Genomic DNA, 55,955 nt, shown 5'->3' on the forward strand with positions numbered 1-55,955 from the left:
GGCGCTCAGCCCTCGACGCCCAGCTTCTGAAGGATCAGCTCCTTGACGCGCGCCGCGTCCGCCTGACCCCGGGTCGCCTTCATGACCGCGCCGACCAGGGCGCCGACCGCGGCCACCTTGCCGCCGCGGATCTTGTCCACGACGCCCTGGTTGCCGGCGATGGCCTCGTCGACGGCGGCGGTCAGCGCGCCCTCGTCGGAGACGACCTTCAGGCCGCGCTTGTCGACGACCTCGTCCGGCGTGCCCTCACCGGCGAGGACGCCCAGGATGACCTGGCGGGCCAGCTTGTCGTTCAGGTCGCCCTTGGTGACCAGCTCGGTGACCCGGGCGACCTGCTCCGGCGTGATCGCCAGCTCGTCGAGCGCCTTGCCCGACTCGTTGGCGCTGCGGGCCAGCTCGCCCATCCACCACTTGCGGGCGGACGCGGCGTCGGCACCGGCGTCGATCGTGGCGACGATCGGGTCCAGCGCGCCGGCGTTGAGGATCGACTGCATGTCGGTGCCGGAGATGCCCCACTCCTCGCGGAGCCGGTTGCGGCGCACCAGCGGCAGTTCGGGCAGGGCGGACCGGATCTTCTCGACCCACTCGCGCGAGGGGGCCACCGGCACCAGGTCGGGCTCCGGGAAGTACCGGTAGTCCTCGGCCTCCTCCTTCACGCGGCCCGAGGTCGTGGACCCCGTGTCCTCGTGGAAGTGGCGGGTCTCCTGGATGATCGTGCCGCCGTCGTTCAGCACGGCGGCGTGCCGCTGGATCTCGAAGCGGGCCGCGCGCTCGACGGAACGCAGCGAGTTGACGTTCTTGGTCTCGCTGCGGGTGCCGAACTTCTCCCGGCCGTGCGGGCGCAGCGACAGGTTCACGTCGCAGCGCATCTGGCCCATCTCCATGCGGGCCTCGGACACGCCGAGGGCACGGATGAGTTCGCGCAGTTCACGGACGTAGGCCCGCGCGACCTCGGGGGCCCGCTCGCCCGCTCCCTCGATCGGCTTGGTGACGATCTCGATGAGCGGGATGCCGGCGCGGTTGTAGTCGAGGAGGGAGTGCGAGGCACCGTGGATACGGCCCGTCGCGCCGCCGACGTGCAGCGACTTGCCGGTGTCCTCCTCCATGTGCGCGCGCTCGATCTGCACGCGGAAGGTCTCCCCGTCCTCCAGCTGCACGTCGAGGTAGCCGTCGAAGGCGATCGGCTCGTCGTACTGGGAGGTCTGGAAGTTCTTCGGCATGTCCGGATAGAAGTAGTTCTTCCGGGCGAAGCGGCACCACTCGGCGATCTCGCAGTTCAGCGCGAGACCGATCTTGATGGCGGACTCGACACCGGTCGCGTTGACGACCGGGAGCGCGCCGGGCATGCCGAGGCAGACGGGGCAGGTCTGGGTGTTGGGGTCGGCGCCCAGTGCGGTCGAACAGCCGCAGAACATCTTGGTGTGGGTGCCGAGTTCGACATGGACCTCGAGGCCCATGACGGGGTCGTACGACGCGAGTGCGTCCTCGTACGACACCAGGTCGGTCGTGGTGGTCACGGTGTAACTTCCCTCTCAGCCCAGCAGGACGTCGTCGTCGCCGAGACGCTTCAGCTCGCGGTACAGGATGGCGAGGTTGGTGACGACCGCGGCACCCGTCACGACGGCGTCGAGCAGCCGCAGGGTGTCGCTGTCGCTCCGGGCCTTCTTGATCTGCTTGTACACCCCGACGGCGCCGAACGCCGACGTGGCCATCGAGACGTACAGGCCGGACCGGGACTTCTTGAAGCCCTTTGCCTTGGTCAGTGCGCTCACAGCGACGGTGCCTCCTCGATCAGCGGGTGGCCCCACTTTTCCACGAACGCGGCCTCGACGGCGGCGCCGACCTTGTAGAGCCGGTCGTCCTTCATGGCGGGGGCGATGATCTGCAGGCCCACCGGCAGGTTGTCCTCGGGGGCGAGGCCGCAGGGCAGCGACATGGCCGCGTTGCCCGCCAGGTTGGTGGGGATGGTGCACAGGTCGGCGAGGTACATCGCCATCGGGTCGTCGGCGCGCTCGCCGATCGCGAAGGCGGTGGTCGGCGTCGTCGGGGAGACGATGACGTCCACCTGCTCGAAGGCCCGCTCGAACTCCTGCTTGATCAGGGTGCGGACCTTCTGGGCGCTGCCGTAGTACGCGTCGTAGTAGCCCGAGCTCAGGGCGTACGTGCCGAGCATGATGCGGCGCTTGACCTCGGGGCCGAAGCCGGCCTCGCGGGTCAGGGAGGTGACCTCCTCGGCGGAGTGCGTGCCGTCGTCGCCGACGCGCGCGCCGTAGCGCAGGCCGTCGAAGCGGGCGAGGTTGGAGGAGCACTCCGAGGGGGCGATCAGGTAGTACGCCGACAGGGCCAGGTCGAAGGACGGGCAGTCCAGTTCGACGACCTCGGCGCCCAGTTCCTTCAGCAGTTCGACGGACTCGTCGAAGCGCTGGATGACACCGGCCTGGTAGCCCTCGCCGCGGAACTGCTTGACGACGCCGACGCGCATGCCGGCGACGCTGCCGTTGCGGGCGGCCTCGACGACCGCGGGGACCGGGGCGTCGATGGAGGTGGAGTCCATCGGGTCGTGCCCGGCGATCACCTCGTGCAGCAGGGCCGCGTCCAGGACCGTACGGGCGCAGGGGCCGCCCTGGTCGAGGGAGGAGGAGAAGGCGACCATGCCGTAGCGGGAGACGCCGCCGTACGTCGGCTTGACGCCGACCGTGCCGGTGACGGCCGCCGGCTGGCGGATGGAGCCGCCGGTGTCGGTACCGATGGCGAGCGGCGCCTGGAAGGCGGCGAGGGCGGCGGAGGAGCCACCGCCGGAGCCGCCGGGGATCTTGGTGAGGTCCCAGGGGTTGCCGGTCGGGCCGTACGCGCTGTTCTCGGTGGAGGACCCCATGGCGAACTCGTCCATGTTGGTCTTGCCGAGGATGACGACGTCGGCGGCCTTCAGGCGCTGGGTGACGGTCGCGTCGTAGGGCGGGATCCAGCCCTCGAGGATCTTCGAGCCGACGGTCGTGGGGACGCCCTCGGTGGTGAAGATGTCCTTGAGCGCGAGCGGGACGCCGGCCAGCGGGCCGAGCTTCTCGCCGCGCTCGCGCTTCTCGTCGACGGCGCGGGCCTGCGCGAGGGCACCCTCGCGGTCGACGTGCAGGAAGGCGTGCACCTTCTCGTCGACGGCCTCGATGCGGGCCAGGTGGGCCTCGGTGACCTCGACGGCCGTCAGCTCGCCGGAGGCGATCTTCGCGGCGATCTCGGCCGCGGTGAGCTTGATGATGGGATCGCTCATGGCGGTTACTCCTCCCCCAGGATCTGCGGCACCTTGAAACGCTGCTGCTCCTGGGCCGGGGCGCCGGAGAGCGCCTGCTCGGGCGTGAGCGACGGACGGACCTCGTCCGGCCGCATGACGTTCGTCAGCGGGAGCGGGTGCGAGGTCGGCGGTACGTCTTGGTCGGCGACCTCACTGACGCGGGCGACCGCGCCGATGATGTCGTCCAGCTGTCCCGCGAAGTGCTCGAGCTCTTCGGGCTTCAGCTCCAGACGCGCCAGCCGGGCGAGGTGGGCGACCTCCTCGCGCGTGATGCCAGGCATGCAGCGTTCCTCTGGGGTGAGTGTGTGTGGTGTGGGCAAATCGGCTTTGGCAAGTCGGTTTGGCCCAATCCTATGGGGCGGCGCCCCGTGCCCGTTAAACGGTTTCCCTCCGCCGCTCCCTCCCGGCCGCGGGCGTGGAGCCGCTCAGACCGCGAAGAGCAGGCCGGCGCCGACGAGGACGACGAGCGCGGTGGCGAAGTGAACGCCGAAGGCCACGGCTTTCGTACCCCCGTGGCGCAGCACTACGAGCGTGTCGCCGAGCGGCACGAGGGCCACCGCCAGCATGAACCACGCCTCGGCACGGGCGCCCGCGAAGACCAGCAGCGCCAGACCCACCAGGCCGAACGTCCCGTCCCTCAGGCCCTTGACCGTCAGATAGGCGCCGGCGTCGCCACCCGGGTCGGCCGGGACGCCGTAGCCGGCGGCGGCGGGGGCGGGCCGGAACAGGAAGCGGTAGCCGAGGAACAAGCAGAACAGGTTGAGCACGATGGCCAGGGTGTACGCGGTAACGGTCACGACCACTCCTTGCTAGCAGCGCTAGGGATGCGAGTGACGCTAGCAGAGCGTCGACAGAATGGCTAGCACTGCTAGAATCCCGGGCATGACGATCCAGGGGCGCCGGGAGCGCGAACGAGCGGAACGCGAGCGGCTGATCGTGACGGCCGCGCGGGACCTGGCCGAGGCGGAGGGCTGGGACGCGGTCACCACTCGTCGGCTGGCCGCCGAGATCGAGTACAGCCAGCCTGTCCTCTACAGCCACTTCAAGGGCAAGGACGCGATCATGGCGGCGGTCGCGGTGCGGGGCTGCGAGGAGCTCACGGCCGAACTGCGGGCGGCGGCCGCGGCGGCCGGGGGCACGCGCGAGACGCTGGCGGCGGTCGGCCGGGCGTACACGGCCTTCGCCCGACGGCGCCCCGCGCTCTACGACGCGATGTTCACGCACCGGGTGGACCTGCCGTTCGCCACGCCCGAGGCTCCGGCGGCCCTCCAGGAGGCGTTCGGCGAACTGCTGAAGGCCGTCGAGCCGACCGCGGCGCAGGGCGAGGACCCGCGGCTGCTCACGGAGACGTACTGGGCGGGCCTGCACGGGCTGGTGACCTTGATGCGCAGCGGCCGGCTACCGGAGGGGGCCCACGAGCACCGGCTGGCCCTGCTGATCTCTCACTTCGTGCCGCACAACACCGCGGACCGCACCGCGGACCGAACCACGGACTGAACGGGCCGAGCCGGAAGGTCCGCCGCGCCGCACCCGGTCGACGGCCGTCGGCGGAATCGGCGGACGCCTCCTTCGCGAGGGGCGCACCCGCCGGACGGGTGACAGGGTCCGGCGGGTGGGCGGGGTCACTCGTCGGTCGCCGCCACGGGCAGCGCGGCGGCCGGCCTCACCCAGCCCCGCGAGCCCCGCGCACGCAGCCACGCCGTCGTCTCCTCGGGCGGCATCGCGGCCGCCACCAGCCAGCCCTGTACGGCGTCGCAGCCCAGGTCGCGCAGGCGCTCCCAGGTCTCGTCGTCCTCCACCCCCTCGGCGACGACGAGCAGACCGAGCGAGTGCGCGAGGTCGACGGTGCAGCGCACGATCGCCGCGTCCTCGGTGTCGACGGCCAGCCGGGCCACGAACGAGCGGTCGATCTTCAGCTCGCTGACCGGGAGCCGCCGCAGGTGGACGAGGGAGGAGTACCCGGTGCCGAAGTCGTCCAGGGACATCTTCACGCCGTGGCCGGTCAGCGCGTTGAGGGTGTCGGCGGCGCGCTGCGGGTCCTCGAGGAGGACGTGTTCCGTGATCTCCAGTTGGAGTGCCCCCGCCGGGACGCCGTGCCGGGCGAGCCGGGCGGCGACCGCGCCCGCGAAGCCGGGGGTGTGGACGTCACGCGGGGATACGTTGACCGCGACGGGCACGAACAGGCCCTGGGAGCGCCAGCGGGCGACCTGCCCGAGGGCCGTCTCCAGCACGTACTCCGTCAGATGGGGCATCAGGCCCGAGGACTCGGCGATCGCTATGAACTCGTCCGGGGGCACCTTGCCGCGCTCGGGGTGCACCCAGCGGACCAGGGCCTCCAGACCCGCGACCTGTCCGTCGAAGCGGACCTTGGGCTGGTAGTGCAGCTCGACCTCGTGGGCGTCCAGGGCCCGGCGCAGGTCGCCCAGCAGCCCGAGCCGGTCCGGGGTGTTGGAGTCCCGCTTGGACTCGTAGACCTCCACGCCCGTACGGTCCCGCTTCGCCTGGTACATCGCCACATCGGCGCGGCGCAGCAGGCCTTCGGCGTCCAGCGCGTGGTCGGGGAAGACGGCGACCCCGGCGCTGGCCTCCAGGACGAGGGTGAGTCCGTCCAGGTCCATCGGGGAGCTGAGCGCGGCCACCAGGCCCCGGGCCACCCGGGTCGCCGACGTGGTGGAGTCGGCGACGGGCAGCAGGACGGCGAACTCGTCGCCACCGAGCCGCGCGGCCTCCGCTCCGCGCGGCAGGGCCTGCCGCAGCCGGTCGGCGGTCTGCAGCAGCAGCCGGTCGCCGGCGAGGTGTCCGAGCGTGTCGTTGACCGACCGGAATCGGTCCAGGTCGATCAGCATCAGGGCGGCGCGGGCACCGATGCGCTCGGCGTCGTCCAGCGCGGTCCAGGTCCGCTCGAGCAGCCACTGCCGGTTGGGCAGTCCCGTGAGCGGGTCCCGCAACTGCTCCTCGGCCCGGGCGCGGGCTATCCACAGCGTGGAGTCGAGGGCGATCAGCGGGATGGAGAACAGCGGCAGCAGCAGCGGTTTGGCGACGGCTACCACGCAGACCAGCGGGGCGATGCCGAGCAGCGCGACGGCGACCAGGCCCTGTCTGACCAGGGCGGTGCGGGCGACGGTGGGCAGACCGGGGCGCGGTGTCTGCAGGTACCACAGCAGGGCGCGGGTGACGGCGAGGTAGGCGACCGCGACGAGCACCACCTTGGGTGCCGCGGCCACCCCCCAGGTGTTCGGGTCCCAGGGTTCCTCCACGGACGGCTCGGAGCCGCAGAAGCCCAGCAGCAGGGCGCCCGCGGCGATGCCGAGGATGTCCACCGCGCCGTGCAGGAGGCCCTGTCGCCAGCGGCCCCGGCGGGCTACGCCGACCAGGACCACGACGGTGAGGCTGACCATGCCGGCCGGAACCCAGCCGTACAGCATCAGGACGGCGAGGGTGAGGGCGGCGCCGGAGCCGGTGCCGCCCCACCAGCGGGAGCGGCCGAGCATCACCAGGTGGCCGACGACGATGCCGGTCAGTACGGCCAGGGACCAGCCGGCGGTGCCGGACGGGAAGAGGGCGTGGCCGTCGGTGAACGCGCGGTAGAACCCGGCGCCCAGCACGAAGGCCGCGGCCGCGACGATCGCCGCGGGCAACGCGGGCCAGGACAGGTGCCGTTCGCCGTCGGCGTCGGCGTCGGACAGCACGGAGGGGTGGCGGGCGGCCGACGGTCCGGAGCCACGGCCGGCGGACGGCCGCGCGGAGTCACGGGCGGTGGACGGCGGCGCGGAGCCACGGCCGGCGGTCGGCGGCGGCGCGGAGCCACGGGCGGCGGGCGCGGGATGCGGTGCGCCGCCACCGCGCTGCCCGAGCCACCGGCCCACGTGCCGCGCGCCCACCATGCGACGCAGGCTCAGCCGTGAGCCCGCGGCGGCGCTCTCGGTCGGTTCCATTCCCGTCCCTCTCACAGCCGGCGGTGCCCACGCCACGCGGCCCCCGCCTCGACCACCATCAACGGCTCCGCGTCGGACAACCCTTCCCCCCGTCCCTCGGGGGCAGGGGGATGCCCCGACCGCAACTGGGCACGGCGGGCGCACATCTCAACAGTAGGCCGCGGAAGGCTTCCAGGGGCACCGGTCGTCGACGGTTGCCCGAATGCGACCAGGCCACCCGTATGCATCTGGTATGCGCCGATCGGGTGGCCTTCAACCGCTATTCCTCAGCCGAAAGCGCGACGCCGGCCGCCGCTTCGGGTCCTTGTTCGAGCAGGACGGTGAAACCGTCCTCGTTCAGAACCGGCACCTTCAGTTGCATCGCCTTGTCGTACTTCGATCCCGGGTTGTCACCGACCACGACGAACGACGTCTTCTTGGACACCGATCCGGTCACCTTCGCACCCCTGCTCTGCAGGGAGTCCTTGGCTCCGTCCCGGGTGAAGTTCTCCAGGGTGCCGGTGACGACGACGGTGAGTCCCTCGAGCGGGCGCGGCCCCTCGTCCTCCCCCGTCGACCGGTCCTCCAACGGGACTCCGGCCGCCTTCCACTTGCGGACGATCTCGCGGTGCCACTCCTCGGCGAACCACTCCTTGAGGGCCCCGGCGATGATCGGGCCGACGCCGTCGGTGATCGACAACTCCGCCTCGGTGGCCTGTTCGATGCAGTCGAGCGAGCGGAACTCGCGGGCCAGGGCCTGGGCGGCGACGGGCCCGACGTGCCGGATGGAGAGTCCGTTGAGGAAGCGGGCGAGCGGACGTGTCTTGGCCTCCTCGATGTGCTTCAGCAGCGCGAGGGTGTTCTTCTTCGGCTGGCCCTCCTTGTTGGCGAAGACCGTGACGATCTTCTCCTCGCCGGTCTTCGGGTCGCGCTTGGGCAGCCCGCTGTCCGGGTCGAGGACGTACGCCTTGATGGGCAGCAGCTTCTCGACGGTGAGGTCGAAGAGGTCGCCCTCGTCCACCAGCGGCGGGTCGGCCGGCTCCAGCGGCCCGGTCAGCGCGGCCGCGACGACGCCGCCGAAGTGCTCGATGTCCAGGCACTCCCGGCCGGCCAGGTAGGCGACGCGCTCGCGCAACTGGGCCGGGCAGGTACGGGCGTTGGGGCACCGGAGGTCGATGTCGCCCTCCTTCATGGCCTTCAGCGGCGTCCCGCACTCGGGGCACTCGGCCGGCATGACGAACTCCCGCTCGGTGTCGTCCCGCAGGTCGGCGACCGGCCCGAGGATCTCCGGGATGACGTCACCGGCCTTGCGCAGCACCACGGTGTCACCGATGCGCACGCCCTTGGCCTTGACGACCTCCTGGTTGTGCAGGGTGGCGAACTCCACTTCGCTGCCGGCCACCGTGACCGGCTCGACCTGCGCGTACGGCGTGACGCGGCCGGTGCGGCCGACGCCGACCTTGATGTCGATGAGCTTGGTGTTGACCTCCTCCGGCGCGTACTTGTAGGCGATGGCCCAGCGCGGTGCCCGGGCGGTGGAGCCGAGGCGTCCCTGGAGGCGGATCTCGTCGAGCTTGACGACGACACCGTCGATCTCGTGCGCCACGGAGTGCCGGTTCTCGCCGTAGTACGCGATGAACTCGCGTACGCCGTCGAGTCCGTCGACCACCCTGTTGTGCGGGGAGGTGGGCAGGTCCCAGGTCTTCAGCAGGTCGTAGGCCTGGGAGAGGCGGGTCATGCCCTTGAAGCCCTCCAGGACGCCGATGCCGTGGACCACCATGTGCAGCGGGCGGGTGGCGGTGACGCGCGGGTCCTTCTGGCGCAGCGAACCGGCCGCCGCGTTGCGCGGGTTGGCGAAGGGCTTGTCGCCCGCCTCGTTCAACCGCTGGTTGAGTTCCTGGAACTTCTCCATCGGGAAGTAGACCTCGCCGCGGATCTCCACGAGGTCGGGGACCTCGTCCCCCTTCAGGCGCTCCGGGATCTCGGCGATGGTGCGGACGTTGGGCGTGATGTCCTCGCCGGTGCGGCCGTCGCCGCGGGTGGCCGCGCGGACGAGCCGGCCGCGCTCGTAGGTGAGGTTGACGGCGAGTCCGTCGACCTTCAGCTCGCACAGGAAGTGGTACTCCTGCTCGCCGAGCTCCCTGGCGATGCGCTCGGTCCAGGCGGCGAGCTCCTCGTCGTTGAAGGTGTTGTCGAGGGAGAGCATGCGGGAGCGGTGCTCGACGGCCGTGAACTCCGTCTCGTAGGACCCGGCGACCTTCTGGGTCGGGGAGTCCGGGGTGCGCAGCTCCGGATACTCCTCCTCCAGCTCCTCCAGGGAACGCAGCAGCCGGTCGAAGTCCGCGTCGCTGACGACGGGGGCGTCCTTCACGTAGTACCGGAAGCGGTGCTCCTCGATCCGCTCAGCGAGCTGCACGTGCTTCTCGCGCGCCTCGGCGGGCACGCTCGTCGTCTCCGCCTGCTTGTCGCCGGCCACCGTGTTGTCCTCCCGTTACTCTGGGTCGTCCGCGAGGGATCTCGCCGCCTGGGCGCAGTGGGCGAGTGCCCGGCGGGCGTACTCGGGGGACGCGCCCGCGAGTCCGCACACCGGCGTGACGGTGACCGCCTCCGCGAGAAGCCCCGGATGCAGCCCCAGCCTGCGCCACAGCGTCCTGACCCCCATGACGCTACCGGCAGGGTCCGACAATGCGGCATCCGTGCCCGGGACGACACCGGCGAACAGCCGGGTGCCGCCCTCGACCGCCTCGCCGATCGCGTCGTCGTCACGCTCGGTGAGGAGCGAGAAGTCGAAGGAGACACCCGCGACGCCGGCCCGGCGCAGCAGGGCGAACGGCACGTCCGGTGCGCAGGAGTGGACCACGACGGGGCCGTCCCCGTGCACCCCGGCGACGTCGCGGAGCGCTGCCTCGACGACCTGGCGGTCGACGGCCCGGTGGGTGCGGTAGCCGCTGGCACTGCGCACCTGGCCGCGCAGTACGGCGGTGAGGGACGGCTCGTCGAGCTGGAGCACGGGCCGGGCGCCCGGTACGCGGCGCCGGACCTCCGCCAGGTGCAGGCGCAGGCCTTCCGCGAGCGAGGCGGCGAGGTCGCGGGAGGCGCCGGCGTCGGAGAGGACCGCCTCGCCGTTCCTGAGTTCCAGGGCGGCGGCGAGCGTCCAGGGGCCGACGGCCTGGACCTTCAGCGGCCCCTCGTAGCCCTGGGTGAACTCCTCCAGGGCGTCGAGGTCCTGCCCGAGCCAGGCCCGGGCCCGCTTGGTGTCCCGTCCCGGGCGGTCGCCGAGCCGCCATCCGCTGGGCTCCACGCGCGCGTACAGCTCGACGAGCATTCCGGCGGTGCGGCCGATCATGTCGGCTCCGGGGCCGCGGGCGGGCAGCTCGGGCAGGTACGGGAAGTCCTCGAAGGTGCCGGTGGCGGTCTTGACGGCCTCGCGGGCGTCGTCCCCCGGCTGGGAGCCGACGCCGGTGGCGGGGCCGAAACGCGGGCTGGTCTGGCTGTTGTCGCTCACCCGGCCAGCCTATGCGGGCGGCATCGCCCCGGCGCCCGCTCCCCCGCCTGCGGTCACCGTCCCGGCCGCACCGTCAGGTCGTTGACCTCCGCGTCCCTCGGCAGGTCCAGGGCCATCAGGATCGTCGTGGCGACCGACTCGGGGTCGATCCACTGGGCGGGGTCGTACTCCTTGCCCTCCTGCTGGTGGACCTTGGCCTGCATGGGGCTGGCGGTGCGGCCGGGGTAGACCGAGGTGACGCGGACGCCGTTCGCGTGCTCCTCCTGGCGCAGGGCGTCGGCCAGGGCCTTCAGGCCGTGCTTGGAGGCGGCGTACGCGGACCAGCCGGCGTGGGCGTTCAGGCCGGAACCGGAGTTGACGAACAGCACGTGGCCCTGGGCGACGCGCAGCTGGGGCAGGAAGAGGCGGGTCAGCTCGGCGGGCGCGACCAGGTTGACGTTGAGCTGGTTGCGCCAGGTCCTGGACGTGAGGTCGCCGACCGGGCCGAGGTCGACCACGCCGGCGATGTGCAGCAGCGAGTCCACGCGGTCGGGCAGGGTCTGGTGGGAGAAGGCCCAGGAGAGCTTGTCGGGGTCGGCCAGGTCGCCGACCAGCGTCTTCGCGCCGGGGAACGCGGCCGCCAGTTCTTTCGCGCGGCCCGCGTCGCGCGCGTGCAGCACGACCTCGTCACCGCGTTCGTGCAGGCGGCGGGTCACGGCCGCGCCGATGCCGGAGCCCGCTCCGGTGATCACATGTGTAGCCATGCCCGCCATGCTCGCATCACCGCGGGGTCATGCGACGCCCTGGCTCTCCTCCAGGTAGGCCAGCGCCCCGACGGGCTCCTCGGCGAAGAACACCAGCTCGGTGAGGGGGCGGGGCAGGAAGCCCTCGTCCTCCATCCGGCGGAACTGCTCCTTGAGGCCGTCGTAGAAGCCGGCCGTGTTGAGCAGGACGACCGGCTTGTCGGTGTGCCCGTGCTTCTTCAGCTCCAGGATCTCCGTGGCCTCGTCCAGCGTGCCGGTGCCGCCCACCATGATGACGACGGCGTCGGCCTTCTCCAGCAGCAGCCGCTTGCGCTCGGCGAGGTCCCGGGCGACGACCATCTCGTCGGCGCCCTCGCGCGCCTTGGCCGCCAGGAAGTCCACGGAGACCCCCAGCAGCCGTCCTCCGGCCCCCTGCACGCCGTCGGCGACCACCTTCATCAGTCCGACGTCGGAGCCGCCCCACACCAGGGTGTGCCCGCCCTTGCCGAGCAGTTCGGCGAACTCCTTCGCGGGGCGCGTGTAGCGCTCGTCGAGGTCGGCGGCGGAGAGGAAGACGCAGATGTTCATGGGGCAACGGTACGTTCGGCGCCCGGCGGGGAAGAACCCGGCCTGCGGGCACGCTGTAGTGACCGAGACCACTGTCACCGAGGAGGACGACCGTGACCAAGGGACACCGCATCACCGTCGAGCCGAGCGACCGGCACGTGCGCGTGGTGCACGGCGGGCAGCTCCTGGCGGAGAGCGACAAGGCGCTGGTGCTGCGGGAGACGGGCCTTCCTGAGCGGTACTACATCCCGCCCCAGGACGTACGCCTGGACCTGCTGACCCCGTCCGGCACGCAGACGCACTGCCCCTTCAAGGGCGACGCCTCCTACTGGTCGCTGCCGGACGCGGCGGACCTGGTCTGGGCCTACCCGGACCCGAAGCCGGAGGTGGCGGAGATCAAGGACCACCTCTGCTTCTACGAGGTCGAAGTGTCCTGAGCCGAGCCGTTCCCGGGCGGTTCTGTGGAGCCGGGCGTACTGGGCCCGGTGCCGGCGGAGTTCTTCGCGAGGTGGGCGGCCCCGCGAGGTGAGCGGCCCCGCGAGGTGAGCGGCCCCGGGGACGGCGCCCCCGCGGTTCAGACCGCGCCGGCCGTCACGCGCGACGTGGACGCGATCGTCGCCGAGCCCACCACGCGCGTGCCGTCGTACAGCACGATCGCCTGGCCGGGGGCCACGCCCCGCACCGGCTGCGTGAACGACACCTCCAGTGAGCCGTCGACCAGTTCCGCCCGGACCTCGGTCTCGCCGCCGTGGGCGCGGAGCTGGGCGGTGTAGGTCCCGGGGCCGGTCGGGGCGGCGCCGCACCAGCGGGGCTTGATCGCGCGCAGGGCGTCGACGTCCAGGGCTTCCGCCGGGCCGACGGTGACGGTGTTGTTCACCGGGGAGATGTCCAGCACGTAGCGCGGCTTGCCGTCGGGGGCCGGGGTGCCGATCCTGAGGCCCTTGCGCTGGCCGATGGTGTAGCCGTACGCGCCCTCGTGGGTGCCGAGCCGGTTGCCCGCCTCGTCGACGATGTCGCCCTCCGCCTTGCCCAGCCGGTCGGCCAGGAAGCCCTGGGTGTCGCCGTCGGCGATGAAGCAGATGTCGTGCGAGTCGGGCTTCTTGGCCACCGCGAGGCCCCGGCGCTCGGCCTCCGCGCGGATCTCGTCCTTGGTGGTGACCGTGTCGCCGAGCGGGAACATGGCGTGCGCGAGCTGACGGTCGTCCAGGACGCCGAGGACGTAGCTCTGGTCCTTGGCCATGTCGGAGGCGCGGTGCAGCTCGCGGGTGCCGTCCTCGCGGAGGATCACCTGGGCGTAGTGACCGGTGCAGACGGCGTCGAAGCCGAGGGCGAGCGCCTTGTCGAGCAGCGCGGCGAACTTGATCTTCTCGTTGCAGCGCAGGCACGGGTTCGGGGTGCGGCCCGCCTCGTACTCGGCGACGAAGTCCTCGACGACGTCCTCCCGGAAGCGGTCGGCGAGGTCCCAGACGTAGAAGGGGATGCCGATGACGTCCGCGGCGCGGCGGGCGTCCCGCGAGTCCTCGATGGTGCAACAGCCCCGCGCGCCGGTGCGGAAGGACTGCGGGTTCGCGGAGAGTGCGAGGTGGACGCCGGTCACGTCGTGCCCCGCCTCGGCCGCACGGGCGGCGGCGACGGCGGAGTCGACTCCGCCCGACATGGCGGCGAGGACGCGGAGGGGACGGGTGCGCTGCGGGGTGTCAGTCATAACCCTTCCAGGGTACGGGGAGGCGGGAACCGGAGCGCGCGAGTATGCGTTGAAGATCGTATGGGGGCGAAGCACGGATCCAGAAGCTCATCCGCCGGTCGATCCACCGGCGGATCCACCGGCGGATCGACCGGCGGCGCGACGGGCGAATCCACCGGCGGGTCTGCCCGCGGATCCACCGGCGGGTCCAAGGACGCGGACCGGCGTATCGGCCGGCGGGCGCTGCTCGTCGGCGGTGCGGCGACGGCCGTGGGCACCGCCGTGCTGGCGCGCGACGAGCTGGCGCGCCTGTGGTGGCGGGTGCCGGGAGTCGAGCGGCCCCGCGAGGAGGGCGCGGTCGACTACAGCGGCGCGCGGTGGGTGGCGGCCTCGGACGAGAACTGGCGGCGTGCCGACCGGCCGGACGACTTCGGCGTCGACATGGTGATCGTCCATGTCACGCAGGGCAGCTTCGAGAGCGCGGTGAGGGCGTTCCAGAACCCGGCGCACAAGGCGGCGTCGCACTACATCGTCGGGCAGGACGGGCGCGTCACCCAGATGATCCGTGAGCTGGACGTGGCCTACCACGCGGGCAACCGCGACTACAACGAGCGCAGTGTCGGCATCGAGCACGCGGGTTTCGTGGACCGCCCGCAGGACCTCACCGACGCGATGTACGCGGCCTCCGCGCGGCTGACGGCGGGGATCTGCGCGCGGTACGAGATACCCATGGACCGCGAGCACATCATCGGCCACGTGGAGGTGCCGGGCACCGATCACACCGATCCGGGGCCGCACTGGGACTGGGACCGGTACATGGAGCTGGTCCGGCGGGCGGCCACGAGCACCCCGTCGGGCAGTCCGTCGGGGGCTCCGTCGGGGGATCCGTCCCCGTCCGGCGCTTAGGTCGGCCCCGCCGCGCTCAGGTCAGCCCCGCCGCCCGGGCCCGTTCCACCGCCGGGCCGATCGCCTTGGCGAGCGCCTCGACGTCGGCCTCCGTGGAGGTGTGGCCGAGGGAGAAGCGCAGCGTGCCGCGGGCCAGGTCGGGGTCGGTGCCGGTGGCCAGCAGTACGTGGCTGGGCTGGGCGACGCCCGCGGTGCAGGCGGACCCGGTGGAGCACTCGATGCCCTGGGCGTCGAGCAGGAGGAGGAGGGAGTCGCCCTCGCAGCCCGGGAAGGTGAAGTGGGCGTTGGCGGGGAGGCGGCCCTGCGGCGCCGGGTCGCCGCCGAGGATCGCGTCCGGGACCGCCGTGCGGACGGCGTCGACCAGGTCGTCGCGCAGGGCTCCGATCTCGCGGGCGAACCACTCGCGCTGCCCGGTGGCGAGGCGGCCGGCGACCGCGAAGGAGGCGACGGCGGGGACGTCGAGGGTGCCGGAGCGGACGTGGCGTTCCTGGCCGCCGCCGTGCAGGACGGGTACGGGGCTGTGCTCGCGGCCGAGCAGCAGCGCGCCGATGCCGTAGGGGCCGCCGATCTTGTGGCCGGAAACCGTCATGGCGGCGAGTCCGGAAGCGGCGAAGTCGACGGGGAGCTGGCCGACGGCCTGGACCGCGTCGGCATGCAGGGGCACGTCGAACTCGGCGGCCACGTCGGCGAGTTCACGGACCGGCATGATCGTGCCGATCTCGTTGTTGGCCCACATGACGGTGGCGAGGGCCACGTCGGCGGGGTCACGGGCGATGGCCTCGCGCAGGGCCTCGGGGTGGACGCGGCCGTGCGCGTCGACCGGCAGGTACTCGACCCTCGCGCCCTCGTGCTCGCCGAGCCAGTGGACGGCGTCGAGGACCGCATGGTGCTCGACAGGGCTGGTCAGGACACGGGTGCGGGCCGGGTCGGCGTCACGGCGGGCCCAGTACAGGCCCTTGACGGCGAGGTTGTCGGCCTCGGTGCCGCCGGAGGTGAGGACCACCTCGCTGGGGCGGGCGCCGAGGGACTCGGCGAGGGTTTCGCGGGCCTCCTCGACGGTACGCCGCGCGCGGCGGCCGGACGCGTGGAGGGAGGAGGCGTTGCCGGTGGCGCCCAGGTGCGCGGTGAGTGCCTCGACCGCCTCGGGAAGCATCGGGGTGGTCGCGGCGTGGTCGAGGTAAGCCATGGTGGGCCCGATTCTACGGGGCACTCCCGCCGGGCCTCAGATCAAGGCCGGTCTCTTTGCGTTCGGCCCCTTCGTGTTCGGCCTCTTCACGTTCGGCCTCTTCACGTTCGGCCCCTGCGCGCTCAACCTCTTGGTGCGCGGCCCGCACGGTTGGCGCCGCTGCTCGTGCGGTCCGCGGCGTGACTCACACGCTCCACGACATCGTGTTGTCCGCGGCCATGAACGCCGCCAGGACCAGCAGGTCGGCGACGCCCAGTCCGAGACCGAGCAGGGCCCGGCCGCGGCGTGCGGTGCCGTGCCGCAGGGCGACGCACGCCAGGACGATGGCGATCGGGCCGAGGAGGACGTTGAGCACGAGCAGACCGAGCAGGCCGAGGACGAAGGAGGCGACGGCCATGCCGTCGGTGTCCCGGATGCCGGTCCGGTGGGTGGTGGCCGGTGCGGTGAACTGCATGGTGATCTCCCTACTGGGCGACGGTCCGTGCGTCAGCGGGCCGAGGTGCTCCGCCGGCGGCCGTGCCGCTCACGGAGCGCGAAGATGCCGAGCCAGACGGCGATGACCAGTCCGGCGGCGGCGGAGAAGGCGGGCGGGGCGTGGGCGACGGTGCCCAGCACCAGGCCGAAGAGCAGGAGTGCGGCGACGAGAAACAGCATGGAGCGGATCCTCCGACCTCTCGTGAACGATTGCGGTTACAGTTGTTCACTGACTTTGCAGTCTAGCGCGCCGCACGGCTTTCCAATTCGAGAGAACAGTTGTTAACTGCATGGCATGAGTCACACCGTCGGCGTTCGGCAGGCCCAGAAGCAGAAGACCCGGCAGGCGCTCATGGACGCGGCTCTGGGACTGCTGGAGGAGCAGAGTCTGAGCAGCCTGGGCCTGCGCGAGGTCACCCGCGCCGCGGGCGTCGCCCCGACCGCCTTCTACCGGCACTTCCGTTCCACCGCCGACCTCGGCGTGGCGCTGGTGGAGGAGGCGCTGGGCAGTCTGCACCCGATGATCAGGACGACGGTGTCACCGGCCGGGGGCAGCGAGGAACGCATCGCCCGGGCGGTCGAGTTGATCGCGGGTCACGTGGCCGCGTACCCCGCCCACGTCCGGTTCATCGCCCGCGAGCGGCACGGCGGGGTGCAGCCGGTACGGGAGGCGATACGGGAGCAACTGGCCCGGTTCGCCGAGGAGGTGAAGGCCGAGCTGGCCAAGGACCCGGTGTCGGAGGGCTGGAGCGACGCCGACCTGCTGATGCTCGCGGGTCTGTACGTCGACCAGATGCTCGCCGCGGGCTCCCTGTTCCTGGAGGCACTGGAGGCCCCGGAGACACCGGAGACACCGGGGACGTCGGAGGAGTCGCGCCGGCGCGCCGCCGACACCGCGACCCGCCAGATGCGGCTGATCGGCCTCGGTCGCCGGCACTGGCTGGACTGACGGCTCGCCAGACCGTCGGCGGACCGGCCGCGGACCGGCCTCGCCACCGGGACGCCGGAGGCGGACAGTGCCTCGACGACGTCCCGGTGGACGACGGGACGGCCGGACTTCACGGCGCCGGCCCCGCCGCGAGGGACGGGGGTCAGCCGAGCCGGACCCGGGCCAGCTGCCGGGACTGGGCCACCAGGCGGTCGGCGCTGTCCCAGACCTCGGCGTCCTCCTCCAGGAAGCCGCCGGCGAGGTTGCGGGTGGTGATGGAGACGCGCAGCGGGCCCGGCGCCGGGCGGCACCGCACGTGCACGGTCAGCTCGACCGTCGGCACCCAGCCCTTGAGCCCGAGCTCGAAGGCGGTCGGGGGCAGCGCGTCCACCGCGAGGAGCATCGACAGGGGGTCGGCGTCGCGGCCGTCGGCCAGGCCGAACCAGGCCCGCATCTCGCCCCGGCCCGAGGGCTGCCCGAGCGCCCAGCCCAGCGTGGCCGGGTCCAGCTTGAGCATCAGCCGGTCGGCGATGGCCGAACTGCCTTCGACGGGAGCGGGGCCGTCCTCCGGGCCGAAGCACTGGTCCATCGGCGGGATCGCGGGGGGCTTCGCCGAGGTGCGGACGTCGTCGGGCAGCGCGTCGAGGTCGCCGTAGGAGGCGAGGACGCGGATGCGCTCGACTTCGTTGCCCTCGTCGTCGTACTGGAAGAGGGAGGCCTGGCCGGTGGAGACGGTGCGCCCGGTGCGGACGGTCTCGGTGCGCACGACCGCCGGGCCCGGCCGGGAGGCCGTGAGGTAGTGCGCCGAGATGGTGAAGGGGTCGGGGTGCGGGAGGGCGTCCCCGAGGGCGCGGCCCAGGACGGCCAGCAGGTAGCCGCCGTTGACGGCGTTGATGATCGTCCAGCCGGCGGAGAGGTCGATGTCGTAGACACCCGGGGCGCGCCGGGTGACGGTGGTGTCCCGGTCGAACTCGCTGTCGCCGATGGTGGCACGCGTGGCCGCTGCGGAGGCTGCTTCTGGCATGGCTGCACGGTACAACAACGGAGCTACTAAGCGGTAGCTTTCTGCTGACGGGAGGGTGAATCCTCGGACGTGCCCGGCCACCAACCCCTCACCCCTCACCCCCTCGTCTCCTCACCCCCTCCTCCCCCACTCGGGGTACTGAGCCCTCGTCCGCGCTCACGGAGGTACGCCTCCAGTTCGGCCGCGCCGGTCAGCATCGCCCGTCCACGAGCGGACACCCGGCCGTGCCAGTCGTGCAGGGTCGCCTCCAGCGGCTCCAGTCCACCGGCGGCCCGCACCCGGTCGATCACGCGGGCGATCTGCTCCAGCAGATAGCCGCCCCGTCTGAGCTGGTGGGCCAGCCGGGCGTCCCGTACGTCGGTCTCGCCGTAGACGCGGTATCCGGTCAGCGGGTCGCGGCGCGGGCGCACCAGCCCGGCACGCTCCCACTTGCGCAGCGTCGCGGGCCGGATACCGAGCTCCGCCGCCAGCGGACCGACGAACGTTCCGCCGGAACCGGCCGCCGGCACACCGGGCGCGGGGTGCAAGGCGGGCGCGGCGCCCGCGGTGGGCGCCAGGTCGCGCAGCGCGCTCTCCACGGCCCGGAGCGTTCGCCGGTCGTCGAGCAGCTGGGCGTGGCTCTCGTCGATGAGCCGGTACGCCTCGTCCACCGCGTCCCGGTTCACGGCCCGCATGATCGACGCCGCCGACTGGTGACCGTGGCCGGGCACCAGGGCGAGGAAGGCGTCCAGCGCCCGGGCGTGCAGGGGGGTGTAGGTGCGGTAGCCGTGGGCCGTGCGACCGGCGGCCGGGAGGATGCCGGCCTCCTCGTAGTTCCGGACGGCCTGCGTCGACAGACCGTGCCCGCGCGCGAGATCGACCGGCCTGAGCCTGTCACTGCTTTGAGACTTTCGAACCATGGGCGGGACAGTATCGCGACAGAGTTTCAACCGGAAGTTCAACGATAGCGTTGGGGGCATGGCTACTGGCATCGAGGACACCGTCCACCCCGTCGAGTCCGCCGCCGTCATGGCGCTGCTCCCCGGCCGGCCCCGGCTGCTCGCCCTGGGCGAACCCACCCACGGCGAGGACGCCCTGCTCGAGATCCGCAACGACCTCTTCCGGCAGCTCGTCGAAGTGGAGGGCTACCGGACGATCGCGCTCGAGAGCGACTGCCTGATGGGCCTGGTCGTGGACGACTACGTCACCTCCGGCACGGGCACCCTCGACGAGGTCATGGAGCACGGGTTCAGCCACGGCTGGGGAGCCTCGGCGGCCAACCGCGAACTCGTGCGCTGGATGCGCGCCCACAACGAGCGCGCCGACAAGGAGGGCCGGCCCGCCGCCGAGCGGCTCCGCTTCGCCGGTTTCGACGGCCCGCTGGAGATCACCGGCGCCGCGAGCCCCCGGCAGGCGCTCACCGCGCTCCACGGCTACCTGGAGCAGGCCCGGGTGGACGCGGGCCTGCTCCCGTGCACCGCGGAGACACTCGACCGTCTGCTCGGTGCCGACGACCGGTGGACCGAGCCCGCCGCGATGACGGACCCGGCCCGGTCCGTGGGGCGGTCGGCCGAGGCCGGGGAGCTGCGGCTGCTCGCCGACGACCTGGTGTCGCTGCTCGACGAGCAGACGCCGCACCTGCTCGCGGCGACCTCGCCGGACGACTGGGAGCGGGCGTGCCTGTACGGGCGGGCCGCGACCGGCCTGCTGCGCTACCACTCCTGGATGGCCGACACCTCACCGGCACGCATGAACCGGCTGCTGGGCGTGCGGGACCGGATGATGGCCCACAACCTCCTCGCGCTCGCCGACCGGGGTCCGGTGCTCGTCCACGCCCAGAACGCCCACCTCCAGCGGGAGAAGAGCACGATGCGGATGTGGCAGGGGCAGGTGGAGTGGTGGAGCGCCGGTGCGCTGGTGAGCGCCCGGCTCGGCGAGGAGTACGCCGTCGTCGCCACGGCCCTCGGCACGATCAGGCACCGGGGAGTGGACGTCCCTCCGCCGGACACCGTCGAAGGGCTCCTGTACGGGCTACCGGAGGAGCGCTGCGTCGTCGACGCCGCCGGGCTGGCCGGCGTTCTCGGCGACACGCGGCCCGCGTCCCGCGTGTCCCCCTGGTTCGGCTACGCCTCGCTCGATCCGGCCCACCTGGCCGCGATCGACGGGCTGGTGTTCGTCAAGGACGTCCCGGACAGGCGGTAGTGCCGCCGGGCCTCACTCCCCCTCCGTCACCGTCGACCGCCGGTTCCAGGCGCGCGGGGCCCGCCAGTGGAACCGCAGGGCGAGCAGGCGCAGGGCGAAGGCCGTGACCACCGCGAGTCCGGTGGTGAACGGGGTGAGCGCCTCGTAGCGGATGCACAGGGCGGCCATGGTGGCGCCGACGATCGCCGGGACGGCGTACAGGTCGCGGTCCCAGCGCAGCAGCGACGGCACCTCGTTGGCCAGCACGTCCCGCAGTACGCCGCCGCCCACGGCCGTGGCCAGGCCCAGGCAGGCGGAGGCGGTCAGGCCGAGCCCGTAGTCGTACGCCTTGGTCGTGCCGGCGACGCAGAACAGGCCGAGACCGGCCGCGTCGAAGATGTTCACGCCGGTCTGGAGGCGCTCCACGTGGGGGTGGAGGAAGAAGACCAGCAGGGTGGCGAAGAGCGGGGTGATGAAGTACCCCAGGTCCGTGAAGGCCGCGGGCGGTACGGCGCCGATGACCAGGTCCCGGAACAGCCCGCCGCCCAGCGCGGTGACCTCGGCGAGGACGGCGATGCCGAACACGTCGAAGTTCTTGCGTACGGCCAGCAGGGCGCCGGAGATGGCGAAGACGAAGATGCCGATCAGGTCGAGCGTGTGCTGGACGGTGGGGCTGAAGAGTTGCTCGTACACCCTTCTATTCTTACCTGCCGGTGAGTCCCCGCCTTACAAATGAAGGCGGGGGCTCACCGGCAGGGCAAGCTCACTTCTCCTTGGCGGGAGGCTCCTCGTCGGCGCCCTCGGCACTCTCGGTGCCCTTGGCGCCCTTGGGGCTCTCCGTACCCTTGGTGCTCTTGGCACCCTTGGGGCTCTCCGCGCCCTCGGCACCCTTGGCGCCCTCCGCGCCCTTGGCACCATCGGCACTCTCGGTGCCCTCCGCGCCCTCCGCGCCGGGCTCGTCACCGCTCGCGGCGTCTTCGGAGTGCTCGGTGCCGGCCTCGACCTCCGCGGCCACCGCCGCCGAGGTCGCCGCCGACTCCGCCAGTGCCTTCTCGGACACCAGCTCCGCCGCCTCCTTGGCGTCGGAGAGCAGGACGACGTCCTGCGGGGCCTGGTCCTCGAAGTTCTCCGGGTGGTGGCAGGCGACCTGCTGGCCGGGGCGCAGCTCCTTCAGCGGCGGCTCGGTCGTCGTGCAGATCTGCGTCGCCTTCCAGCACCGGGTGTGGAAGCGGCAGCCGCTCGGCGGGGCGATCGGCGAGGGCACGTCGCCCTTGAGCAGGATGCGCTCGCTCTTGGCCGACTTGCGTGCCGGGTCGGGGATCGGGACCGCCGACATCAGCGCCTTGGTGTACGGGTGCATCGGCGTCTTGTAGAGCAGGTCGCGGTCGGCCAGCTCCATGATCTTGCCGAGGTACATCACCGCGATCCGGTCCGAGACGTGCCGGACGACGGACAGGTCGTGCGCGATGATCACGTACGTCAGGCCCAGCTCCTGCTGGAGGTCGTCGAGGAGGTTGACGACCTGGGCCTGGATCGACACGTCCAGCGCGGAGACCGGCTCGTCGGCCACGACCAGCTTGGGGTTGAGCGCGAGCGCGCGGGCGATGCCGATGCGCTGGCGCTGGCCGCCGGAGAACTCGTGCGGGTAGCGGTTGTAGTGCTCGGGGTTGAGACCGACCACCGACAGCAGCCGCTGGACCTCCTTCTTGACCCCGCCCTCGGGCTCGACGCCCTGGAGCTTGAAGGGGGCGCTGACGATCGTGCCGATGGTGTGGCGCGGGTTCAGCGACGAGTACGGGTCCTGGAAGATCATCTGCACGTCGCGGCGCAGCGGGCGCATGCCGCCGACCCCGAGGTGGGTGATGTCCTTGCCCTGGAACTCGACCTTGCCGGCGGTCGGCTCGAGCAGCCGGGTGATGAGCCGGCCCATGGTCGACTTGCCGCAGCCCGACTCGCCGACGACGCCGAGGGTCTCACCGGACTTGACCTCGAAGTCGATGCCGTCGACGGCGCGCACCGCGCCGACCTGGCGCTGCAGCAGGCCCTTCTTGATCGGGAAGTGCTTCTGCAGCCCGGTCACCTTCAGCAGGGTCTCGCCGGGGGCGGCGTCCTTGGTGAGGGTGGCGGCCCGGGCGGCGTCGCCCTGTGTGCCGTCGCTCTGCGCAGGAATGGCCACTGCTTCGTCCTTGGCGTTCTCGCTCACAGCTTCGGCGCAATCTCTTCGGTCCAGATACGCTCCCGCTGCTCCTGCGACATGTGGCAGGCGGCCCAGTGCTTGCTGCCGACCTCGGCCAGCTCGGGGCGGACCGTGCGGGTGACGTCGTCCTTGGGCACGTCGGCGTACGGGCAGCGCGGGTTGAAGGCGCAGCCGGACGGCAGGTTGATGAGCGAGGGCGGGGAGCCCTTGACCGGGATGAGGCGTTCCTGCTGGTCGCGGTCGAGCCGCGGCATCGAGCCGAGCAGGCCCCAGGTGTAGGGGTGCCGGGGCTCGTAGAACACCTTCTCCGCCGGGCCTCGCTCGACGCACCGGCCGCCGTACATCACCAGGAGGTCGTCGGCCAGCTCGGCGACGACGCCCAGGTCGTGGGTGATGACGATGACCGCGGAGCCGAACTCCTTCTGCAGGTCCCGGATGAGGTCGAGGATCTGCGCCTGGACGGTCACGTCCAGGGCGGTGGTCGGCTCGTCCGCGATGAGCAGCTCGGGGTTGTTGACCAGCGACATCGCGATCATCGCACGCTGGCGCATGCCGCCGGAGAACTCGTGCGGGTAACTGTCCACCCGCTTGTCCGGCTGCGGGATGCCGACGCGGTCGAGCATCTCCACCGCGCGGCGCTTGGCGGTCTTCTTGTCCACGTCGTGGTGGATGCGGTACGCCTCCACGATCTGCTGACCGATCGTGTAGTACGGGTGCAGGGCGGACAGCGGGTCCTGGAAGATCATCGCCATCTCGCGGCCGCGCAGCTTGCGCACGTGGTCCGGGTCGGCGGAGAGCAGCTCGGTGCCGTCCAGCCAGATCTCACCCGAGATCTGGGCCTTGCGCTTGCCGTACTGGCCGGCGGTGTGCAGGCCCATGATGCCGAGCGAGGTCACCGACTTGCCCGAGCCGGACTCGCCCACGATGCCGAGGGTCTTGCCCCGCTCCAGCTGGAAGCTGAGCCCGTCGACGGACTTGACCAGGCCGTCGTCGGTCGGGAAGTGCACCTTCAGGTCGCGTACTTCCAGGAAGGCGCTCGGCGCGGGCGAGGTGCCGGTGGGCTCGCCCACGGCTGCTCCGCTCTTGCTGAGTTCGGTCATGCGAGCCTCACTCGGGGGTCGATCACGGCGTACAGGATGTCCACCACGAGGTTGGCGATCAGCACCGCGAGGGAAGTGATCAGGACGACGCCCAGGATGAAGGGCAGGTCCTGGGTCTTGATGGCGTCCAGCACCTTCTGGCCGAGGCCGGGGAGGCTGAACGTGGTCTCGGTCAGGATAGCGCCGCCCATGAGGGCGCCGAGGTCCATGCCGAGCATGGTGAGCAGCGGGGTCAGGGTCGACCGCATGGCGTGCTTGCGGATGACGACCGCCTCCCTGAGGCCCTTGGCACGCGCGGTGCGGATGTAGTCCTCGCCGAGGATCTCCATCATGGTGGCCCGGGTGATCCGGGCGTACATCGCGGCGTACAGGAAGGCCAGGGTGACCCAGGGCAGGATCATGCCGCCGAGCCAGCCGGTGAGGCTGTCCTCCAGGGGCACGAACTCACCGTCGATCCAGCCCAGGCCGTAGGAGAAGACCGCCAGGCTGACCAGGCCGGTGAAGTAGATGGGGAGGGAGACGCCCGCCAGCGCGACGATCATCGCGCCGCGGTCCCACAGGGTGCCCCGCTTGAGGGCGGAGAGCACACCGGCGGCGAGGCCGAAGATCAGCCACAGGACGGCCGCACCGAGCGCGAGAGCCAGGGTCACCGGGAAACGCTCGGTCAGCACCGGCCACACGGACTGTTCGGTGCGGAAGGAGTAGCCGAAGCACGGCGCGGCGCAGTTGGTGACGTCACCGCCGGCCGCGTAGGTACGGCCCACGAAGATGCCCTTGAAGAACTCCCAGGCCTGGACGAAGACCGGGTCGGACAGACCCAGCTTCTGTCGCACTCCCTCGACGGCGGCGGGGTCCGCCTGCTTGCCCACGAAGCTCAGGGCGACGTCGACGCCCGCCCACTTGGGGACGAGGAAGAAGATGCCGAAGACCACCAGGATGATGACCACGAGCATCACTGCGGCGGCGAACAGCCGCCTGATGAGATAAGCGAGCACGGGTTGCGGCCCGCTGCGGACCGAGGGCCGCCGGAGATCGTCCGGCGGCCCGCGGTCACGCCGCGCCGGCCTTCACCTGCCTTTCGTGCCGTACGGCGGGTGTACCGGTTACTTCGAGGACTTCAGGCCGAGGTTGACGAAGTCGTACATACCGCTGTAGCCGTCGGTCGTGTACACGTTCGCCAGTCGGTTGGAGCGCCAGTTGATGAACTTCTCGAAGACGAAGGGCAGGTAGTACGCGCCCTCCATCACCTTGTGGTTGATCTCCGTGGCGATCTTGGCCTTGCCCGCGTCGTCCAGCTCGGTCAGGTAGTCCGCGAACAGGCCGTCGATGGCCTTGTCCTTGATCATCGCGAAGTTGTTGTTCGCGCTGTCGAGGATGTAGTCGCTGTGCCACAGCGGCAGACCGTAGCCCTGCACGGACGGGAAGTCCGGGCCCCAGCCCATGATGATGATGCCGTAGCCCTTCTTCTGGACGTTGGCGGGGGCGCCGATGACGCTGGCGTACTGCGAACCGTCGTACTGGTCGATCTCGACGTCGATGCCGACCTTCTTCAGCGACGCCTGGAGCGACTCGGCGGTGGCCACCTCGACCGGCTTGTTGTTGCGGACCGCGATGGTGGTCTTGAAGCCGTTCGGCTGGCCGCAGGCCTTCAGCTCTTCCTTGGCCTTGGCGACGTTGCCCTTCTTGTTCTCACCGGCCATGCCGTACGGGTCGTACTTCTGGCCCTCGGAGCCCGGGACGGACGGCGGCAGCATGTTGGTGCCGATGTCGCCACCGGCGACCGGGCCGCCGCGCGCGGTCTGCAGCGAGACGTGGTCGGCCCCGTAGAGAACGGCCTTGCGGCAGTGGACGTTGTCGAACGGCTTCACGTTCTGCGGGAAGGACGCGTACCGGATGTAACCCGAGACCGGGTTGTCCAGGTTGCCCTTGTGCTCCTGCAGGGCGGTGGTGCGACCCTGCGGGGACAGACCGGTCTGGGCCAGGTCCAGGTCGTAGTCGCCGGCGATCAGGCGGGCGTCCAGGTCGTTGGCGTTGGAGAAGAACTTGATCGTGATCTTGTCCGGGTACGCCTTGCGGACCGGGTCCGACTCCTGCTTCCACTCGGTGTTGCGGACCAGGGTGAGGTCCTTGCCCGGGTTGTAGGACTCGAACTTGTACGGGCCCGAGGAGAACGGGCGCAGGCCGTACTTGGACTTGGTGTCCTTGTCCTGGCGGACCGGGGACGCCGAGGTCAGCGCCAGCATCTCCTCGAAGTCCGAGTTGGCCTGCGGCAGCTTGAAGACGATGGTCTTGTCGTCGGGGGTCTCGATCGCCTTCAGACCGAGCTTGTCCTTCGACGTGTCCTTGTAGGGACCGGGGTACTCACCCTTGGGGTCCAGGACGTCCTTCAGGTAGACCGGACCGCCGGACAGCACGTCCTGCGCCCAGACGCGCTCGATGCCGTACTTGACGTCCTTGGAGGTGATCGGCTTGCCGTCCTCCCAGGTGACACCGTCACGCAGGGTGTACGTGTAGGTCTTGCCGTCGTCCGAGACCTTGGCGAGCCCGGTGGCGAGGTCGGGGGTGACCTGCGCTCCGGCGGCGCCCGGCTCCGTCTTGTTCGTGACGAGCTGGCGGCTGTAGTAGCGGGAGAAGTTCCACATGAAGCCGTAGTAACCGCGCGTGGTGTCCCACGAGTCGGCGTCCTGCGTGCTCGCGAACTTCAGCGTGCCGCCCTTCTTGGCCTCGGAGGCCTGAAGGACCTTGTTGTTGGCCGCGTCGAACTGGGCCGCGCCGTTCTTCGAGCCGCCGCTGCTGTCGTCTCCGCCGCCGCCGCACGCCGCCGTGGTCAGCAGCGCGGCGACCACTGCGGCAGCGGCCAAAGCCTGCTTGCGCCGCCCTGAGGTGCGTTGGGTAGTCACGATCTCGGATCCTCCGGATTAGATGAGAGACCCCGTGCAGGTGCCACGGGTCGCTTGCCGGTACGGCAGGTCAGCGGGAGCCCTTCGGGTCCAGCGCGTCGCGCACGCCGTCGCCGAAGAGGTTGAAGGCAAGAACGGTGATGAAGATCGCCACACCGGGAACCACCATGTACATGGGATCCGACTTGTAGTAGTCGATCGCGCTCGAGAGCATCTGCCCCCAGGACGAGGTGGGCGGCTTGACGCCCACGCCCAGGAAGCTGAGCGCCGCCTCGGTGAGGATGTTGGTGGGGATCATCATCGTGGTGTAGACGATGATCGGCGCCACCAGGTTGGGCAGCAGTTCCTTGAACAGGATGTAGAACCGTCCGGCTCCCAGGGACCGGGCCGCCTCGACGTACTCGCGTTCACGCATCGAGAGTGTCTGGCCGCGGACCACGCGACCGATGTAGGGCCAGCCGAAGAAGCCGATGACCAGGATCATCATGAGCAGTCGCACGCCCGTGCCGCTCAGTCCCAGCATGTTGTCGGGCATGACGGAGACCAGCGCGATGATGAACAGCAGCTGCGGGAAGGCCAGCAGGCCGTCCATGATCCGGCTGATGAGGGCGTCGACCCAGCCGCCGAAGAAGCCGGCCAGGACACCCAGGACGGTGCCGATGACCACGGCGACCATCGCGGACAGGAAGCCGACGAGCAGCGAGATCCGGGCACCGTGGACGATGCGGGCGAAGACGTCGCGGCCGTTGACCGGTTCGACACCCAGCCAGTGCTCGCCGCTGATCCCGCCCAGGGACCCCGTGGGGGTGCCGAACAGGGGGTCGATCTTGTCCTCGTTGAAGGCGTTGGGCTCCTGCCCGTAGAGGGAGGTGATCAGGGGCGCGAGCACCGCGATCACGATGAGGGCGAGTACCACGACGCCGCCCGTCAGGGCCAGCTTGTCCCGTTTCAGGCGCTCCCAGGCGATCCGGCCCAGGGAACGTCCCTGTACCGCCTTGGCGTCGGCGCCGGCAACCGCCGCTTCCTCGGCAGCACTTGGGGCCGCTTCCGCGGTCGGCTCGTGCAATGGTGCCGTCATCTGGCAGGGACCCCTCTCAACCGGCGGTAGCCGGCCCGCACTTGCCGCTGTAGCGGCGTGATCAGTCCGTCGTACACAGGGGCGGGCAATCGCCCCTCGTTTCGGGAGTCTTCAACGCTTTGGCGATCTGTAGCCAGACTTGAAGGGGAATGGATGCGCAACCGTGATGCTGTTTGAGGTGTTCCGTTATCCGGACACTGGGTAACGGGGGCCGGACACGGACGAGTTGGGGCATCGAGGGCGAGACGGGACCTTACGCCCCCGTCTACGCGCGAAGATGTCCCCCGGTACCGGCGGGACCAGCCCCGCGACGGTCAGTACCGTCCTCCGGCCGGAGGGTATCCGTACCCGCCCGCCGGCGCCTGGGCGGGGGCGGCCGCATGGGCCTCGCGGTCGTAGAACGGGCGGGCGTGGGCACGCAGCCACATGGCGACCGGATCGTGGGCGTCGGTCATCGCCACCGTCGACACCGGCAGCCCGTCCGGCACCGCGCCGACGGACTGCTGCATCATTCCGCGCACCGCGTCGACGGCCGGCGGGGAGGTGTCGTACACGTCGAGACCGATGGCGAGGTACGGCGCGCCCAGCGCCGGCTGCACCCAGGCGCGGCGCAGCGCGCGGACCGCCGGGGTGCGGTGGGCGTTCTGCGCGAGCAGGGCGTAGAACTGGGGGACCTCGATGGCCGGTTCGGACAGGCGCAGGGGGCCCGCCGGCTGGCGGTCCAGGCCGGAGGCGATGCGGCGCAGGTCGAGCCACGGGATGCCGACACCGCCGCCGGGGGCGTGCGGATTGAGCCACAGGCCGTAGTGGTCCGGGTAGAGGGCGCGGGCCACCTCCAGGCCGTCGACCACTTCGTACGACCGGTTCCAGCCGCTGGCCGACAGCTCCTGGGCGGAGGTGACGCAGGGCGCGTAGCCGTAGCCGTCGACCTCCATGTTCCCGTACTGGGCGTCGGGGGAGCCGGCCTGGCCGTGCCAGAGCAGCATCCAGACCTGGCCGGATGTGGGGGTGGCGAGCGCGCGCAGCAGGGCCTCGTAGGCGTCGTAGCGCCCGGGCGTCACCTGGCGCAGCATGTGCTCGACCTGTCCGGTCGTGGTGCCGCTGGCGCTCACGCGTATCGCCCCTTCGAGAAGTTCCCCGGTTGTGGAAACCAGCTTAAGGCTCCGCCGGTCGGGGGGCTCCTATGAGCTCGGGGCGTGCGGTTGTCCGGCGTCTGCGGCGCCGTTGTGGCTTGTCGCGCCCACGCGGCGGAGCCGCACATGTCAGAGCCCCGCGCCCCTTACCGGCGTCGGCCTCACCGGCGTTCTACACGTCCCGGTCGTAGAACGGGCGGACGTTCGCCCGCATCCAGTCGCAGACCGGGTCCTGGGCCGCCTCCAGGAGGACCAGGTTGACCTGGTACTTCAGGGGAGCCCTGGTCAGGGCCCGGCCCAGGGCGTCCAGGGGGAGGGCGCGGGCGTCACCCTCCCAGTGGGTGAGTTCGACGCCGACGAACATGACGGGGTCGGCGGTCTCGACGGCGGCCATGCAGCGGCGGGCGGTGCGGACGACGCCGATCGCGGCGAACTCGGCGGAGGCGGCGGTGAGGAAGTCCACCGGGTCGTCCTGCCAGTCCGGCTCGAAGAGGCGGACCCGGCCGCCGGACGCGGGTCCGTCCAGCGGGGTGCGGCCGGCCCGGCACAGCTCGGCCACGGCGGGCGGCGGCAGCGGGATGCCGACCGCGCCGTCCGGGTTGACGGCGATGCCGACCTGCGGGGGCAGGCCGCGGGCGAACTCCGCGGCGGGGGCGACGGTGTACGCCATCTGCGCGCCGGCCACCTGGCGGAGCTGCTCCTCGGAGCTGAAGACCGGTACGTAGGCCTGGCCGTCGACCTCCAGGGAGGGCAGGTCGAGGGGGCCGCTGTGCGGGCCGCCGCCGTTCGGCAGGGGGATCCACAGGAAGCTGCGGCCGAGCACCTCCACGATCCGGCCGCCGGCGCCCGGCACTCCGAGGGAGGCGGACAACACCTCCTCCAGCTCGTTGCCGGGCCACCCGCCGTACGGGTGGTGCGCCTGTGCCGGGACGTCCATCTGCCTACCTACCGCCTGCCTGGTACCGCTGCTGTGACGGGAAAGGCTAACCCGTTAGGCCCCGCGGCCCTACGGTGCGTCACCCCGTGAAGGCGATACGGCGGAGCGTGTTGGCCGCCGCCCGGTCCAGGAGGACCGCCGAGGTGCAGCCGGCGGGCAGGGTGCCCTCGGTCACCGCGCGCAGCAGGCGGGTGTTGGCCGAGCGGTGCCGCAGGAACGCGTACCGCGACACGCCCCGGCCGCGCTCGCGCTGGCCGGCCAGGGCCTCGTCGGCCTCGACGTCGAGCAGCAGCAGGTGGAGTGTGCCGTCACGGCGGCGGGCCTCGCGGGCCAGCCAGCCGCGCACCCAGGCCTGGGTGCCGCAGTCGTGCACGACGACGCCCTCGCCGGAGCGCAGGGCCCTGCGCAGTCCGGCGTAGTGGGCGAGGCGGACGAGGGGGCGGTAGAGCCCGTACGGCACGAAGCGCGGCATGCGGCGGTCCCAGCGGTCCCGGGTGTCCTGGGAGTCGATGCGCGGTCCGCGCACGGTGCGCTCCATCAGCGTGGACTTCCCGCTGCCGGGCAGGCCGGTGATCACCACCAGGTCCCGGGGTCCGAAGAGCAGGGCGTGCGGGCTGCGGCCGTCCCGGTCCCGCAGATCGCGGACGACGGGTGCGGGCAGCTCGGCGCACGCCTGGGGTGCCGGGGCGACGGGCTGCTCGGGCAGCGCGAGACCGGAGGTGGTGGCGTACGCCGTGGTCCTGTTCACCGTGATCGTCCTCCCCTGGGGCGGTTCACGAGTTCCCATCCCCGTCGAGTGTAAAGAGAAGGTAATGCGCAGGTCTCGCGTTTTCGTGCGCTTACTGCCACAAGCCGGTTACAGATATCGGTCTGCCCACGGATCGGCGGGGCGTGCAATGATGGCGGCGCCAACTGCATACCGGCCGTTTGAATCCGCGCGGGAGAGTCCCCGGCCGCGCCGGGGCGCCGAAGGAGCAAGTCCCTCCCTTGAATCTCTCAGGCCCCGTTACCGCGCGGGCGAGGCACATCTGAAAAGCGGGCCGCCCCTCGACGGGCTGCCCCACCCAAGGTGCAAGTCCCGGCCACCGCGCTCCGGTGGCCGTGACGAACCTCTCAGGTTCCGATGACAGATGGGGAGGATCGACCTCGCCACGTCCTGTCCTGGGAGACGAACGACCGATGAGCAGTACCGAACTCCGCCGTACCGCGCTCGATGCCACGCATCGCGCGCTGGGCGCGACGATGACCGACTTCGCCGGCTGGGACATGCCCCTGCGCTACGGCTCCGAGCGGGACGAGCACGTCGCGGTGCGCACCCGGGCCGGGCTCTTCGACCTCTCCCACATGGGTGAGATCACGGTCACCGGGCCCCGGGCCGCCGACCTGCTGGACTACGCGCTGGTCGGCAACATCGGCAGCGTGAAGCCGGGCCGCGCCCGCTACACCATGATCTGCCGCGAGGACGGCGGCATCCTGGACGACCTGATCGTCTACCGCCTGGGCGAGACGGAGTACATGGTCGTCGCCAACGCGTCCAACGCCCAGGTGGTGCTGGACGCGCTGACCGGGCGCTCGGCCGGCTTCGACGCCGAGGTGCGCGACGACCGCGACGCCTACGCGCTGCTCGCCGTGCAGGGCCCCGAGTCCCCGGCGATCCTCGCGTCGCTGACCGACGCCGACCTGGACGGCCTGAAGTACTACGCCGGTCTGCCCGGCACCGTGGCCGGCGTCCCGGCACTCATCGCGCGCACCGGCTACACCGGCGAGGACGGCTTCGAGCTGTTCGTGAAGCCGGAGCACGCCGTCGAGCTGTGGCAGGCGCTGACGCGGGCGGGCGAGGGCGCCGGCCTGGTCCCGTGCGGACTGTCCTGCCGGGACACGCTCCGCCTGGAGGCGGGCATGCCGCTGTACGGGCACGAGCTGTCGACCGCGCTGACGCCCTTCGACGCCGGGCTCGGCCGGGTGGTGAAGTTCGAGAAGGAGGGCGACTTCGTCGGGCGCGCCGCGCTGACCGAGGCCGCCTCCCGGGCCGAGCAGAACCCGCCCCGCGTCCTGGTCGGCCTGGTCGCCGAGGGCCGCCGGGTGCCGCGCGCCGGGTACCAGGTCGTCGCCGGCGGCGAGGTCGTCGGCGAGGTCACCTCCGGGGCGCCGTCCCCGACGCTGGGCAAGCCGATCGCCATGGCGTACGTCGACCCCGCGCACGCGGCACCCGGCACCGCGGGTGTGGGCGTGGACATCCGGGGCAGCCACGAGCCGTACGAGGTCGTGACGCTGCCGTTCTACAAGCGGCAGAAGTAGACACCGGGCGGACGGCGGCGCCCTCGTCGCCCCGCGCGTGTCCTCGCTGCTCACCAGCGGTTTCAGCAGCCCCTTCACCAGCAGTCCCCCGTCACCAGCACTCCCTCGCGTACAGGAGAATTCAGGCCATGAGCAACCCCCAGCAGCTGCGCTACAGCAAGGAGCACGAGTGGCTGTCGGGCGCCGAGGACGGCGCCTCGACGGTCGGCATCACGGAGCACGCGGCCAACGCGCTCGGTGACGTCGTCTTCGTCCAGCTCCCCGAGGTCGGCGACTCGGTGTCCGCGGGCGAGACCTGCGGCGAACTGGAGTCGACCAAGTCGGTCTCCGACCTCTACTCCCCCGTCTCCGGCGAGGTCACCGAGGTCAACGAGGACGTCGTCAACGACCCGTCGCTGGTGAACAGCGCGCCCTTCGAGGGCGGCTGGCTGTTCAAGGTGCGGATCACGGACGAGCCGGCCGACCTGCTCTCCGCCGACGAGTACACCGCCTTCACCGCCGGCTGAGGAGTCACGGACCGCATGTCGCTTCTGAACACCCCCCTGCACGAGCTCGACCCCGACGTCGCCGCCGCCGTCGACGCCGAGCTGGACCGCCAGCAGTCCACCCTCGAGATGATCGCCTCGGAGAACTTCGCCCCGGTCGCGGTCATGGAGGCCCAGGGCTCGGTCCTCACCAACAAGTACGCCGAGGGCTACCCCGGCCGCCGCTACTACGGCGGCTGCGAGCACGTCGACGTGGTCGAGCAGATCGCCATCGACCGGGTCAAGGCGCTCTTCGGCGCCGAGCACGCCAACGTCCAGCCGCACTCGGGCGCCCAGGCCAACGCGGCCGCGATGTTCGCGCTGCTCAAGCCCGGCGACACGATCATGGGTCTGAACCTCGCCCACGGCGGGCACCTGACCCACGGCATGAAGATCAACTTCTCCGGCAAGCTCTACAACGTCGTCCCGTACCACGTCGGCGACGACGGCCAGGTCGACATGGCCGAGGTGGAGCGCCTCGCCAAGGAGACCCGGCCGAAGCTGATCGTGGCCGGCTGGTCGGCCTACCCGCGTCAGCTGGACTTCGCCGCGTTCCGCAAGGTCGCGGACGAGGTCGGCGCGTACCTGATGGTCGACATGGCGCACTTCGCCGGTCTGGTCGCGGCGGGCCTGCACCCGAACCCGGTGCCGCACGCCCACGTCGTCACCACCACCACCCACAAGACGCTGGGCGGCCCGCGCGGCGGTGTGATCCTCTCCACGGCCGAGCTGGCCAAGAAGATCAACTCCGCCGTCTTCCCCGGTCAGCAGGGTGGCCCGCTGGAGCACGTGGTGGCCGCCAAGGCCGTCGCCTTCAAGGTCGCCGCGAGCGAGGACTTCAAGGAGCGCCAGCGTCGTACGCTGGAAGGCGCCCGCATCCTGGCCGAGCGCCTGGTGAAGGACGACGCGAAGGCGGCGGGCGTCTCGGTGCTGACCGGCGGCACGGACGTCCACCTGGTCCTGGTCGACCTGCGCGACTCCGAGCTGGACGGACAGCAGGCCGAGGACCGCCTCCACGAGGTCGGCATCACGGTCAACCGCAACGCCGTCCCGAACGACCCGCGTCCGCCGATGGTGACCTCCGGTCTGCGCATCGGTACGCCGGCCCTGGCGACCCGCGGCTTCACGGCCGAGGACTTCGCCGAGGTCGCGGACGTGATCGCCGAGGCGCTGAAGCCGTCCTACGACGCCGAGGCCCTCAAGGCACGGGTGAAGACCCTGGCCGACAAGCACCCGCTGTACCCGGGTCTGGACAAGTAGCACCCCACGTGTTCAGGTGCGCCGTGCCCGCCACAAGCGGGCACGGCGCGTCCCACCCCGACCAAGCACCACCCTCTGCACCACCCCCGTTCTGAGGAGTCCCCGTGGCCATCTCGGTCTTCGACCTGTTCTCGATCGGCATCGGCCCGTCGAGCTCCCACACGGTCGGCCCGATGCGCGCGGCCCGCATGTTCGCCCGCCGCCTGCGCAACGAGGAGCTGCTGGATTCCGTCGCAGCCGTCCGCGCCGAGCTGTACGGCTCGCTGGGCGCCACCGGCCACGGCCACGGCACGCCCAAGGCGGTGCTGCTCGGCCTGGAGGGCGACTCACCGCGCACGGTGGACGTGGAGACGGCGGACGAACGCGTCGAGACGATCAAAGCCTCGGGCCGCCTCCGCCTCCTCGGCGAGCGCGAGATCGCCTTCGCCTACGACGACGACATGGTGCTGCACCGCCGCAAGGCCCTCCCGTACCACGCCAACGGCATGACGCTGTGGGCGTACGACGCGGCCGGCGCGGAAGTGCTCTCGAAGACGTACTACTCGGTCGGCGGCGGCTTCGTCGTCGACGAGGAGGCGGTGGGCGCGGACCGCATCGTGCTCGACGACACGGTGCTGAAGTACCCCTTCCGCACCGGCGACGAGCTGCTGCGCCTGGCCCGGGAGACGGGCCTGTCCATCTCCGCCCTGATGCTGGAGAACGAGCGGGCCTGGCGCGACGAGGACGAGATCCGCGAGGGCCTGCTGGAGATCTGGCGCGTCATGCGGGCGTGCGTGGACCGGGGCATGTCCCGCGAGGGCATCCTGCCGGGCGGCCTCAAGGTCCGCCGCCGCGCCGCGAACACCGCGCGCAAGCTGCGCTCGGAGGGCGACCCGCTGGCCCTGTCGATGGAGTGGATCACCCTCTACGCGATGGCCGTGAACGAGGAGAACGCGGCCGGCGGCCGGGTCGTCACGGCCCCGACGAACGGCGCGGCGGGCATCATCCCGGCGGTCCTGCACTACTACATGAACTTCGTCCCGGGCGCCGACGAGGACGGCGTGGTCCGCTTCCTCCTGGCCGCGGGCGCCATCGGCATGCTCTTCAAGGAGAACGCCTCCATCTCCGGCGCCGAGGTCGGCTGCCAGGGCGAGGTCGGCTCCGCCTGCTCCATGGCGGCCGGCGCGCTCGCCGAGGTGCTGGGCGGCACGCCGGAGCAGGTGGAGAACGCCGCCGAGATCGGCATGGAGCACAACCTCGGCCTGACCTGCGACCCGGTCGGCGGCCTGGTCCAGATCCCGTGCATCGAGCGCAACGGCATGGCCGCCGTCAAGGCGGTCACGGCGGCCCGGATGGCGATGCGCGGCGACGGCTCCCACAAGGTGTCCCTCGACAAGGTCATCAAGACCATGAAGGAGACCGGCGCGGACATGTCGGTCAAGTACAAGGAGACGGCCCGGGGCGGGCTCGCGGTCAACATCATCGAGTGCTGAGGGGGCGGGCTTCGACCAGCACGGAGGCACACCGGGCGGCCGGTCCCGACCACCTCGCACGGCAACCGGAGCCACTGCCGGACGGGGAGCGGAGCCACTGCCGGACGGGGAACGGCCGGAGCTGGAAGCCGGCCCTGGCGGAGGCCGGTCCCAGCCTCGCGGCGGCGGCCACGTGATCGCCGCGTCGGCGTGTCAGCCGTTCCCGGGGCTGTCCCCGAGGGGTTCGGGCAGGGTGAGGGCCGAGTGGGCGGGCTGTCCCTTCCCGGAGGGGATGGTGCTGAGTTCGCGGAGCCTGTTGTTGCGTCGCTCCAGGTCCTGGGGGGTGGTCGGGAAGAGGGTGGCACCGCCCGTGCCGACCAGTGCCTGGTTCATGGTGACGAACTCGCGGGTGCCGTGTTCGTAGGCGGCGAAGCCCGCGGCGTGGTCCCGGCGGGCCAGGGAGGCGGCGAGCATGTAGGCGCCGACGAGCGCGAGGCTGGTGCCCTGGCCGGTGAGGAACGAGGGCGCCCACGCGGCGTCGCCCACCAGCGCGACCCTGCCGTTGGACCAGCGGGGCATACGGATCTGGCCGACCGCGTCGAAGAACAGGTCGTCCGCGTCGCGCAGGGCGGCGATCATGCCCGGGACCTCCCATCCCGCGTCGGCGAAGACCGAGGCGACCAGCTCCCGTTGGGCCTCCGGGTCGCGGAGCGCGTCCCGTGGCGGTTGTGGGCGGGCGAAGTTCAGGAAGGCGTGCACTTCGTCGTCGTCCCCCACCGCGTAGAGCGCCGCGGCCCTGCCCGGGCTGTTCCACATCACGGTCTCGTGCGAGAGCCCGAGGGTGTTGGGCATCGTGAACACGGCGAAGCAGTGGCCGAGGTAGTGGTGGAACCGCTCTTCGGGGCCGAACAGCATCTCCCGGGTACGTGAGTGCGTACCGTCCGCGGCGCACACCACGTCGAACGTGCGCCGGCCGCCCCCGCGGAAGGTGACGTCGACCCCGTGGCCCGACTGGTCGAGGGTGTCGACGGAGTCGTCGTACAGGAACTCCACGTCGTCACGGACCGCCGTGTGGAGCGCGTCGGACAGGTCCCCGCGCCGCACCTCCAGGTCCCGTCCCGCGGCACCGCCGGTGACGGTGTGCGGGTGGAGCGAGGCCACCTCGCCGCCGTCGCCCTCGAGGAAGGTCAGCCGGCGCAGGTCGATGTGCGCGTCCCGCAGTCGCGGCAGGATCCCCATCCTCGCCACGACGTCCAGCGCGGTGCCGCGCACGTCGACGGGGTAGCCACCGCCACGGAGTGCGGGCGCCTTCTCGACCACCGTGACCGCGTATCCGTAGCGGTTCAGCCAGAACGCCAGGGCGGGCCCCGCGATGCCGGCCCCCGAGATCAGGGCCGTGCGCCTCGGCGTGGTGAGGGTGTCCGTCGGCCGATCGGTGCGGGTCATTCCTTGACTCCTTTGCTCATGGTGCGGGTGACAAGCAGGGCCGGCACCGTGACGGCGCAGGCGATGACGAAGCCGGTGACGTAGGCCGATTCGGCCGCGACATCCGACCCGGAAGGGGTGGCGGCGGTGAGGAGCGCGCCACCGAGCTGCCCGCCCACGGCGTAGCCGACCACGCGACTCACCAGGACCAGGCTGGTGGCGATGCCGGTGTCACTCCGGTCGACGGCTGTGGCGGTGCTGGTCATCATCGCCGTGACGCACAGACCGTTGGCCAGCGCGATCAGCGCCTTGCCGACGACGAGGTGCCAGACCTCGGTGTGCACGGCTGCCAGGGCGGCCAGGGAGACGGCCATCATGACGACTCCGGCGGTGACCACGGCACGCGAGCCGAAACGCCGGTCCCCGATCCCGCCGAGCGGCCCGGCCAGCGACGCGGCGATGGCGCCGGGCAGCAGGAAGAAGCCGATCTGGGTGGCACTGGCCCCGAATCCGTATCCGTCGCCGGTCTCGTCGAACAGCTGCGGAACGAGATAGACCCCCATCGAGGTGCCGAGGCAGATCACGAACGTCAGCGCACACGCTTTCCATATCGCGGGCCGTGCCAGCATGCGCAGATCGATCATCGGGGAGGCCGCACGCCGTTCGACGGCCACCCATCCGGTGACGAAGGCGGCCAGAGCCACGATGAGGGCGCCGAGCACGAGGGGCTGCGAGACGAGGTCGGGCGCCAGCGCGAGGACGAGCATGAGCGTGACCAGCGTCCCGCTCAGGAGGAGCAGGCCGGGCCAGTCGGTCCCAACGTCGTCCGGCCGGCCCGGCGGATCAGACGGCATCAGCCGGTTCACCAGCAGGGTGGCCCCGATGACCGCGAGCGTCGGAAGCGCGAACATCCAGTGCCGGGAGAGCGCTTCCGCCACGGGCCCGGCCGACAGCGTTCCCGCCATCCCGCCCCCGACGAACAGTCCGCTGACCACCCCGATGGCCACCTTCGACTCTCCCGCGGGGAGGTGTTTGCGCACCACGATGAACGACAGGGGCAGCGCGCCCACCATCGCCCCCTGCAGTACCTGGCCGAGCAGCAGCACGGGCAGGTTCGGCGCCAGAGCGGACACCAGGCCACCGGCACAGACCACCGCCATCAGCCGGATCAGGATCCGTTTCCCGCCGTAGCGGTCGCCGAACCTGCCGGCCAGCGGTGTGATGAGCGCGCCGGTGATGAGGAGCACGATGCTGAGCAGCGCCCCTTCGGAGGGGCTCATGTCCAGCTCGCGTTGCAGGAGCGGAAGCGTCGGTGTCACCACCGACTCCAGGGCACCGGTGGCGAGTGCCAGTGTGCCGAGAGCCGCGACGGCCGCCTTCCCGATGCGGACCGGGGGAGCCATGATTCCGGTCATGAACGTCCTTTCCTTCGTTGCCGGGCGGGTGAAGGGGCGGGCGGCAGGCGTGGCGCTGCCGCCTCGCGGGCCGCGCCGGAGGCCGGCCGGGGCCGTCGCGGGGCCGTGCGCTCGCCGCTCTGCGGCCCGCCGCCCGAGAGGTCGTACCGGGGCGGGAGCCGGCCTGAGGCCGGCCGCCGCGCCGTACGAACGTGCTACGACCAGCGGCGCAGCGCCGCTCGCGCCGGCAGCGTGACCGCGAGCAGTGCCAGGCCGACGCCGGCGGCCGCGAAGGACCCGTACACCAACGGAGGCACGTACGGCCCCTCGCCGGTCATGCCGCGCATCATCGGGACGAGCGTGGCCGCGGCGATCGCGGAGCCGAGGACCACGCCCACCGAGGAGACCAGCAGGCCCTCCCAGCCGAGCATCGTCAGCACCTGGCGCCGGGTGGAGCCGACCAGGCGCAGTGTGCCCAGCTCGCGGCGGCGGTCGAGGACCGTCATCACCAGGGTGTTGGCGGCGGCGATGGCGGCGAAGCCGCCGAGGACCGCGGCCATGGTGTTGTTCATCCAGGCACCCAGCCTGGCGTCGAGGTTCTGCTCGGTGGCGTAGCCGGAGGCGTCGGTGACCTCGCCCAGGGCGCTGAGTGACTTCTCCGAGCCGCCCCTCACCAGCAGTGTGCTGTCGAAGCCCGAGGTGACGTGCCCGGCGAGGGACGCCCGGTCCATGGTCACCGTGGCCAGGCCGAGGCCTCGGCCGTAGACGGCGACGATCTCGGGGACGGCCTCGGTGCCGTCGGGGAGGTAGAGCGGGAGCCGGTCGCCGACGCCGGCGTCCGCCGAGTCCGCGAGGGTCTTGTCGATGGCGATCCGGCCCTTGCCGAGCCGGTCGAGACTGCCTTCGCGTACGTCCAGGTCCTGCACCTTCGCGAGCTCGGCGCCGGAGCCGGTGACGCCCTGGGTCGCCGCGCCCTGGAGTGACTTGAACTCGCCGGAGCCGGTCGGCACCAGCACCCGCGTGTTCAGCAGTCCGACGGCCGCGTCCACACCCGGTGCGCGGGCGGCCTGTGCGGCCGCGTCCACCGGGAGCCCGGCCGGGTGCGTGACCACGTGGTCCGCGGTGATGCCCGCGCGCAGCTGCTTGTCGGCGGCGTGGGTCTCGCTGGTGTGCATGAACACGAGGGTCGAGGCGAAGGCCATGGCGAGGACGATCGGAGTGATCGCGGAGGCGAGGCGGCGGGCGTTGGTACGGGAGTTGGCGGCCGCGAGCTGGGCGGCCGGGCCCGCGCCCCGCAGGGGGAGGCCGAACAGGCCCGCGCACAGCCGCGCCACCAGCGGGCCGAGCAGCGCGACGGCCAGCATGAAGAGCATGACGACGCCGAGGGCGGCGCCGGCCGCGTCACCTCCCGTGGAGGCCGCGGAGACACCGGTGAGGACTCCACCGCCGACGAGGGCGCCCACGCCCAGCACCGTACGGACCAGGCCGGGCCGCAGCCGCTCCACCGACGCCTCGGCGAGCGCCTGTCCCGGCTTGATCTTCGCGGGCCGGCGTCCGGCCGCCCAGCCCGCGGCGAGGGCGGTGAGCAGTCCCATGGTGACGGCGGCGAGGAGGGGGAACCCGGAGACGTGCAGGTCCACGGCGCGCGGGATCGCACCGCGGTCCTGCAGCTGCCCGAACCACCAGTGCGCGAGCCCGATGCCGGGCAGGCAGCCGATGATCCCGGCGAGCGGCGCGACGAGCAGTGCTTCGGAGGCGACCGCGCGCCGGACCTGCCGCGGGGTGGCGCCGACTGCGCGCAGCAGCGCGAATTCGCGGGCCCGCTGGGACACGGACAGGGTCACGGTCCCGGCCGCGGTGAGGATCGCGACGATGGTGGCGATGCCGCCGAAGGAGCCGCCGATCCCGAAGAGTGTGACCTTGGCGTAGCCGAGGCCCGGGTCCTCGACGGCACCGCGGTCGTCGCCGGTGTGCACCTGGGCTCCGGAGCCGGCCAGGGCCTTCTTCACGGAGTCGGCGAGGGCGTCGGCATCGGTGCCGTGCTCGGCCAGCACGGCGATGGCGTCGGCCTTGCCGGGGTGGCCGGCGAGCGTGGGGGCCTGGGCGTCGGCGAACCAGGCCAGGGCGCCGGCGGCGCCGGTGTTCCGGGCGGTGTCCTCGGATCCGGCCCTGGCGACGCCGGCCACGCGGAAGTCCTGCCGCCCGGCGGCGGTCCGCAGCACCACGGTGTCACCGACGGCGGCCTTCGCGGCGCGGGCCGTGGCCGCGTCGAGCACGACTTCGCCCCGGTGGGGCGCGGAGCCGGCGGTCAGCGCGGTACCGGTGAAGACGTGCGAGCCCCAGCCGTGCGCGGTGAGCACACCGCCCGGAACGGGCAGTTCGCGTGCGCCGGGGCCCACGCCTTCGTCCGCCGCGCGCACCGGGAAGGTGAAGTCCGGGACGGCGGTGGCCGCGCCCGGCGCCTCGGCGGCCTTCGCCACCAGGCCGGCGTCCACGCGTGCGGTGTCCGGCAGCGGGACCGCCTCCTTCTCGCGGTCCTCCCCGCTGCCCGTGACGACGTACTCGTACTGGTCCGCCGCCGCGACGACCGGCGTCTTCGCGTACCGCTCCGGCGGCACCGACGCGCGCAGGCCGGTCTCGAGCAGGATTCCGCAGGTCGAGACGATCAGCGCGGACATCAGCAGCGCCAGGAAGGTCCCCGCGAAGGACGCGGGCCTGAAGCGGACGGCCTCACGGGCGAGTCCGTTGGGGAGCCTCATGCCGCCGCACCCGCCATCGCGCCCGTACGGGAGGTGAGCACGGCCATCCGTGCCGCGATCTGCTCCGCCGAACCATGCTCCAGGCCGTCGGCGAAGGCGCCGTCGGCGAGGAACAGCACGCGGTCGGCCCAGGCGGCCGCGGCCGGGTCGTGGGTGACCATGACGACGGTGGCGCCGAGGGCGTCCACCGCGTGCCGGAGCAGGCCGAGGACCTCGGCGGCGGTGCCGGTGTCGAGGGCGCCGGTGGGCTCGTCGGCGAAGATCACGTCCGGGCTGGTGACCAGGGCGCGGGCGACGGCCACGCGCTGCTGCTGGCCGCCGGAGAGCTCGCCGGGCCGGCGCCGGGCCTTGTCGGCGAGCCCGACCCGCGCGAGCACCGCGGCCGCCCGGCCGCGGTCCTGGCGCTGCCCGGCGAGGCGCACGGGCAGCAGGACGTTCTGCTCCACGGTCAGCGACGGCAGCAGGTTGAACGCCTGGAAGACGAAGCCGAGGCGGCTGCGGCGGAGCTCGGTGAGCTCCGTCTCGTTCATACCGGTGATCTCCGTACCGCCGAGGCGCACGGATCCCGCCGACGGCCGGTCGAGCCCGGCGGCGCACTGCAGGAAGGTGGACTTGCCGGACCCGGACGGGCCCATGACCGCGGTGAACGTGCCGCGCGGGAGGGCGAGGTCGACGCCCGCGAGGGCGTGCACGGCGCGCGCGCCGCGGCCGTACTGCCGCCGGACACCGCGCAGTTCGACGGCGAGACCGGGTGTGCCCGGTGTGGTGGCCGGGGCCTCCGGTCGGTCGTCCGCCTTCTGACGCTTGCGGCTGCGTAGCCTCATGTTCCGCCCTCTCGCGATGTTCTCGTGCCTACGAGAGGGAGAGTGCGGGGACGGCTGCGCGCCGGGCGTCATACCCGGGAGCCAATGTGGAGGTGCTACCACGGTAGGGGGTGGAGGAGGGGCTGGCCCTGCCTCCGCCTGGGGCTGCCGGCGGGGGGTGGATTCGGAGGACCGACCCCCGGCCCGCACCGACATGGGGCATCCCTGCTCGGAGCTCGGGGAAGGGCCGGGGCCGGCCCGGCTGCCGTCGGCGCGGCGTGCACGGGGCTCCGTCCGTCGCCGCCCCGCGCCGGGCCCGGAGCGCGGCCCGGCGGGGAGCCGTTTCTCCGGCGGGGACGCCCGCGCCGTCCGGGTGCGTGGAGCGAGCCGCCTCCCCGACGACACCGCGGCTCGCCCGACGCGGCTCAGGGACACCGGCCCCAGCGACGTGCGAGGACCAGGGCAGCAGGCCCCTCCGCCTCCGTCGGCGACTGCTCGCGGTGCCGGGGCACGGCCCCGGCCGGGGGCCGTCCTACTCCCCCGCGGTGACCAGCCCCGACTCGTACGCGAAGACCACCGCCTGGGCGCGGTCGCGCAGGTCGAGCTTGGTCAGGACACGGCTCACGTGCGTCTTCACCGTCTGCTCGGCCAGCACCAGCGTCTGCGCGATCTCCGCGTTGGACCGGCCGCGGGCCACCAGGGTGAGGACCTCGGTCTCACGGTGGGTCAGGGCCTTGAGCCGCAGTGCTGGCTTGCCCCGGGCGGCGGGACGCTGCCGGGCGAAGTCCGCGATGAGGCGGCGCGTCACGGAGGGGGCGAGCAGCGCGTCGCCCGCGGCCACCACGCGTACCGCCGCGATGAGGTCGGCCGGCGGCGCGTCCTTCAGCAGGAAGCCGCTCGCACCGGCCCGCAGCGCCTCGTAGACGTAGTCGTCGATGTCGAACGTGGTGAGCATCAGCACGCGCGGCCGGTGTTCCCCCGGGGCGGTGCCCCCACCGCCCGGCGGGGGCGCGAGGATGCGGCGCGCGGCCTCGAGGCCGTCCATCTCGGGCATGCGGACGTCCATCAGTACGACATCGGGGTGGGTGCGCCGGCTCAGCTCGACGCCCTGCGCACCGTCGGGGGCCTCGCCCACCACGTCGATGTCGCTCTGGGCGGCCAGCAGCGCGGCGAAGCCGGCCCGCACCATGGCCTGGTCGTCGACGATGATGACGCGCGTCGTCACGTGAAGTCACTTTCCTTCAGGGGAAGTCGGGCTGCCACCCGGAAGCCGCCGTCCGGCAGCGGCCCCACATCGAGGCTGCCGCCTATGATCCGCACCCGCTCGCGCATGCCGACGAGACCGTGCCCGGTGCCGCCCACCTCGAGCGGCGCGGCGGGCGGCTCCGGCGGCGGCCCGTTGACGACCAGAACGGTGAGCCGCGCGCCGCCCTCCGGCACCGACAGCGACACCCGCGTCGGGGCGCCCGGCGCGTGCCGCACGACGTTGGCGAGGGCCTCCTGGACGATGCGGTACGCGGACAGGCCCACCGCCTCGGGCACGTCGGCGTCGCAGGGGGTGAACTCCACCGGCATGCCGGCCCTCGCTGTCGCCTCCACCAGCTGCCCGATCCGCGTCAGGCCCGGCTGGGGCGCGAGCTCGCCGTGCGCCTCCTCGTTGCGCAGCACGCCGAGGAGCCGCCTCATCTCGCCGAGCGACTCGCGCGCGGTCGCCGCGATGGACGTGAACTCCTCCCGCGCGTTGGGCGCCAGCCCGTCGAGGCGGTACTCCGCGGTGTCCGCCTGCACCGTGATGACGGACATGTGGTGCGCCACCACGTCGTGCAGCTCGCGTGCGATCCGGGCGCGTTCCTCCAGCAGCATCCGCCGGCCGCGCTCGGCCTCGCTGATCGTCTCCTGCTCGGCCAGCCTGCGCTGCACCTCGTACCGCTCGCGGAGCGCACCGGCGATCAGGAGCGTGATGCCGCTGAGCATCGTGAGCACTGTGCTGTTGCTGTTCGTACCGTCGGGAACGACGAACCCCAGACCGATGCCCGCGCCCACCGTCGCCAGCCACACCAGCAGCAGCGTCCGGCGCGACTCGCGCAGACCGAGGGCGAGGCAGAGGCCGACGTACCCGACGATCTCCATCGGCGTGTACGGCCACAGGAGCCGCTCCTCGAAGTCGACGGCGCGCAGGACGAGCGCCCCGGCCACATCCGCCACGAAGATCACGCACCAGGCCGGCAGCGGACGGACGACGGCGAGCAGCAGCGGTGCGGCCTGCGCGACCGCCAGCGCGCTCGCGACGCCGCCGTTCAGACCGTAGTCGGCGGTCAGCACCTGGATGGTGGTGGGCAGCAGGGCGACGCTCAGCACGAACGCCACACCCCACGGCAGCAGCCGCACCCACCGACGCGAAGCCCCCGCGAACAGCGCGCGCGGCGGCTTCTCCTCCGCTGACGTCATGGGCCCAACCTTATGCGCGGCGGGACGGCGTCAGGAATCACCCAGCGGTTCTCCCACTTCGCGCAGGTCCCGCAGGGCCTGACGGCTGACGGCTGACGGCCGACGCATGACGGCAGGAGTCCATTCAGTCGGTGAGCCGGCGGTGGCCCGGGACCGGCATGCCCGGCCTCCTCCGCCGGTGCCCAGCCCTTCTTCGCCGGCAGTCACGGCAAGCACCGTTGCGCTACTGGTCAGAGGCGTCCGTCCCCCCGTTGGCCCGCAGCAGCGCGGCGCCCAGCGGAGTCAGGGTGTGCAGTACGGACCGGGCGTACCGGTGGCTGACGATGAGGCCCGCGTCCCGCAGCGCGGTGGCGTGCTGGCTGGCCGACGGCGCCGAGACCCCGGCCGCGCGAGCCAGTTCCGCCGTGGTCGCGCCCAGGGCGACGGCACGCAGCACGCCGGCCCGGGTACGGCCGAGCAGGGCGCCCAGCGAGGCCCCGGCCCCGAGATGCTCCGGCGGCTCGGCGGGGCGCGGCTCGTGGTGGAGCGGATAGAACAGCACGGGTCTCAGCGTCGGGTCGACCAGGGTCACGGGGTTTCCCCGGCAGAAGTAGGACGGCACCAGGAGGAGCCCGCGGCTGTTCAGGTGCAGGGCGCGGTCCTTGGGGTAGGCCGCGTGCAGGACGGGGCGCTCCCAGCGGAGCGAGGGCCCGAGGCCGTGGAGCAGCCCCTGTGCCCCGAGGTCGGCCACGGACCGGGCCCGCGCGTGCCGCTCGGCCTCGATCCGGGCCTGGATGTGATCGGCGTACGGCGCGATGACGGCGTCGTGGTAGGTCCGCATCGCCCGCACCAGTTCCCCACGGACGTCCGGTTCGGCCAGGCGGGGAGCCCAGGCGGGTGCTCCGCTGGTACGGGCGAGGATCTTCAGCTCGCGCAGGACCCGGCTCGGCGGTGTGCTCAGGACGGCCTCCAGGCCGGCCTCCAGGCCTTCGGTGCCCTCGGGCGGGGTGAGGAAGTCGGGGAAGTAGACGGCGCGCGGCACCAGCGGGATCAGGAGCGTGCGCAGGGTCCGGCCGAACCCGATGGCCGCCAGCCGGGTTCGGGCGGTGCGGTGCCAGTCGGCGTGGGCCCACCGCCCCTGACGGGACTGGAGACGGTGGAGACTCGCGCAGACCTCCCACAGCGGATCGGGCGCGGAAGCGACGCGTGTGCGGGCCAGGTCGGCATCGGTGAAGTGGATCCGGAGCATTCGATTCCCCCTTGTGACCTGCCCTCTTCGAGCAGGGCCGAAAGCTCTGGCTGACCATGCTCGCGTCAGCGAAGCTCGGGTGCAAAGCGGCGCGAAGAGGGCGCGCCCACCGGCCCGGCGTCCCGGAGCCCGTGCCGCCGCCGCTCGACGACCCGAAGGGGAACCATGCTGAAGAAGACCGCCGCGGCCGTATCGGCCTCGGCCCTCGCGGTGACCGGCCTCGCCGTCACGGCCTCCACCGCCGAGGCCGCCTCCTACCCGACGTGCAACAGCGCCAAGAAGAAGTACATCTCCTCCACGCGCTTCGTGGTGCAGCCCTACTACACCGGCACGGGCTCCCGGAACTGCGAGATGAGCCTCGGCGCACAGTCCTCCGGAGTGACGCGCCTCCAGTTCGCTTTCAACGACTGTTACAACGGCCGCGCGAACATCGCCGAGGACGGCATCTACGGCACCGAGACGCGGAACGCCGTGAAGTACATCCAGGAACAGACGGACGGCGATGCCGCGGTCGACGGGGTGTACGGCCCCGAGACCCGCAAGGCCATGTACTGGGGCGTGTACATCGAGGGCCAGGGCCTGTGGGACTGCCGGCCGGTGGGGGTGTGAGGACGGTGACACGCGTGGAGAAGCGGATGGCCGCGGTCCTCGGGACCCTCGTACTGGGCGCGGGTGCCGCGCTGGCGGCACAGGGCCCGGCCCAGGCCGCCTCGTATCCGACGTGCAACGCGCTGAAGTCGGTGTCCGTCACCGACCGGCTCTTCACCTACCAGCCGTACTACACGGGTACGGGCTCCCGGAACTGCGAGATGTCCCGGGGCGCCCAGTCGGACGGCGTGCACGCGCTCCAGAACGCCATCCGGGCCTGTTACCGGACGATCGCGTCGGACGGGATCTACGGCCCGAAGACCGAGGAGGCGGTGAAGAGCGTCCAGCGTACGGAGAAGGTGGGCGTGGACGGCGTGTACGGCCCGCAGACCCGCAAGGCCATGGGCTGGCCCCTCTACCAGGGAGGCGTCGGCTTCGTGCGCTGCGCGGCGCCGGGCGTCTGAGACACGCCGCGCGGGGCGCTGCTGCCCGGTGGGTCCCTCGGGCTGGTCCGGTGGATCCACCGGGCTGGTCCGGTGGGCCACCGGTGCGGCCGGTCATGACCGGAGCTCCAGGTTCCCGTCCGTCCCGTGCACGCGGACGCGCGATCCCGGTGAGTACCGGGCGGCACGGGCGGGCGTCTCACATGGTGACACAGGTTTTCCGAAAAATAAGACGCCTGAGATCGTTGCGATACCCATGTATCGCGCGTGAAAGACCGAGAGATGCCCGCACCGTCCCCCCACCCCGCTCCCGCTCAGGCACCCGTCAATTCGCGGTCCCGCGTCCTCATCGCCAGCCTCATCGGCACGACGATCGAGTTCTACGACTTCTACATCTACGCGACCGCCGCCGTCCTGGTCTTCCCCGCCCTCTTCTTCCCGGACAGCGACCCGACCACGGCGCTGCTGTCGTCCTTCGCGGTCTTCGGCGCCGCGATGGTCGCCCGGCCGATCGGCGCCGTCTTCTTCGGGCACCTCGGTGACCGGCTCGGCCGCAAGAAGACGCTGGTGGTCTCGCTCCTCACCATGGGCATCGCCACGTTCCTCATCGGCGTGCTGCCCACCTACGCACAGGCCGGCTGGGTCGCCACCGCGCTGCTCGTGCTGATGCGGCTGGCGCAGGGCTTCGCGCTCGGCGGTGAATGGAGCGGGGCCGCGCTGGTCGCGACCGAGAACGCGCCCCGCGGCAAGCGCGCCCTGTACGGGACCTTCCCTCAGCTGGGCGCCCCGCTGGGCTTCATCATCGGCAACGGCCTGTTCCTGATCATCGGGGCGCTGCTGCCGTCCACGGCCGGCGCCGACCCCACCCAGCCCTCCGAGGCCTTCACGAGCTGGGGCTGGCGCATCCCGTTCCTGTTCTCCGCGGTGATGGTCGCGATCGGCCTGTGGGTGCGCTCACGGCTCGTCGAGTCGGCGGTGTTCGCCAAGACGCGCGAGGCCGGCAAGGTGCGGAAGCTGCCGCTGGCCACGGTGGTCCAGGGCCACTGGAAGCAGCTGATCCTGGGCACGTTCATCATGCTGGCGACGTACGTGCTCTTCTACCTGATGACCACGTTCTCGCTGAGCTACGGGCGCACCGCGAAGGACGCCGACGTGCCGGGCCTCGGGTACAGCTACACCACGTTCGTCCTGATGATGATCTTCGGCGTGCTGTTCTTCGCCGTGTTCACCCTGGTCTCCGGCCCGCTCGCCGACAAGTACGGCCGCCGCACCACCCTGGTCTGGATCACCGCCGCGATCGTGGTCTTCGGCCTGGTCTGGGTGCCGCTGATCGGCCTGGGCACGCTCGGCGTGGTGCTGTGGCTGGTACTCGGCTTCACCCTGATGGGCATGACGTTCGGCCCGATGGGCGCGCTGCTGCCGGAGCTGTTCCCGACGAGTGTGCGCTACACCGGCTCCGGCATCTCGTACAACGTCAGCTCGATCCTCGGCGCGGCCGTCGCGCCGTTCATAGCGGTGGCGCTGTGGGAGACCGGTGACGGCTCACCGTGGCTGGTCGGCGTCTACCTCTCCGCGATGGCGGTGCTGACGCTGGCCGCCCTCCTGCTCAGCAAGGAGACCAAGGACGTCTCCCTGGACGAGGGTGAGGACGAGGACGAGGCGGCCTCCGCCACCGACGGCACCGGCACCCCGGTCGTCACCTCCGCCCCCTGATCCCACCGGCGTTCACCACTGCCGTACGCCGAGCACCCGCACGCCCGGCGTACGGCAGCCGATGCCGGGCATAACAACTACCTAGGCCCCCGGGGCACTTCAGTCCCATCGGCATCCGAGGGAGTCGTCATGCTCCGCGGCATCGACGTCAGCGCGTACCAGTCCTCCACCTACGACACCGACGGCCTCTCCTTCGTCTTCATGAAGGCGACGGAGGGCCGTTCGTACGTCAATCCGAAGCTCAAGGCGCAGACGGAGCGGGCCCGCGACGCCGGTCTCGTCGTCGGCTTCTACCACTTCCTGTGGCCGGGAAACCTCACCGCCCAGGCCGAGTACTTCGTCTCGAAGACCCCGGAGAAGAAGGGTGACATCCTCGCCGTCGACTGGGAGACGAACGGGGAGGGCACCCACGCGAGCAACTCCGAGAAGGACCGCTTCATCCGGAAGCTGAAGGAACTGCGGCCGGACAGCCGGGTCGTCCTCTACTGCAACCGGCACTTCTGGCTCACCGTCGACACCACTTCGTACGCCGGTGACGGTCTCTGGATCGCCGACTACGTGTCGGCCGGGAAGCCCCGCATCCAGGCCGAGTGGCGCTTCCACCAGTACACCGACGACCCGGTCGACACCAACGTCGCGGACTTCGCGAGCGAGGCCGCGCTGAGGAAGTGGGCCGGGGGTGCCTAGCCCGTGGCCCTTGAGCCCTCGCCGTCCGGGGCGGGCTGTTCCGCGCGGGGGCGCCCCCGGGTGACCGGACGGGCGCCCCTGCGGCGTCGTCACTTGTTCAGGTGGGCCCAGAACTCGTCGAACGACAGCACCTTGTCCCCGTCGAGGTCGCGGCCGGCGATGATCGCCTCGGCCACCGACTCGGTGACGTTCCAGTCGCCGCCCTGGGCCAGTGCGGTCTTGAACTCGGCGGCGGTGATGAAGCCGTCCCCGTCCGTGTCGATCCGCTGGAACTGCTTGCGTGCTTCCTCGATGTCCGCCACCGGTCCGCCCCTCATCTCGTGCGTGGGTCCTTCTGACGCAGGTCAGATTAGCTGCCCGTTCGGGCACCCAGTGCGGCGACCACCCACCCGAACCGCTCCTCGTGGGCGGACGGGGGCTCCAGGCCGTTCACGATCGCGGAGAGCTCCCGGTAGCGGCGAGGCGGGCGTTCGTCGTCGATGTGAGGCGCTCCCGTACGACGGCCGGGTCCGGCGGGCGCCGATCAGCCCGCTCAGGCCGCTCAGGACGCTCAGAACGTCGGCCCACCGAGGGCTGGGGCGGAGCCCGGCGTCGGCGGCGCGGCAGCCGGCCGGGGGTGAGCCGGTGTGGGCCCAGGTGTCGGCGGGGAACGCCCGCAGTCTGCGGGCGTTCCAGGCGGCGGGCTATCGGCCGGTGGGGTCGGAGGCGCTGTTCCTCGGGCCGTGAGTCAGGCCGTGTCCTGCTCCGGCGCCGTCAGTGCCAGGGCTGGTAGTGCGGGTTGCTCTCGCACTCGCTCATGATCTCGGTCCTGGTCTGCCGGTCGACCGGGCAGACGCCGATGACGTACTTCCGCTGGATGCCGCCGGGGAAGGCGACCTCGACCTGGTCGGCCCACTTGTGGGTGTCGCCGATGGTCCTGTTGACGTCGACGCCGCCGGGGGCGTCGATGTAGTAGTTGTAGCCGGACTTGTACCAGGTCTTGTAGAGGTCGTGGTCGTAGGTCGTCGAGACGTACGGCGAGGGCTGGTTGACGAGCACGTACTTCTCGATGTCGTACTGGCCGTTCTGGACGTCCTTGGCGTGGAAGCCCTCTTCGAAGACGACCTGCGGGCCCCGGCTGTCGCTGCGGTAGAGGGTGCCGCACGTGGTGCGCCAGACCGGTTCGGGCGTGATGCGGCCGACGTCGACGCCGGGGTCGGCGGCGGCCTCGAGCTTGTCGTCGAACCGGGGGCAGGCGGGGGCGGCCTTGGCGGGAGCCGTCGTCGGGGACGCCGCGCCGGGGGCGGTGGCGGCCGAGGTGGCGAAGACGGCGGAGAGGGACAGGACGGCGGCAGCGGCACGTCGCCGCAGAGAAGTGGTGACCATGCGGGTACGGTCCCGGCTCCGCGACCCCTGGCCGCGGACCGTCACCCATGGGTGGCGTGTCCGCCGAACGGGGTTGCGCCGAGGGGCAGACGGGCCCTCAGCGGTCCGTCACCCGCATCTCGAACCAGGTCGTCTTCCCGCGCGGCAGCAGATCGACGCCCCACCGGTCGGACAGCTTGTCGACGAGGAACAGGCCCCGTCCGCTGATGTCCGTCTCCTGCACCGGCATCAGGCACGGCAGCCCCCGGGAGGGGTCGCGGACCTCGACGCGGATCCAGCCGGGGCGGCGGCGCATGTGCAGTCCGAAGACGCGGGCGCCGGTGTGGCGTACGGCGTTGCCGACCAGTTCGGAGACGAGCAGGACGGTGTCCTCCGTGACCTTGGGGCCGAGGTTCCACTGGCGAAGGGCCACGACCTGGGCCAGTCGGCGGGCGGTGGCGGCGGACTCGGGGCGGGACGGTAACGGAACCTCGCACTCCGTCGGATTGCCGAACAACTCCAGTGCCTTGACTGCGCGTTCGTCCTCGACCGCCGGCGACCAACGCGCCGCGGTCGCCCGTCCGGCTCCCCGCGGCTGTTCCGTACCATCCAGCCCCGCCATGCCCCCCATCATGGCCGCCCCCAGAGGGCTCCGGGGCCGTTCCCGGGGAATACGCCCCTGCGGAGCCGCGTCCCGGCAACAGTCGTTCGGCATATGCCGAAGGCATTTCAGAGCCGGAGAAAACCCGGCTGACCTGCGCGGACGGCTCGGTCGGAGACGAAGCGCGGGCCCCCTCGACAGGACTCGCCCAATGGTGTGTCAGGGCTGACCTAAACCGCCCTATCGAGGGACCTGGCATCACACGCCGCGTCAACCACAAGCAGTTCGGGCGAACTTCAGAGGAACTCGGCCTTCCCGGGCCCCTCTTCCACGAAGCTGCGCATCCCGCGTTCGCGGTCCTCGGTGGCGAACAGACCCGCGAACCAGTTGCGCTCGACGGCGAGGCCGGTCTCGATGTCCGTCTCCAGTCCCGTGTCGATCGCCTCCTTCGCCGCGCGCAGCGCGATCGCGGGCCCCTTCGCGAGCCGCGCGGCCCACGCGTGCGCCTGCTCGTAGACCTCGGCGGCCGGCACCACCCGGTCCACCAGTCCGAGCGCGAGCGCCTCGTCGGCCCGCACCTGGCGGCCGGTGAAGATGAGGTCCTTGGCCTTGGAGGGGCCGACCAGCCGGGACAGCCGCTGGGTGCCGCCCGCGCCGGGGATCAGGCCGAGCAGGATCTCGGGCTGGCCCAGCTTGGCGTTCTCCCCGGCGACGCGGAAGTCGGCGCAGAGCGCGAGTTCGCAGCCGCCGCCCAGCGCGTACCCGGTCACCGCCGCGACCACCGGCTTGGGGATGCGGGCCACCGCCGTGAAGGAGTCCTGCAGGGCCCGGGCGCGCACGATCATCGCCGCGTGGTCCATCGCCTGCATCTCCTTGATGTCCGCGCCCGCCGCGAACACCTTCTCGCCGCCGTGGATCACCACGGCGCGTACGTCCTCGCGGCGGGTGGCCTCCTCGGCGAGCTCCTTGAGCCGGTCCTGCGTGGCGATGTCCAGCGCGTTCATGGGCGGACGGTCCAGGCGCAGCGTGCCGACGCCGTCCGCGACTTCGAGATGTACGGTCATGCCAGCAGGTTAACGGCGGCTAACGGGAACGGCCCCGGTGCCGTACCTCACATCGAGGATCGCGGACACCGGGGCCGTACGCGGGCGGGGCTACGCCTTCCACTTCTCCCAGGACATGTTCCAGCCGTTGAGGCCGTTGTCCGGGGCGATGGTCGCGTCGTTGGAGTTCTTCACGACGACCACGTCGCCGATGAGCGAGTTCTCGAAGAACCAGGCGCCCGGCGCCTTCTCGTCCCAGCCGCCGCGCACGTCGCGCAGGCCGATGCAGCCGTGGCTGGCGTTGCGGTTGCCGAAGGCGTCGCCGCCCCAGTAGTTGCCGTGGATGAAGGTGCCGGAGGTGGACAGGCGCATGGCGTGCGGGACGTCCTTGATGTCGTACTCGCCGCCGTAGCCGACCGTCTCGCCGTTCATCCGGGTGACGGGGAGCCGCTCGGTGATGACCATCTGGCCGTTCCAGGTCTCGTAGCCGGGCGCGCCGGTGGTGACGGGGATGGTCTTGACGGTCTTGCCGTCCCGGACGACCTGCATCGTGAGCTTCTTGGCGTCGACGACGGAGACCTGGCTGCGGCCGACGGTGAAGGAGACGGTCTTGGCCTGCTTGCCGTAGACGCCGTCACGGCCCTCGACGCCGTCGAGGTTGAGGTCGACGGTGACCTTGGTGCCGGGCTTCCAGTACTTCTCCGGGCGGAAGTCGAGGCGGTCGTTGCCGAACCAGTGGCCCGCGACCTCGACGGCCGGCTCGGTCTTGATGCGGATGGCCTTCTCGACGTCCTCGGGGTTGGTGATGCCCCGGGTGAAGCGGATCGAGAACGGCATCCCGACGCCGACCTTCGAGCCGTCCTCCGGTGTGAAGGTGCCCATGAAGGTGTTCTTCGGCGTCAGCGTGGTGAAGCGGGAGTCCTCGGCGGCCGTGCGGCCCTCGGAGTCCTTGGCGACCGCGTGCACGGTGTAGGCCGTGGCGGCGGCCAGGTGGGTGGACGGCGTCCAGGTGGCGCCGTCCCCGGATATCTCTCCGTCGACCTTCGCGCCCTTGGCGTCCTTGACCACGACCTCGGTCAGCCTGCCCTTAGCGGCGCCGACCTTGAGGGCGCCGCTGGTGTCGACGGCCGTGGCCCCGTCCTCCGGGGTGACGGTGACGACGGCCTCGGACTGCTTGCTCTGCGCCGCGGTGGAGTCCTTGGCGTTCTTGCCGCCGTCCCCCGCACCGGCTCCCGAGCCGGACCCTCCGCCGCCGCACGCGGTGACCGTCAGCAGCACGCCCAGTGCCAGCGCCGGCAGTGCCCTGCCGCGTCCCTTGCCGCCCCGCCCCCGGATGCCGGCCGACGCCGTCCTCGATATCGGACGCACGTTCAACTTGTCTCCCCTCGCCGGGCCTGATCGGGCCCGCGCCCCAGTGCGCCCGCGCGCGCACCGGCGCATCGTAACCGCAGGCCAGGGGCGTAGGGGACAGTGGAATTGTCACCGTTCCGTACCGAGTTGGCGGCCGGGTGCCGGAAACGGGCCGGCGTCACTTCACCGCGCTGCCCGCCTTCCACTTCTCCCAGTTCATGTTCCAGCCCCCGAGGCCGTTGTCGGGGGCGACCTTCTTGTCCTTGCTGTGGACCACCTCGACGACGTCGCCGATCAGGCTGCGGTCGAAGAACCAGCCCGCCGGGGTGTCGGAACCGCCGCCCTTCACGTCGCGCAGCCCGACGCAGCCGTGGCTGACGTTGGCCCGGCCGAAGGTGTCCTCGGGCGCCCAGTAGTTGCCGTGCAGGAAGGTGCCGGAGCTGGTCAGGCGGATGGCGTGCGGGACGTCGGGGATGTCGTACTCGCCGCCGAAGCCGACCGTGCGGCTGTTCATGCGGGTGACGTCGAGCATCTCGGTGATCACCATCTTGCCGTTGTAGGTGGGGGTCGCCGGCGCCCCCGCCGTGATCGGCACGGTGGCCAGCAGCGTGCCGTCCCGGCGCACCTGCATGGTCCGCGCGGCCGCGTCGACGAGCGAGACCTGGCTGCGGCCGACGGTGAAGGAGAGCTTCTTGTGCTGGAGCCCGTAGACCCCCGGCGCGCCCTCGACGTCGCGCAGGCGCAGGTCGACGGTGACCTCGGTGCCGGGTTTCCAGTATTCCTTCGGGCGGAAGTCGAGGCGGTCCTTGCCGAACCAGTGGGGGCGGATCTCGGTGGCGGGCTTCGCGGTCACCGAGACGGCGCGTTCGACGGCGGCGCGGTCGGTGATCTCCCGGCTGAACTCCAGTGAGACGATCATGCCGGTGCCGACGACCGAGCGGTTCTCGGGGCCGACGTACCCGATGAAGCGTTCCTCGGGGACGTAGGTGGTGAAGGTGGCGTGCCGGGCGGAACGGCGCCCGTGGCCGTCCAGGGCGACGGCGTCGACGGTGTACTTCGCGGCCAGCGCCAGCCGGGCGTCGTGGGGTTCCCAGCGCAGACCGTCGCGGGAGATCCGGCCGGGCACCGGTGTCTCCTGCGCGTCCTGGGACTTGACGACCCTCACCGACTCCAGCCGCCCGTCGGGCACCCGGACCGACAGCTTCTTCTCCGGCCGGACGGCTTTGCTGCCGTCGTCCGGGGTGATGCGGATGACCTCCTCGGCGGGGGGTTTGCCGAAGACCCCGCCGATGCCGCCTCCGACACCGCCGTCCGAGGTGCATCCGGCGGCCCCGGCCAGCAGTCCTGCCCATGTCAGTACGGCGGCCAGAGCGGCCCCCGCGCGCCGTGCGCGCCCATGTACGTGCCTCACATCCACCCGTAACGACCGGTCCGCCCTGGGGAAACGTGAGTGCGAGCCATGCGGTGGGCAGAACTGTGGGGAGGACGACGCGACAGGGTGCGGCGGTCGGGACACCGCGCGCCCTTTTCCCGTCTTCCCGTCTGAGGCACGTCGTTCCACGAGCCGCAGGAGGCTGACAGGTGTCCAGCGCAGCCGAGCAGGAGGCGGTGGCCGGGAAGCCGGCCGCCGAGGACGGGCAGCCCGCCGTCGTGGTCAACGGCGCGCGGCGTGCCGCGCCGCCGCCCGCCGTGCCGGCCTGGCCGGGCACCCCGGTGCCGCTGGGCGCCCGGTTCCGGACCGGGCCGGGCCAGGTGGCGGGGACCAATTTCGCGCTGTGGGCGGGCGGGGCGGAGGGGGTGGAGCTCTGCCTGTTCGACGAACGGGGGGTGGAGAGCCGGGTACGGCTGACCGAGCTGACGCACGAGATCTGGCACGGCTTCGTGCCGGGCGTGGGGCCCGGGCAGCGGTACGGCTTCCGGGTGCGGGGCCGCTGGGACCCGTGGACCGGCGCCCGCTGGAACCCGGCGAAGCTGCTGCTCGACCCCTACGCGCGCGCGGTCGACGGCGACTTCGCGCTGCCGCCCCAGGTGTACGGGCATGTGCGGGACTGGCCCGAGCAGCATGTGGCGGACACCGTGCGCGACGACCGGGACTCGGCGCCGTACGTCCCGAAGGGCGTCGTCGTCCACGACGGCGGCCCCGACGACGAATGGACGTACGACCGGCGGCCGAAGACGCCGTGGGCGGACTCCGTCATCTACGAGCTCCATGTGCGCGGCTTCACCAAGCTCCACCCGGACATCCCGCCCGAGCTGCGCGGCACGTACGCCGGTCTGGCGCATCCGGCGGCGGTCGAGCACCTGACGCGGCTGGGCGTGACGGCGGTGGAGCTGCTGCCGGTGCACCAGTTCGCGCACGAGAGCCATCTGCTGGAGCGCGGCCTGAAGAACTACTGGGGCTACAACTCGATCGGCTACTTCGCCCCGCACGCCGCCTACGCCGCCTCCGGCACCACCGGCGAGCAGGTCGGCGAGTTCAAACGGATGGTGCGCGCGCTGCACGCGGCGGGCATCGAGGTCATCCTCGACGTGGTCTACAACCACACGGCGGAGGCGGGCGAGCTGGGCCCGACGCTCTCCCTGAAGGGCATCGACAACCGCGGCTACTACCGCCTCCAGTCCGACGCGCGCCGGTACGCCGACTACACCGGCTGCGGCAACACCCTGCACGTCGTCCAGCCGCACGTGCTGCGCCTGATCACCGACTCGCTGCGGTACTGGGTGACGGAGATGGGCGTGGACGGCTTCCGCTTCGACCTGGCGGCGGCGCTGGCCCGCTCCATGCACGACGTCGACATGCTGTCCCCGTTCCTCGCGGTGATCGCGCAGGACCCGGTGCTGCGGCGGGTGAAGCTGATCGCCGAGCCGTGGGACGTCGGCTCGGGCGGCTACCAG

52 protein-coding genes, 1 pseudogene and 2 riboswitches (1 of these 55 only partly in view) are annotated in these 55,955 nt (G+C 71.8%); of the genes and pseudogenes, 15 read left to right on the forward strand and 38 right to left on the reverse strand.

Annotation, left to right across the window (positions count from 1 at the left end; genetic code table 11):
- Positions 1-5 precede the first annotated feature (5 nt).
- The 5 genes from gatB to ACP4J0_RS21375 form a co-directional block, all read right to left on the reverse strand.
- The gene (gene gatB / locus ACP4J0_RS21355; RefSeq protein WP_426600256.1) at positions 6-1,517 is read right to left on the reverse strand and encodes an Asp-tRNA(Asn)/Glu-tRNA(Gln) amidotransferase subunit GatB; all 1,512 of its coding nucleotides are present in this window, start codon (positions 1,515-1,517) and stop codon (positions 6-8) included.
- Between the two features lie 15 nt (positions 1,518-1,532).
- On the reverse strand, positions 1,533-1,772 hold the full coding sequence (locus tag ACP4J0_RS21360) for a hypothetical protein (RefSeq protein ID WP_395574885.1): 240 nt from the start codon (positions 1,770-1,772) through the stop codon (positions 1,533-1,535).
- Positions 1,769-3,265, reverse strand: a complete 1,497-nt coding sequence (gene gatA / locus ACP4J0_RS21365; protein ID WP_426600257.1) for an Asp-tRNA(Asn)/Glu-tRNA(Gln) amidotransferase subunit GatA — start codon at positions 3,263-3,265, stop codon at positions 1,769-1,771. The genes ACP4J0_RS21360 and gatA overlap by 4 nt, the downstream gene beginning before the upstream one ends.
- 5 nt (positions 3,266-3,270) lie before the next feature.
- Positions 3,271-3,567 (reverse strand): Asp-tRNA(Asn)/Glu-tRNA(Gln) amidotransferase subunit GatC, encoded by a 297-nt coding sequence (gatC, locus tag ACP4J0_RS21370; RefSeq protein WP_003973500.1) that lies wholly within the window; start codon positions 3,565-3,567, stop codon positions 3,271-3,273.
- A gap of 144 nt (positions 3,568-3,711) precedes the next feature.
- Positions 3,712-4,083 (reverse strand): DUF4267 domain-containing protein, encoded by a 372-nt coding sequence (locus tag ACP4J0_RS21375; RefSeq protein ID WP_426600258.1) that lies wholly within the window; start codon positions 4,081-4,083, stop codon positions 3,712-3,714.
- Between the two features lie 85 nt (positions 4,084-4,168).
- Between ACP4J0_RS21375 and ACP4J0_RS21380 the strand changes: the two genes are divergently transcribed.
- Positions 4,169-4,783 (forward strand): TetR/AcrR family transcriptional regulator, encoded by a 615-nt coding sequence (locus ACP4J0_RS21380; protein ID WP_426600259.1) that lies wholly within the window; start codon positions 4,169-4,171, stop codon positions 4,781-4,783.
- A gap of 125 nt (positions 4,784-4,908) precedes the next feature.
- Here ACP4J0_RS21380 and ACP4J0_RS21385 read toward each other — a convergent pair whose 3' ends face one another.
- The 5 genes from ACP4J0_RS21385 to ACP4J0_RS21405 form a co-directional block, all read right to left on the reverse strand.
- Positions 4,909-7,221, reverse strand: coding sequence for a putative bifunctional diguanylate cyclase/phosphodiesterase (locus ACP4J0_RS21385; RefSeq protein WP_426600260.1), 2,313 nt, complete (start codon positions 7,219-7,221; stop codon positions 4,909-4,911).
- 259 nt (positions 7,222-7,480) lie between these two features.
- A complete protein-coding gene (gene ligA, locus ACP4J0_RS21390) occupies positions 7,481-9,676 on the reverse strand; it encodes an NAD-dependent DNA ligase LigA (RefSeq protein ID WP_426600261.1) in 2,196 nt (731 codons plus the stop codon).
- A 15-nt stretch (positions 9,677-9,691) separates the two neighbouring features.
- Positions 9,692-10,705 carry a methionine synthase gene (locus ACP4J0_RS21395; protein WP_426600262.1) on the reverse strand — a complete coding sequence of 338 codons (1,014 nt, stop codon included), beginning with the start codon at positions 10,703-10,705 and terminating at the stop codon, positions 9,692-9,694.
- 53 nt (positions 10,706-10,758) lie between these two features.
- Positions 10,759-11,448, reverse strand: coding sequence for an SDR family oxidoreductase (locus ACP4J0_RS21400; protein ID WP_426600263.1), 690 nt, complete (start codon positions 11,446-11,448; stop codon positions 10,759-10,761).
- 27 nt (positions 11,449-11,475) lie between these two features.
- Entirely contained in the window at positions 11,476-12,015 is a 540-nt protein-coding gene (locus tag ACP4J0_RS21405; RefSeq protein WP_426600264.1) for a TIGR00730 family Rossman fold protein, read from the reverse strand.
- A gap of 92 nt (positions 12,016-12,107) precedes the next feature.
- Here ACP4J0_RS21405 and ACP4J0_RS21410 point away from each other — a divergent pair, with 92 nt between their 5' ends.
- A complete protein-coding gene (locus ACP4J0_RS21410; RefSeq protein ID WP_426600265.1) occupies positions 12,108-12,431 on the forward strand; it encodes a DUF427 domain-containing protein in 324 nt (107 codons plus the stop codon).
- Between the two features lie 137 nt (positions 12,432-12,568).
- Here ACP4J0_RS21410 and mnmA read toward each other — a convergent pair whose 3' ends face one another.
- Positions 12,569-13,699: a tRNA 2-thiouridine(34) synthase MnmA gene (mnmA, locus tag ACP4J0_RS21415; RefSeq protein WP_426600266.1), complete on the reverse strand. Its 1,131-nt coding sequence runs from the start codon at positions 13,697-13,699 to the stop codon at positions 12,569-12,571.
- A 207-nt stretch (positions 13,700-13,906) separates the two neighbouring features.
- Between mnmA and ACP4J0_RS21420 the strand changes: the two genes are divergently transcribed.
- Entirely contained in the window at positions 13,907-14,584 is a 678-nt protein-coding gene (locus ACP4J0_RS21420) for an N-acetylmuramoyl-L-alanine amidase (protein WP_426600314.1), read from the forward strand.
- Positions 14,585-14,600: 16 nt separating this feature from the next.
- On the opposite strand, the gene ACP4J0_RS21425 is transcribed toward ACP4J0_RS21420, so the two are convergent.
- The 3 genes from ACP4J0_RS21425 to ACP4J0_RS21435 form a co-directional block, all read right to left on the reverse strand.
- Positions 14,601-15,770, reverse strand: coding sequence for a cysteine desulfurase family protein (locus ACP4J0_RS21425; protein ID WP_426600267.1), 1,170 nt, complete (start codon positions 15,768-15,770; stop codon positions 14,601-14,603).
- Positions 15,771-15,954: 184 nt separating this feature from the next.
- On the reverse strand, positions 15,955-16,224 hold the full coding sequence (locus ACP4J0_RS21430; RefSeq protein WP_426600268.1) for a DUF4190 domain-containing protein: 270 nt from the start codon (positions 16,222-16,224) through the stop codon (positions 15,955-15,957).
- Positions 16,225-16,256: 32 nt separating this feature from the next.
- Positions 16,257-16,424: a hypothetical protein gene (locus ACP4J0_RS21435; protein WP_426600269.1), complete on the reverse strand. Its 168-nt coding sequence runs from the start codon at positions 16,422-16,424 to the stop codon at positions 16,257-16,259.
- Between the two features lie 115 nt (positions 16,425-16,539).
- Between ACP4J0_RS21435 and ACP4J0_RS21440 the strand changes: the two genes are divergently transcribed.
- A complete protein-coding gene (locus tag ACP4J0_RS21440) occupies positions 16,540-17,193 on the forward strand; it encodes a TetR family transcriptional regulator (protein WP_426600270.1) in 654 nt (217 codons plus the stop codon).
- A 142-nt stretch (positions 17,194-17,335) separates the two neighbouring features.
- Here the strand turns inward: ACP4J0_RS21440 and ACP4J0_RS21445 are convergent, their stop codons facing one another.
- Positions 17,336-18,196, reverse strand: a complete 861-nt coding sequence (locus ACP4J0_RS21445; RefSeq protein WP_426600271.1) for a thioesterase family protein — start codon at positions 18,194-18,196, stop codon at positions 17,336-17,338.
- A 95-nt stretch (positions 18,197-18,291) separates the two neighbouring features.
- Positions 18,292-19,095, reverse strand: coding sequence for a TioE family transcriptional regulator (locus tag ACP4J0_RS21450; RefSeq protein WP_426600273.1), 804 nt, complete (start codon positions 19,093-19,095; stop codon positions 18,292-18,294).
- Positions 19,096-19,153: 58 nt separating this feature from the next.
- Here ACP4J0_RS21450 and ACP4J0_RS21455 point away from each other — a divergent pair, with 58 nt between their 5' ends.
- Positions 19,154-20,377: an erythromycin esterase family protein gene (locus ACP4J0_RS21455; RefSeq protein WP_426600274.1), complete on the forward strand. Its 1,224-nt coding sequence runs from the start codon at positions 19,154-19,156 to the stop codon at positions 20,375-20,377.
- Positions 20,378-20,389: 12 nt separating this feature from the next.
- Here ACP4J0_RS21455 and ACP4J0_RS21460 read toward each other — a convergent pair whose 3' ends face one another.
- The 9 genes from ACP4J0_RS21460 to ACP4J0_RS21500 all read right to left on the reverse strand — a co-directional run bounded on the left by ACP4J0_RS21460 (position 20,390) and on the right by ACP4J0_RS21500 (position 30,449).
- On the reverse strand, positions 20,390-21,049 hold the full coding sequence (locus tag ACP4J0_RS21460; RefSeq protein ID WP_426600275.1) for a trimeric intracellular cation channel family protein: 660 nt from the start codon (positions 21,047-21,049) through the stop codon (positions 20,390-20,392).
- Between the two features lie 70 nt (positions 21,050-21,119).
- A complete protein-coding gene (locus ACP4J0_RS21465) occupies positions 21,120-22,532 on the reverse strand; it encodes a dipeptide ABC transporter ATP-binding protein (RefSeq protein WP_426600276.1) in 1,413 nt (470 codons plus the stop codon).
- Between the two features lie 23 nt (positions 22,533-22,555).
- Positions 22,556-23,653 (reverse strand): ABC transporter ATP-binding protein, encoded by a 1,098-nt coding sequence (locus ACP4J0_RS21470; RefSeq protein WP_426600277.1) that lies wholly within the window; start codon positions 23,651-23,653, stop codon positions 22,556-22,558.
- A complete protein-coding gene (locus ACP4J0_RS21475; RefSeq protein WP_426600278.1) occupies positions 23,650-24,648 on the reverse strand; it encodes an ABC transporter permease in 999 nt (332 codons plus the stop codon). The genes ACP4J0_RS21470 and ACP4J0_RS21475 overlap by 4 nt, the downstream gene beginning before the upstream one ends.
- 108 nt (positions 24,649-24,756) lie before the next feature.
- Positions 24,757-26,553, reverse strand: coding sequence for an ABC transporter substrate-binding protein (locus tag ACP4J0_RS21480; RefSeq protein ID WP_426600279.1), 1,797 nt, complete (start codon positions 26,551-26,553; stop codon positions 24,757-24,759).
- A gap of 70 nt (positions 26,554-26,623) precedes the next feature.
- A complete protein-coding gene (locus tag ACP4J0_RS21485) occupies positions 26,624-27,631 on the reverse strand; it encodes an ABC transporter permease (protein ID WP_426524798.1) in 1,008 nt (335 codons plus the stop codon).
- A 314-nt stretch (positions 27,632-27,945) separates the two neighbouring features.
- A complete protein-coding gene (locus ACP4J0_RS21490) occupies positions 27,946-28,743 on the reverse strand; it encodes an enhanced serine sensitivity protein SseB C-terminal domain-containing protein (protein WP_426600280.1) in 798 nt (265 codons plus the stop codon).
- 193 nt (positions 28,744-28,936) lie between these two features.
- Entirely contained in the window at positions 28,937-29,701 is a 765-nt protein-coding gene (locus ACP4J0_RS21495) for an enhanced serine sensitivity protein SseB (RefSeq protein WP_426600281.1), read from the reverse strand.
- 79 nt (positions 29,702-29,780) lie between these two features.
- On the reverse strand, positions 29,781-30,449 hold the full coding sequence (locus ACP4J0_RS21500; RefSeq protein WP_426600282.1) for an AAA family ATPase: 669 nt from the start codon (positions 30,447-30,449) through the stop codon (positions 29,781-29,783).
- Positions 30,450-30,629: 180 nt separating this feature from the next.
- A riboswitch (glycine riboswitch) is annotated at positions 30,630-30,723 on the forward strand.
- Positions 30,724-30,841: riboswitch (glycine riboswitch) on the forward strand.
- Positions 30,842-30,880: 39 nt separating this feature from the next.
- Between ACP4J0_RS21500 and gcvT the strand changes: the two genes are divergently transcribed.
- The 4 genes from gcvT to ACP4J0_RS21520 all read left to right on the forward strand — a co-directional run bounded on the left by gcvT (position 30,881) and on the right by ACP4J0_RS21520 (position 35,255).
- Positions 30,881-31,999, forward strand: a complete 1,119-nt coding sequence (gcvT, locus tag ACP4J0_RS21505; RefSeq protein WP_426600283.1) for a glycine cleavage system aminomethyltransferase GcvT — start codon at positions 30,881-30,883, stop codon at positions 31,997-31,999.
- A 128-nt stretch (positions 32,000-32,127) separates the two neighbouring features.
- A complete protein-coding gene (gcvH, locus tag ACP4J0_RS21510) occupies positions 32,128-32,505 on the forward strand; it encodes a glycine cleavage system protein GcvH (protein ID WP_053137363.1) in 378 nt (125 codons plus the stop codon).
- Between the two features lie 15 nt (positions 32,506-32,520).
- Positions 32,521-33,783, forward strand: coding sequence for a serine hydroxymethyltransferase (gene glyA, locus ACP4J0_RS21515; RefSeq protein WP_426600284.1), 1,263 nt, complete (start codon positions 32,521-32,523; stop codon positions 33,781-33,783).
- A gap of 104 nt (positions 33,784-33,887) precedes the next feature.
- Complete coding sequence (locus ACP4J0_RS21520; protein WP_426600285.1) at positions 33,888-35,255, forward strand: L-serine ammonia-lyase; 1,368 nt, start codon at positions 33,888-33,890, stop codon at positions 35,253-35,255.
- Between the two features lie 192 nt (positions 35,256-35,447).
- Here ACP4J0_RS21520 and ACP4J0_RS21525 read toward each other — a convergent pair whose 3' ends face one another.
- The 7 genes from ACP4J0_RS21525 to ACP4J0_RS21555 all read right to left on the reverse strand — a co-directional run bounded on the left by ACP4J0_RS21525 (position 35,448) and on the right by ACP4J0_RS21555 (position 45,291).
- The gene (locus ACP4J0_RS21525; protein WP_426600286.1) at positions 35,448-36,680 is read right to left on the reverse strand and encodes an FAD-dependent monooxygenase; all 1,233 of its coding nucleotides are present in this window, start codon (positions 36,678-36,680) and stop codon (positions 35,448-35,450) included.
- Positions 36,677-38,074 carry an MFS transporter gene (locus tag ACP4J0_RS21530; RefSeq protein WP_426600287.1) on the reverse strand — a complete coding sequence of 466 codons (1,398 nt, stop codon included), beginning with the start codon at positions 38,072-38,074 and terminating at the stop codon, positions 36,677-36,679. The genes ACP4J0_RS21525 and ACP4J0_RS21530 overlap by 4 nt, the downstream gene beginning before the upstream one ends.
- 194 nt (positions 38,075-38,268) lie before the next feature.
- Positions 38,269-40,812 carry an ABC transporter permease gene (locus ACP4J0_RS21535; RefSeq protein ID WP_426600288.1) on the reverse strand — a complete coding sequence of 848 codons (2,544 nt, stop codon included), beginning with the start codon at positions 40,810-40,812 and terminating at the stop codon, positions 38,269-38,271.
- Positions 40,809-41,636 carry an ABC transporter ATP-binding protein gene (locus ACP4J0_RS21540; protein WP_426600289.1) on the reverse strand — a complete coding sequence of 276 codons (828 nt, stop codon included), beginning with the start codon at positions 41,634-41,636 and terminating at the stop codon, positions 40,809-40,811. Before ACP4J0_RS21540 ends, ACP4J0_RS21535 begins: the two co-directional genes overlap by 4 nt.
- A 511-nt stretch (positions 41,637-42,147) precedes the next feature.
- Positions 42,148-42,840, reverse strand: a complete 693-nt coding sequence (locus ACP4J0_RS21545) for a response regulator (protein ID WP_426600290.1) — start codon at positions 42,838-42,840, stop codon at positions 42,148-42,150.
- A complete protein-coding gene (locus ACP4J0_RS21550) occupies positions 42,837-44,063 on the reverse strand; it encodes a sensor histidine kinase (RefSeq protein ID WP_426600291.1) in 1,227 nt (408 codons plus the stop codon). Before ACP4J0_RS21550 ends, ACP4J0_RS21545 begins: the two co-directional genes overlap by 4 nt.
- Positions 44,064-44,286: 223 nt before the next feature.
- The gene (locus ACP4J0_RS21555; RefSeq protein WP_426600292.1) at positions 44,287-45,291 is read right to left on the reverse strand and encodes an ArsR/SmtB family transcription factor; all 1,005 of its coding nucleotides are present in this window, start codon (positions 45,289-45,291) and stop codon (positions 44,287-44,289) included.
- 165 nt (positions 45,292-45,456) lie between these two features.
- Between ACP4J0_RS21555 and ACP4J0_RS21560 the strand changes: the two genes are divergently transcribed.
- The 4 genes from ACP4J0_RS21560 (at position 45,457) to ACP4J0_RS21575 (ending at position 48,722) form a co-directional block, all read left to right on the forward strand.
- Positions 45,457-45,900 (forward strand): peptidoglycan-binding domain-containing protein, encoded by a 444-nt coding sequence (locus ACP4J0_RS21560; protein ID WP_426600293.1) that lies wholly within the window; start codon positions 45,457-45,459, stop codon positions 45,898-45,900.
- A gap of 14 nt (positions 45,901-45,914) precedes the next feature.
- Positions 45,915-46,343, forward strand: coding sequence for a peptidoglycan-binding domain-containing protein (locus tag ACP4J0_RS21565; protein WP_426600294.1), 429 nt, complete (start codon positions 45,915-45,917; stop codon positions 46,341-46,343).
- A 261-nt stretch (positions 46,344-46,604) separates the two neighbouring features.
- Positions 46,605-48,035, forward strand: coding sequence for an MFS transporter (locus tag ACP4J0_RS21570; RefSeq protein ID WP_426600295.1), 1,431 nt, complete (start codon positions 46,605-46,607; stop codon positions 48,033-48,035).
- 129 nt (positions 48,036-48,164) lie between these two features.
- Positions 48,165-48,722 carry a glycoside hydrolase family 25 protein gene (locus tag ACP4J0_RS21575; protein ID WP_426600296.1) on the forward strand — a complete coding sequence of 186 codons (558 nt, stop codon included), beginning with the start codon at positions 48,165-48,167 and terminating at the stop codon, positions 48,720-48,722.
- 89 nt (positions 48,723-48,811) lie between these two features.
- Here ACP4J0_RS21575 and ACP4J0_RS21580 read toward each other — a convergent pair whose 3' ends face one another.
- Positions 48,812-49,024 carry an EF-hand domain-containing protein gene (locus ACP4J0_RS21580; protein WP_426524842.1) on the reverse strand — a complete coding sequence of 71 codons (213 nt, stop codon included), beginning with the start codon at positions 49,022-49,024 and terminating at the stop codon, positions 48,812-48,814.
- A 262-nt stretch (positions 49,025-49,286) separates the two neighbouring features.
- Here ACP4J0_RS21580 and ACP4J0_RS21585 point away from each other — a divergent pair.
- Positions 49,287-49,448 (forward strand): annotated as a pseudogene (locus ACP4J0_RS21585) (GNAT family N-acetyltransferase); the annotation flags it as partial.
- A 27-nt stretch (positions 49,449-49,475) separates the two neighbouring features.
- On the opposite strand, the gene ACP4J0_RS21590 reads toward ACP4J0_RS21585, so the two are convergent.
- The 5 genes from ACP4J0_RS21590 to ACP4J0_RS21610 form a co-directional block, all read right to left on the reverse strand.
- The gene (locus ACP4J0_RS21590) at positions 49,476-50,087 is read right to left on the reverse strand and encodes an ADP-ribosyltransferase (protein ID WP_426600297.1); all 612 of its coding nucleotides are present in this window, start codon (positions 50,085-50,087) and stop codon (positions 49,476-49,478) included.
- A 97-nt stretch (positions 50,088-50,184) separates the two neighbouring features.
- A complete protein-coding gene (locus ACP4J0_RS21595) occupies positions 50,185-50,688 on the reverse strand; it encodes an ATP-binding protein (RefSeq protein ID WP_426600298.1) in 504 nt (167 codons plus the stop codon).
- A gap of 275 nt (positions 50,689-50,963) precedes the next feature.
- Positions 50,964-51,731, reverse strand: a complete 768-nt coding sequence (locus tag ACP4J0_RS21600; protein ID WP_426600299.1) for an enoyl-CoA hydratase/isomerase family protein — start codon at positions 51,729-51,731, stop codon at positions 50,964-50,966.
- 90 nt (positions 51,732-51,821) lie between these two features.
- Positions 51,822-53,045, reverse strand: coding sequence for a L,D-transpeptidase (locus ACP4J0_RS21605; RefSeq protein ID WP_426600315.1), 1,224 nt, complete (start codon positions 53,043-53,045; stop codon positions 51,822-51,824).
- A gap of 193 nt (positions 53,046-53,238) precedes the next feature.
- Entirely contained in the window at positions 53,239-54,471 is a 1,233-nt protein-coding gene (locus ACP4J0_RS21610) for an Ig-like domain-containing protein (protein WP_426600300.1), read from the reverse strand.
- A 170-nt stretch (positions 54,472-54,641) separates the two neighbouring features.
- Here ACP4J0_RS21610 and glgX point away from each other — a divergent pair, with 170 nt between their 5' ends.
- Positions 54,642-55,955 carry the 5' portion of a glycogen debranching protein GlgX gene (glgX, locus tag ACP4J0_RS21615; protein WP_426600301.1) on the forward strand. The gene runs 966 nt beyond the window's last position, so the window shows 1,314 of its 2,280 coding nt (coding positions 1-1,314); the start codon lies at positions 54,642-54,644; the stop codon falls past the right edge of the window.

It is taken from the genome of Streptomyces sp. WG7 (assembly GCF_049975785.1).
In the GTDB taxonomy this organism is placed as follows: domain Bacteria; phylum Actinomycetota; class Actinomycetes; order Streptomycetales; family Streptomycetaceae; genus Streptomyces.

Coding starts and splice junctions, on each gene's coding strand:
- ACP4J0_RS21560 (WP_426600293.1), top strand. CDS start 45,457: ATGCTGAAGAAGACCGCCGCGGCCGTATCGGCCTCGGCCCTCGCGGTG.
- ACP4J0_RS21425 (WP_426600267.1), bottom strand. CDS start 15,770: ATGGCTTACCTCGACCACGCCGCGACCACCCCGATGCTTCCCGAGGCG.
- ACP4J0_RS21470 (WP_426600277.1), bottom strand. CDS start 23,653: ATGACCGAACTCAGCAAGAGCGGAGCAGCCGTGGGCGAGCCCACCGGC.
- ACP4J0_RS21440 (WP_426600270.1), top strand. CDS start 16,540: ATGAGTCACACCGTCGGCGTTCGGCAGGCCCAGAAGCAGAAGACCCGG.
- ACP4J0_RS21600 (WP_426600299.1), bottom strand. CDS start 51,731: ATGACCGTACATCTCGAAGTCGCGGACGGCGTCGGCACGCTGCGCCTG.
- ACP4J0_RS21385 (WP_426600260.1), bottom strand. CDS start 7,221: ATGGAACCGACCGAGAGCGCCGCCGCGGGCTCACGGCTGAGCCTGCGT.
- ACP4J0_RS21380 (WP_426600259.1), top strand. CDS start 4,169: ATGACGATCCAGGGGCGCCGGGAGCGCGAACGAGCGGAACGCGAGCGG.
- ACP4J0_RS21455 (WP_426600274.1), top strand. CDS start 19,154: ATGGCTACTGGCATCGAGGACACCGTCCACCCCGTCGAGTCCGCCGCC.
- ACP4J0_RS21595 (WP_426600298.1), bottom strand. CDS start 50,688: ATGGCGGGGCTGGATGGTACGGAACAGCCGCGGGGAGCCGGACGGGCG.
- ACP4J0_RS21530 (WP_426600287.1), bottom strand. CDS start 38,074: ATGACCGGAATCATGGCTCCCCCGGTCCGCATCGGGAAGGCGGCCGTC.
- glyA (WP_426600284.1), top strand. CDS start 32,521: ATGTCGCTTCTGAACACCCCCCTGCACGAGCTCGACCCCGACGTCGCC.
- ACP4J0_RS21435 (WP_426600269.1), bottom strand. CDS start 16,424: ATGCTGTTTCTCGTCGCCGCACTCCTGCTCTTCGGCCTGGTGCTGGGC.
- ACP4J0_RS21450 (WP_426600273.1), bottom strand. CDS start 19,095: ATGGTTCGAAAGTCTCAAAGCAGTGACAGGCTCAGGCCGGTCGATCTC.
- ACP4J0_RS21550 (WP_426600291.1), bottom strand. CDS start 44,063: ATGACGTCAGCGGAGGAGAAGCCGCCGCGCGCGCTGTTCGCGGGGGCT.
- gcvT (WP_426600283.1), top strand. CDS start 30,881: ATGAGCAGTACCGAACTCCGCCGTACCGCGCTCGATGCCACGCATCGC.
- ACP4J0_RS21400 (WP_426600263.1), bottom strand. CDS start 11,448: ATGGCTACACATGTGATCACCGGAGCGGGCTCCGGCATCGGCGCGGCC.
- ACP4J0_RS21535 (WP_426600288.1), bottom strand. CDS start 40,812: ATGAGGCTCCCCAACGGACTCGCCCGTGAGGCCGTCCGCTTCAGGCCC.
- ACP4J0_RS21590 (WP_426600297.1), bottom strand. CDS start 50,087: ATGGTCACCACTTCTCTGCGGCGACGTGCCGCTGCCGCCGTCCTGTCC.
- gatC (WP_003973500.1), bottom strand. CDS start 3,567: ATGCCTGGCATCACGCGCGAGGAGGTCGCCCACCTCGCCCGGCTGGCG.
- ACP4J0_RS21555 (WP_426600292.1), bottom strand. CDS start 45,291: ATGCTCCGGATCCACTTCACCGATGCCGACCTGGCCCGCACACGCGTC.
- ACP4J0_RS21570 (WP_426600295.1), top strand. CDS start 46,605: ATGCCCGCACCGTCCCCCCACCCCGCTCCCGCTCAGGCACCCGTCAAT.
- gatA (WP_426600257.1), bottom strand. CDS start 3,265: ATGAGCGATCCCATCATCAAGCTCACCGCGGCCGAGATCGCCGCGAAG.
- ACP4J0_RS21540 (WP_426600289.1), bottom strand. CDS start 41,636: ATGAGGCTACGCAGCCGCAAGCGTCAGAAGGCGGACGACCGACCGGAG.
- ACP4J0_RS21495 (WP_426600281.1), bottom strand. CDS start 29,701: ATGGACGTCCCGGCACAGGCGCACCACCCGTACGGCGGGTGGCCCGGC.
- ACP4J0_RS21575 (WP_426600296.1), top strand. CDS start 48,165: ATGCTCCGCGGCATCGACGTCAGCGCGTACCAGTCCTCCACCTACGAC.
- ACP4J0_RS21485 (WP_426524798.1), bottom strand. CDS start 27,631: ATGACGGCACCATTGCACGAGCCGACCGCGGAAGCGGCCCCAAGTGCT.
- ACP4J0_RS21405 (WP_426600264.1), bottom strand. CDS start 12,015: ATGAACATCTGCGTCTTCCTCTCCGCCGCCGACCTCGACGAGCGCTAC.
- ACP4J0_RS21525 (WP_426600286.1), bottom strand. CDS start 36,680: ATGACCCGCACCGATCGGCCGACGGACACCCTCACCACGCCGAGGCGC.
- gcvH (WP_053137363.1), top strand. CDS start 32,128: ATGAGCAACCCCCAGCAGCTGCGCTACAGCAAGGAGCACGAGTGGCTG.
- mnmA (WP_426600266.1), bottom strand. CDS start 13,699: ATGACTGACACCCCGCAGCGCACCCGTCCCCTCCGCGTCCTCGCCGCC.
- ACP4J0_RS21430 (WP_426600268.1), bottom strand. CDS start 16,224: ATGCAGTTCACCGCACCGGCCACCACCCACCGGACCGGCATCCGGGAC.
- ACP4J0_RS21445 (WP_426600271.1), bottom strand. CDS start 18,196: ATGCCAGAAGCAGCCTCCGCAGCGGCCACGCGTGCCACCATCGGCGAC.